General features: G+C 42.2%; 45 protein-coding genes (2 of these 45 running past the window's edge). 14 read left to right on the top strand and 31 right to left on the bottom strand.

Features of this window, described 5'->3' with window-relative positions; genetic code table 11:
- A protein-coding gene (locus POV27_RS11405) for a hypothetical protein (RefSeq protein WP_272862898.1) crosses the window boundary here: on the bottom strand, window positions 1-281 show its 5' portion. It extends 229 nt beyond the left edge of the window; 281 of the gene's 510 nt are visible here — the first part of the coding sequence; the start codon lies at window positions 279-281; its stop codon lies beyond the left edge, outside the window.
- Between the two features lie 219 nt (window positions 282-500).
- Window positions 501-1,925, bottom strand: a complete 1,425-nt coding sequence (locus tag POV27_RS11400) for an L-serine ammonia-lyase (RefSeq protein WP_272862897.1) — start codon at window positions 1,923-1,925, stop codon at window positions 501-503.
- A 343-nt stretch (window positions 1,926-2,268) separates the two neighbouring features.
- On the opposite strand from POV27_RS11400, the gene POV27_RS11395 reads away from it, so the two are divergent.
- The 3 genes from POV27_RS11395 to POV27_RS11385 all read left to right on the top strand — a co-directional run bounded on the left by POV27_RS11395 (window position 2,269) and on the right by POV27_RS11385 (window position 4,187).
- Complete coding sequence (locus tag POV27_RS11395; protein WP_272862896.1) at window positions 2,269-2,856, top strand: Crp/Fnr family transcriptional regulator; 588 nt, start codon at window positions 2,269-2,271, stop codon at window positions 2,854-2,856.
- A 72-nt stretch (window positions 2,857-2,928) separates the two neighbouring features.
- A complete protein-coding gene (locus tag POV27_RS11390) occupies window positions 2,929-3,318 on the top strand; it encodes a DoxX family protein (RefSeq protein ID WP_272862895.1) in 390 nt (129 codons plus the stop codon).
- Window positions 3,315-4,187, top strand: a complete 873-nt coding sequence (locus tag POV27_RS11385; protein ID WP_272862894.1) for an NAD(P)-dependent oxidoreductase — start codon at window positions 3,315-3,317, stop codon at window positions 4,185-4,187. Before POV27_RS11390 ends, POV27_RS11385 begins: the two co-directional genes overlap by 4 nt.
- A gap of 43 nt (window positions 4,188-4,230) precedes the next feature.
- On the opposite strand, the gene POV27_RS11380 is transcribed toward POV27_RS11385, so the two are convergent.
- Window positions 4,231-5,427: a Kelch repeat-containing protein gene (locus POV27_RS11380; protein ID WP_272862893.1), complete on the bottom strand. Its 1,197-nt coding sequence runs from the start codon at window positions 5,425-5,427 to the stop codon at window positions 4,231-4,233.
- Between the two features lie 219 nt (window positions 5,428-5,646).
- Between POV27_RS11380 and dnaK the strand changes: the two genes are divergently transcribed.
- From dnaK to POV27_RS11365, 3 genes are all read left to right on the top strand, one after another.
- Window positions 5,647-7,557, top strand: coding sequence for a molecular chaperone DnaK (gene dnaK / locus POV27_RS11375; RefSeq protein WP_272862892.1), 1,911 nt, complete (start codon window positions 5,647-5,649; stop codon window positions 7,555-7,557).
- 177 nt (window positions 7,558-7,734) lie between these two features.
- Window positions 7,735-9,351 carry a LytR/AlgR family response regulator transcription factor gene (locus POV27_RS11370; protein ID WP_272862891.1) on the top strand — a complete coding sequence of 539 codons (1,617 nt, stop codon included), beginning with the start codon at window positions 7,735-7,737 and terminating at the stop codon, window positions 9,349-9,351.
- Between the two features lie 88 nt (window positions 9,352-9,439).
- Window positions 9,440-10,606: a T9SS type A sorting domain-containing protein gene (locus tag POV27_RS11365; protein WP_272862890.1), complete on the top strand. Its 1,167-nt coding sequence runs from the start codon at window positions 9,440-9,442 to the stop codon at window positions 10,604-10,606.
- Window positions 10,607-10,767: 161 nt separating this feature from the next.
- On the opposite strand, the gene POV27_RS11360 is transcribed toward POV27_RS11365, so the two are convergent.
- The gene (locus POV27_RS11360) at window positions 10,768-11,622 is read right to left on the bottom strand and encodes an AraC family transcriptional regulator (protein ID WP_272862889.1); all 855 of its coding nucleotides are present in this window, start codon (window positions 11,620-11,622) and stop codon (window positions 10,768-10,770) included.
- Window positions 11,623-11,909: 287 nt separating this feature from the next.
- Between POV27_RS11360 and POV27_RS11355 the strand changes: the two genes are divergently transcribed.
- A complete protein-coding gene (locus POV27_RS11355) occupies window positions 11,910-14,063 on the top strand; it encodes a tetratricopeptide repeat-containing hybrid sensor histidine kinase/response regulator (RefSeq protein ID WP_272862888.1) in 2,154 nt (717 codons plus the stop codon).
- A gap of 11 nt (window positions 14,064-14,074) precedes the next feature.
- Here the strand turns inward: POV27_RS11355 and POV27_RS11350 are convergent, their stop codons facing one another.
- From POV27_RS11350 to POV27_RS11340, 3 genes are all read right to left on the bottom strand, one after another.
- Entirely contained in the window at window positions 14,075-14,242 is a 168-nt protein-coding gene (locus tag POV27_RS11350) for a glycine zipper domain-containing protein (protein WP_272862887.1), read from the bottom strand.
- Between the two features lie 68 nt (window positions 14,243-14,310).
- The gene (locus POV27_RS11345; RefSeq protein WP_272862886.1) at window positions 14,311-14,739 is read right to left on the bottom strand and encodes a phage tail protein; all 429 of its coding nucleotides are present in this window, start codon (window positions 14,737-14,739) and stop codon (window positions 14,311-14,313) included.
- A 98-nt stretch (window positions 14,740-14,837) separates the two neighbouring features.
- Window positions 14,838-15,605: a PLDc N-terminal domain-containing protein gene (locus POV27_RS11340; RefSeq protein WP_272862885.1), complete on the bottom strand. Its 768-nt coding sequence runs from the start codon at window positions 15,603-15,605 to the stop codon at window positions 14,838-14,840.
- Between the two features lie 216 nt (window positions 15,606-15,821).
- Here POV27_RS11340 and POV27_RS11335 point away from each other — a divergent pair, with 216 nt between their 5' ends.
- Together POV27_RS11335 and POV27_RS11330 are read left to right on the top strand one after the other, a co-directional pair.
- Window positions 15,822-17,096: a carboxypeptidase-like regulatory domain-containing protein gene (locus POV27_RS11335; protein WP_272862884.1), complete on the top strand. Its 1,275-nt coding sequence runs from the start codon at window positions 15,822-15,824 to the stop codon at window positions 17,094-17,096.
- A gap of 90 nt (window positions 17,097-17,186) precedes the next feature.
- Window positions 17,187-18,050, top strand: a complete 864-nt coding sequence (locus POV27_RS11330; RefSeq protein ID WP_419179947.1) for a bile acid:sodium symporter family protein — start codon at window positions 17,187-17,189, stop codon at window positions 18,048-18,050.
- A gap of 1 nt (window position 18,051) precedes the next feature.
- Here the strand turns inward: POV27_RS11330 and POV27_RS11325 are convergent, their stop codons facing one another.
- The 6 genes from POV27_RS11325 to POV27_RS11300 all read right to left on the bottom strand — a co-directional run bounded on the left by POV27_RS11325 (window position 18,052) and on the right by POV27_RS11300 (window position 27,686).
- The gene (locus tag POV27_RS11325; protein WP_272862883.1) at window positions 18,052-20,451 is read right to left on the bottom strand and encodes a glycoside hydrolase family 31 protein; all 2,400 of its coding nucleotides are present in this window, start codon (window positions 20,449-20,451) and stop codon (window positions 18,052-18,054) included.
- Between the two features lie 112 nt (window positions 20,452-20,563).
- Entirely contained in the window at window positions 20,564-22,489 is a 1,926-nt protein-coding gene (gene glgB, locus POV27_RS11320) for a 1,4-alpha-glucan branching protein GlgB (RefSeq protein WP_272862882.1), read from the bottom strand.
- 4 nt (window positions 22,490-22,493) lie between these two features.
- Window positions 22,494-24,122, bottom strand: coding sequence for a maltokinase N-terminal cap-like domain-containing protein (locus tag POV27_RS11315; RefSeq protein ID WP_272862881.1), 1,629 nt, complete (start codon window positions 24,120-24,122; stop codon window positions 22,494-22,496).
- A 1-nt stretch (window position 24,123) separates the two neighbouring features.
- On the bottom strand, window positions 24,124-26,064 hold the full coding sequence (locus POV27_RS11310; RefSeq protein ID WP_272862880.1) for an alpha-1,4-glucan--maltose-1-phosphate maltosyltransferase: 1,941 nt from the start codon (window positions 26,062-26,064) through the stop codon (window positions 24,124-24,126).
- Between the two features lie 170 nt (window positions 26,065-26,234).
- Entirely contained in the window at window positions 26,235-26,942 is a 708-nt protein-coding gene (locus POV27_RS11305) for a leucine-rich repeat domain-containing protein (protein WP_272862879.1), read from the bottom strand.
- A 99-nt stretch (window positions 26,943-27,041) separates the two neighbouring features.
- Window positions 27,042-27,686 carry an alpha/beta hydrolase gene (locus tag POV27_RS11300; protein ID WP_272862878.1) on the bottom strand — a complete coding sequence of 215 codons (645 nt, stop codon included), beginning with the start codon at window positions 27,684-27,686 and terminating at the stop codon, window positions 27,042-27,044.
- A gap of 42 nt (window positions 27,687-27,728) precedes the next feature.
- Between POV27_RS11300 and POV27_RS11295 the strand changes: the two genes are divergently transcribed.
- The 3 genes from POV27_RS11295 to menD are packed head-to-tail and all read left to right on the top strand — an operon-like array spanning window position 27,729 to window position 30,931.
- Window positions 27,729-28,151 (top strand): PaaI family thioesterase, encoded by a 423-nt coding sequence (locus POV27_RS11295; RefSeq protein ID WP_272862877.1) that lies wholly within the window; start codon window positions 27,729-27,731, stop codon window positions 28,149-28,151.
- Window positions 28,152-28,179: 28 nt separating this feature from the next.
- Window positions 28,180-29,223: an isochorismate synthase gene (locus tag POV27_RS11290; protein WP_272862876.1), complete on the top strand. Its 1,044-nt coding sequence runs from the start codon at window positions 28,180-28,182 to the stop codon at window positions 29,221-29,223.
- A gap of 22 nt (window positions 29,224-29,245) precedes the next feature.
- Entirely contained in the window at window positions 29,246-30,931 is a 1,686-nt protein-coding gene (gene menD, locus POV27_RS11285) for a 2-succinyl-5-enolpyruvyl-6-hydroxy-3-cyclohexene-1-carboxylic-acid synthase (RefSeq protein WP_336375834.1), read from the top strand.
- Here the strand turns inward: menD and POV27_RS11280 are convergent.
- Complete coding sequence (locus POV27_RS11280; RefSeq protein WP_272862875.1) at window positions 30,921-31,340, bottom strand: hypothetical protein; 420 nt, start codon at window positions 31,338-31,340, stop codon at window positions 30,921-30,923. The two genes, menD and POV27_RS11280, sit on opposite strands and share 11 nt — an antisense overlap.
- Before the next feature lie 89 nt (window positions 31,341-31,429).
- On the opposite strand from POV27_RS11280, the gene POV27_RS11275 reads away from it, so the two are divergent.
- A complete protein-coding gene (locus POV27_RS11275; protein ID WP_272862874.1) occupies window positions 31,430-32,260 on the top strand; it encodes a CvfB family protein in 831 nt (276 codons plus the stop codon).
- A gap of 2 nt (window positions 32,261-32,262) precedes the next feature.
- Here the strand turns inward: POV27_RS11275 and POV27_RS11270 are convergent, their stop codons facing one another.
- Together POV27_RS11270 and POV27_RS11265 are read right to left on the bottom strand one after the other, a co-directional pair.
- Window positions 32,263-32,715 (bottom strand): hypothetical protein, encoded by a 453-nt coding sequence (locus POV27_RS11270; RefSeq protein WP_272862873.1) that lies wholly within the window; start codon window positions 32,713-32,715, stop codon window positions 32,263-32,265.
- 41 nt (window positions 32,716-32,756) lie between these two features.
- Window positions 32,757-33,878 (bottom strand): C1 family peptidase, encoded by a 1,122-nt coding sequence (locus POV27_RS11265; RefSeq protein ID WP_272863252.1) that lies wholly within the window; start codon window positions 33,876-33,878, stop codon window positions 32,757-32,759.
- 69 nt (window positions 33,879-33,947) lie between these two features.
- Between POV27_RS11265 and POV27_RS11260 the strand changes: the two genes are divergently transcribed.
- Entirely contained in the window at window positions 33,948-34,787 is an 840-nt protein-coding gene (locus tag POV27_RS11260) for a 1,4-dihydroxy-2-naphthoyl-CoA synthase (protein WP_272862872.1), read from the top strand.
- Between the two features lie 8 nt (window positions 34,788-34,795).
- On the opposite strand, the gene POV27_RS11255 is transcribed toward POV27_RS11260, so the two are convergent.
- The 15 genes from POV27_RS11255 to POV27_RS11180 form a co-directional block, all read right to left on the bottom strand.
- The gene (locus POV27_RS11255) at window positions 34,796-35,896 is read right to left on the bottom strand and encodes a hypothetical protein (protein WP_272862871.1); all 1,101 of its coding nucleotides are present in this window, start codon (window positions 35,894-35,896) and stop codon (window positions 34,796-34,798) included.
- A 61-nt stretch (window positions 35,897-35,957) separates the two neighbouring features.
- The gene (locus POV27_RS11250; RefSeq protein WP_272862870.1) at window positions 35,958-37,388 is read right to left on the bottom strand and encodes a choice-of-anchor B family protein; all 1,431 of its coding nucleotides are present in this window, start codon (window positions 37,386-37,388) and stop codon (window positions 35,958-35,960) included.
- A gap of 96 nt (window positions 37,389-37,484) precedes the next feature.
- A complete protein-coding gene (locus POV27_RS11245) occupies window positions 37,485-37,970 on the bottom strand; it encodes a helix-turn-helix domain-containing protein (protein WP_272862869.1) in 486 nt (161 codons plus the stop codon).
- 191 nt (window positions 37,971-38,161) lie between these two features.
- Window positions 38,162-40,216, bottom strand: a complete 2,055-nt coding sequence (locus POV27_RS11240; protein ID WP_272862868.1) for a VWA domain-containing protein — start codon at window positions 40,214-40,216, stop codon at window positions 38,162-38,164.
- Between the two features lie 211 nt (window positions 40,217-40,427).
- On the bottom strand, window positions 40,428-42,092 hold the full coding sequence (gene asnB / locus POV27_RS11235) for an asparagine synthase B (protein WP_272862867.1): 1,665 nt from the start codon (window positions 42,090-42,092) through the stop codon (window positions 40,428-40,430).
- A 310-nt stretch (window positions 42,093-42,402) separates the two neighbouring features.
- Complete coding sequence (locus POV27_RS11230) at window positions 42,403-44,817, bottom strand: alpha-ketoacid dehydrogenase subunit alpha/beta (RefSeq protein ID WP_272862866.1); 2,415 nt, start codon at window positions 44,815-44,817, stop codon at window positions 42,403-42,405.
- 411 nt (window positions 44,818-45,228) lie between these two features.
- The gene (locus tag POV27_RS11220) at window positions 45,229-46,116 is read right to left on the bottom strand and encodes an ion transporter (protein ID WP_272862864.1); all 888 of its coding nucleotides are present in this window, start codon (window positions 46,114-46,116) and stop codon (window positions 45,229-45,231) included.
- Window positions 46,117-46,137: 21 nt separating this feature from the next.
- Window positions 46,138-46,608, bottom strand: coding sequence for a sporulation protein (locus tag POV27_RS11215; protein ID WP_272862863.1), 471 nt, complete (start codon window positions 46,606-46,608; stop codon window positions 46,138-46,140).
- Between the two features lie 103 nt (window positions 46,609-46,711).
- Window positions 46,712-49,540 (bottom strand): gluzincin family metallopeptidase, encoded by a 2,829-nt coding sequence (locus POV27_RS11210; RefSeq protein WP_272862862.1) that lies wholly within the window; start codon window positions 49,538-49,540, stop codon window positions 46,712-46,714.
- Complete coding sequence (locus POV27_RS11205) at window positions 49,537-50,796, bottom strand: T9SS type A sorting domain-containing protein (protein ID WP_272862861.1); 1,260 nt, start codon at window positions 50,794-50,796, stop codon at window positions 49,537-49,539. Before POV27_RS11205 ends, POV27_RS11210 begins: the two co-directional genes overlap by 4 nt.
- A gap of 2 nt (window positions 50,797-50,798) precedes the next feature.
- Window positions 50,799-51,488 carry an LOG family protein gene (locus POV27_RS11200; protein ID WP_272862860.1) on the bottom strand — a complete coding sequence of 230 codons (690 nt, stop codon included), beginning with the start codon at window positions 51,486-51,488 and terminating at the stop codon, window positions 50,799-50,801.
- A gap of 35 nt (window positions 51,489-51,523) precedes the next feature.
- Entirely contained in the window at window positions 51,524-54,355 is a 2,832-nt protein-coding gene (gene uvrA / locus POV27_RS11195) for an excinuclease ABC subunit UvrA (RefSeq protein WP_272862859.1), read from the bottom strand.
- Between the two features lie 89 nt (window positions 54,356-54,444).
- Window positions 54,445-55,458, bottom strand: coding sequence for a hypothetical protein (locus tag POV27_RS11190; protein WP_272862858.1), 1,014 nt, complete (start codon window positions 55,456-55,458; stop codon window positions 54,445-54,447).
- 204 nt (window positions 55,459-55,662) lie between these two features.
- Window positions 55,663-57,357, bottom strand: coding sequence for a gamma-glutamyltransferase (gene ggt, locus POV27_RS11185; RefSeq protein WP_272862857.1), 1,695 nt, complete (start codon window positions 57,355-57,357; stop codon window positions 55,663-55,665).
- Window positions 57,354-57,671, bottom strand: partial view of an acyl carrier protein phosphodiesterase gene (locus POV27_RS11180; RefSeq protein WP_272862856.1) — the 3' portion only. It continues 267 nt past the right edge of the window; 318 of the gene's 585 nt are visible here — the last part of the coding sequence; its start codon lies beyond the right edge, outside the window — the gene reads right to left on this strand; it ends in the stop codon at window positions 57,354-57,356. Before POV27_RS11180 ends, ggt begins: the two co-directional genes overlap by 4 nt.

Below are 57,671 nucleotides of genomic sequence, written 5' to 3'. Positions count from 1 at the left end.
TCCAATTGTGCCATCCAACTGATGTCGATAGCAACCACTTTTCCGTTTTCATCCCTGCGTAGCATTCCCAAGGTAGAACCATCTTCAGATACCGTAAGCGTATTTACCACATCAATACTTTCCAATTGAAATAGCTTGTCGTGATATTCAATCTGGTATTGATTGCATTGTGTAAAGAAATCATTGAGTAGGGGTTGAAGCCTTCCGTCTATTTGTACATTCTGCGAAAGAAGGGGCAGTGTAAGCAGCAGGCTGATAAGAAGTGGGGATACCTTCATCATAATGTTAGCTCTATTTTTAGATTGGGGATTTCGACTAAAAGCAAATAAAAACGATAAAACGCAAATAAGCACGACAAAAAGTGTTAAAATTTCTACTTGGAAAACTTTTCCTACACCTTTAACAATGATTAATTGATGTTTTATTTACGAGATGGTGACGTAAGCGCAATCTTGGGGATAACGGACCTATTGTGCTAAAAATTATGTAGTTGGGAAACTTTAACAGTCGCTAATGTTCACTTGCACAGCAAGACCTCCTTCACTGGTCTCCTTGTATTTGGCCCCCATATCTTGGGCTGTCTGCCACATAGTGGCGATGACTTTATCCAAAGTCACCTTGGCTTGCGACGGATTGCCATCCAAGGCCATTTCGCAGGCATTGATGGCTTTTATGGCACCCATGGCGTTTCGCTCTATACAGGGCACTTGAACCAGTCCAGCTATAGGATCGCAGGTCAACCCTAAATGATGTTCCATGGCGATTTCGGCTGCCATGAGTACTTGATCGGGGCTTCCGCCCATCAGTTCGGTAAGGGCCCCCGCTGCCATGGCAGAGGATACACCAATTTCGGCCTGGCAACCACCCATAGCGGCAGAAATAGTGGCTCCTTTTTTAAACAAACTGCCTATTTCACCTGCCACTAAAAGGAATTTCCGGATATCCTCGAAGTTACCATCATGGTTTTCGATAACCAAATAATACATTAAAACGGCCGGAATAACGCCCGCACTTCCATTGGTAGGTGCAGTAACGACCCTTCCCAAAGAAGCATTTACTTCGTTCACCGCCAAGGCAAAGCAAGTAACCCATTTAAGGATTTGCCTGAATTTTACTTCGGTATCGCGAATGGCTTCAATCCATTCATATTTATTAGTATAGGTAGTGGATCCTTTCAAGCTTTGGTGCGAGTCGTAAGCCCTACGACGTACATTTAATCCGCCGGGTAATGTCCCTTCAGTGTGGCAGCCGGTATACATGGAATCTAGCATGACATCCCATACGGCCTTCAATTTTTTATTTACCTCTTCCTCCGAGCGTAAAGCCTTTTCATTTTCCAGGACAATTTCGCTAATCGATTTCCCTTGAGAAGCGCAATGCCCTAGTAATTCTTCTCCCGTTTGAATGGGAAACGGAAATGCTGAGAATTTCTCCTGCTGTTCTTTGGCAATGCGTCGTTCTTCCTGAACAACAAAACCACCGCCTATGGAATAATAGGTACGCTCTTCCATGTTTCCATCGGAAAGCACTGCAGTAAAAGTCATTCCATTGGGGTGGAAAGGCAGAAACTTTCTATGGAATTGAACGTGTTCAGAAATCGAAAATGGAAGCGCAGAAGAGCTGTCGAAATCTAGCTTCCCGGTTTTTTCGATGGCCTGAATGGTCTCTTGGATTTTTTCCGTAGGAAAAGTAACGGGATCATACCCGCATAACCCCATAACCACGGCAATATCTGTAGCATGTCCCTTTCCCGTAAGCGATAAGGAACCGTACAGATCTACCTTAATAGAAGTTACTTTATCAAACTTATCATTTCTTTTTAAATGGTCTATCCAGCGCAAAGCAGCGCGCCAAGGGCCAAGGGTATGGGAGCTGGAAGGCCCCACACCAATACTAAGCATATCGAAAACACTGATGCTTTCCATGGGTCGGTTTTAGCAAAGCAAATGTAACTGTTCTTTCCTACTTTTCGTTGAAAAATATTTTGGAATATTTCCAAGTATAATATGGAATATTTCCATATATTTGGATCGAGTTTTAGGGGGGGAACCCATAGAATAAATCAAATTCGTTTTATGGTTACCCATGGCTTGGGTAACTCGTTACGGTGGCAGGGGAGAAATTCTGGAGAGTGCTTGGGGGAGAGTCTTGTCTGGAATTTGCCACCGTCCCAAGCCAAAAAAATTATAATTTCTGTACTACTACACAGAACTGGTAAATTTTGAAGGCCATTTCGTAACTTTACTTTTTACCTAAACAGAGACTACATTGAATCCCAATCCCATTCTCAATAACATTAAAAGATATGTTTCCCTTACTCCTGAAGATGAGCAAGATTTCATTGTTATTCTGGAACAAAAACAAATAAGTAGAAAGGAGTTTGTGGTACAACCTGGACAAGTTTGCCACCATCAGACCTATGTATTTAAGGGAGCATTGCGTTCCTATTTTATGGATCCAGAGGGGCAGGAGCACACCATTCAATTCGCAATCGAGGATTGGTTTATTAGCGATTTCAATAGCTATATAAGTCAAACTCCGGCTATGTTATATGTAGAGGCACTGGAACCTACGGTGGTTCAGCAAATAGAATATCATAAGGTAGAAGCCCTTTGCAGGAGGAATCCTAAATTCGAGCGCTATTTCAGGGTTGTTGCCCAGAAGGCGTTTGCCTATGCACAAAGAAGGGTACTTTCCAATCTTGAGCACACTGCCGAAGATCGTTTCCGTATGTTTAATACGATGTATCCAGAAATAGTTCAGCGCGTTCCTCAATATGCATTGGCCTCGTATTTGGGGATGAGCGCCGAGTTTCTGAGTAAGGTGCGAAAGCGAATGGCATTAAAGTCTGATTGATTTCTTGAACTAGTTCATTTTTTAGTGGCACCCTGTACCCCAAATTTGCAATGGAATTAAAAATGAATCATCATGAATCGAATTGTTTTCACCATTGCAAAAGGAATCTTTGCATTACACTTCTTTATTTTCGGATTGAATAAATTTCTACTATTTGCCAATGTAGCACCACCCGAGGGTGAGACCGCTCAATTGTTTTTAGGAGCGATGTTTTCTACATTTTTGGCAAAATTTGTAGGAGCTACAGAAATTATAGGTGCCGTGTTGCTTATGATTCCACGAACCTCCTTTTTGGGAGCGCTTATTTGTCTTCCTGTAACAGCAAGCATTGTTCTTTTTCATTTGGCCCATGACATGCCAGGGAATGGAATTTGGCTTATCACCTTTGTACTTATGCTTGTACTTTTATGGGGTTTTAAGGACGAATTGAAATTATTAATTACAAAACCACAAGTAAAATGAAAGTCGCGTTTTTAGGATTGGGTATTATGGGAAGCCGAATGGTAGATCATTTAATAGAGAATAAAGTAGACTTGACCGTTTACAATAGATCCGTAGCAGCTACCGAAGCCTTTGTTTCCAAAGGAACTAAGGTGGCAAAAACACCACAAGAAGCAGTAGCGGATGCCGATATTGTTTTCAGTATGCTTTCAACTCCCGAAGCTGTAGCCGAGGTGTTTTTTGGAGAAGGAAATGCACTTTCGGCCATGAAGAAGAATGCCTTTTGGGCCGATTGTTCTACTGTAAATCCGTCCTTTAGTTTAGAGGCTGCCCAAGAAGCCAAGAAGCATCATGTTCACTTTTTAGATGCTCCAGTTGCAGGATCGAAACCACAGGCAAGAGCAGGGGAATTGGTGTTCTTTGTGGGAGGTTCTGAAAGTCATGTGAATGTCCTCATGCCCTTTTTGGATATGATGGGAAAGAAGACCATGCGCATTGGGGAGACTGGCAAGGGAGCGAGTTTCAAAATGCTAGTAAATGCCATGTTGGCTCAGAGTATGTTGATATTTTCCGAAACAACCGTACTAGGGCAAAAGATGGGGATTTCCAGAGAGTTTTTGTTGAATGTACTCCCCAACTTGGTTGTTTCGGCACCCTTTCTTCAATTTAAAGCCCCAAACATAAAGGAGGATAATTATGAGGTTCAGTTTCCTTTGGAATGGATGCACAAGGATTTGCACTTGGCAACCTTAACGGGGTATGAGCATGATCAGCCTCTTTATATGGCCAATACGGCCAAAGAACAATTTGCCGAGGCCAAACGAGCGGGAATGGGGCGATTGGATTTTAGTGCCATTCATAAATATTTGGAGGAGCAATCCAATGTGTAGATAATAGCGGCGCTTTCTATGAAAGCGCCGCCTCTTTCCGTGCTTATTTTACAAGCACTTTCTTAGCCACTCTAACTCCATCACTAAACAAAACTTCCAGAATATAGACGCCAGTCGGATACGATAAGGAGAGCTCTATGGAGCGCTCGTAATCCTGTAAGGACTGGGTCGCTATTTTGGATCCCTTTATGTTAGTGATACTTATTTCTTGCGCTGGAGCGGCTAATTGTATAGAAATAACATTTGCAGTAGGATTGGGCGCTATTGTTAAATGCTTAAAGGTATTATCCTCAATGCTCAATACACCAGGATTAAAACAGTGCATGGCGTTAATCCCATCGGTAGAGAGGTTTACGGCACCTCCGCCCATGACATATATAAGGCCTCCTTGGGCCACAGCCCCGGCAAAGTTGACATTCTCGGGCATGGCCATCAATTGGGACCAACTGTCTAAGAATGGATCATATTCCAAGACATTGGTGTTGTTCTCATTCCCGAATACATACATTTTATCATTCCAAACGGCCGAGCTTATCCCGAGTTTGCTAAAGGGCATACTGGCTACTTGACTCCAGTTGCCCGTTCCGGGATCGTATACTTCTACGGTTTCCTTGCTAACCACACCACCGCTTAGGAAATAGCCTCCAGCAGCATAGATCTTCCCGTCAATAAGGGAAGCGGTTAACCCTGAACGAGTTTCGGTTAAGGTACTAACCGAGGTCCAAGAATCCGTATTCGGATCATAACTGTGATGTGCGTCTAGAGCACCCGAATTGGCTCCACCAATGAGGTGAATTTCTCCGTTCCATACGACCGAAGCAGCGGAACCTCTCGAAATTGGCATATTCTGAATGGGAGCCCAACTATTGGTAGCAGGGTCATAGCTGTACGCTTCATTGGTAGGGCTGAACGGGAATGGACTAAGCGATTCATATCCACCCATGACATAAATTTTTCCATCTAAGGCTTCCATGGAAGTTCTCCAAACCGAAAGAGGATAGGGGGGTAAGGTCGTCCAGCTATCCGTTGCCGGATCGTAGCGTTCGAATACGTTGGTAATACTACCAGCGGCATTGGTGCCGCCAAGGACATAGATATATCCGTCCAAAACTGTGGCGGCATCTGTAATTTCTTTTCTAGCCGTAGGCATATCTGCCTTAGCTTCCCAAGCCTCTTGGGCGATCGTGGTGGTAATAAATAATAGTAATACATAGAACAGTGTAATTGTTTTCGGTTTCATAGCGGTTAGATTTTTTCTTTTTGAAGGAAATATCCGTATTCGAAAGCACAGTGAGGTTCATAATTATAATGATGAACCCTTTATTTATAAAGCACGACACGAAATGGGCAGGTTTGACACCCAAAACTGACACCCTGTCATATACGACCGATTGGCACATTCCTTGACATACGCTGATCGTAATTATTTATTTGAAACACTTAAAAACACACTATACACATGAGTAAGATTATTGGAATCGATTTAGGGACTACCAACTCTTGCGTTTCGGTAATGGAAGGTAGCGAGCCTACCGTGATCCCAAACGCGGAGGGTAAGCGTACTACACCTTCTGTCATCGCTTTTGTAGAAGACGGTGAAATTAAAGTAGGGGATCCTGCCAAAAGACAGGCAGTAACCAACCCTACCAAGACCATTGCTTCTATTAAGCGATTCATGGGAAATAAATTTTCAGAATCTGCCAAGGAAGCAGAACGTGCCGCTTATAAAGTGGTAAAGGGAGACAACAATACACCACGTGTTGATATCGACGGACGTTTGTACACCCCGCAGGAATTGAGTGCGATGATTCTTCAGAAAATGAAGAAAACTGCCGAGGACTACCTTGGACAGGATGTAACCCGAGCAGTAATTACTGTTCCTGCTTATTTCAACGATAGCCAAAGACAGGCTACCAAAGAAGCAGGGGAAATTGCAGGATTAACTGTAGAGCGAATCATCAACGAACCTACCGCCGCTGCTTTGGCGTACGGATTGGATAAAAAAGAAACGGATCAGAAGATCGTTGTATTCGATTTCGGAGGTGGAACACATGATGTTTCCATCTTGGAATTGGGAGATGGCGTATTCGAAGTATTGGCTACCGATGGGGATACCCACCTTGGAGGTGACGATGTAGATAGCAAGATCATCAACTGGTTGGCCGATGAGTTCGAAAAGGAAGAGTCTATGGACCTTCGTAAAGATCCTATGGCATTACAGCGTCTAAAGGAAGCTGCTGAGAAAGCAAAGATCGAATTATCTTCTTCTTCACAAACCGAAATCAACTTACCTTATATTACAGCAACCGCTAGCGGACCTAAGCACTTGGTGAAAACCATGAGCCGAGCGAAGTTTGAGCAGTTGATCGACGATTTGGTAAAGCGTACCATCGAGCCTTGTCAGACGGCATTGAAAGCTGCTGGATTAAGTACAAGCGATATCGACGAGATTATTTTGGTAGGAGGATCTACCCGTATTCCTGCAGTACAGGAAGCAGTAGAGAAATTCTTCGGAAAAGCGCCAAGCAAAGGAGTAAACCCAGATGAGGTAGTAGCTGTGGGAGCTGCGATCCAAGGAGGGGTATTGACGGGAGATGTGAAGGACGTATTGTTATTGGACGTTACCCCACTTTCGTTAGGTATTGAAACCATGGGAAGCGTAATGACCAAATTGATCGATGCGAACACGACCATTCCTACCAAGAAGAGCCAGATCTTCTCTACGGCTGCAGACAATCAACCAAGCGTTGAGATTCACGTATTGCAAGGAGAGCGTCCTATGGCCGCAGATAATAAGACCATTGGTCGTTTCCACTTAAGTGATATTCCACCAGCACCGAGAGGAGTACCTCAAATTGAGGTTACTTTCGATATCGATGCGAATGGTATCATTAAAGTAAGTGCTACCGATAAAGCGACTGGTAAGTCACAGGATATTAGAATTGAAGCTTCTTCCGGATTGACCGATGAAGAAATCGAAAAGATGAAGGCAGAAGCCGAGGCAAATGCTGAAGCGGATAAGGCTGCTAAGGAAAAAGCAGATAAGATCAACGAAGCAGACGCTATGATCTTCCAAACCGAAAAACAATTGAAGGAGTTTGGAGATAAGATAAGCGACGATAAGAAAGCGCCTATCGAAGCGGCTTTGGAAGACTTGAAGAAAGCCTATGAAACCAAAGAAGTAGAAACCATTCAGCCAGCATTGGATAAAATCAATGAAGCGTGGAAGGTAGCTTCCGAGGAAATGTACAAAGCACAGCAGGAAGCACAACAGAACGGCGCTCCTGGACCTGATGCTGGAGCCGGTGCCCAAGGGGGTAGCGACGAAAACAGCGATGTAGAAGATGTAGACTTTGAGGAAGTGAAGTAAATATTACCGATGTCTGAGTGTTTCGCAAAGCGAAATGTATCGAAGACGGAGGTATGCTACATAGCAAAAAAGCCCGATGAATTTCATCGGGCTTTTTTTATGGATTACTTTTCGGCTTTGCTTTTCCCTTTTTAAGTATTAATTTTAAATCAGGCAAAGCGCTTTTACCACCAGACAATGAATCAAGGGACCCCGGCGATAAAAGCTTTCGCACTTAGGCGATGGTTATTATTCGGTTTATGGCTTACTTCATTCGCTGTATTTGCACAGCGAGGGGATCGCTTTGAGCAATTTCACAAGGAAGTAGACCTACTTTTCCAACAAAATGATACTACAGCCGTTACCGAGGCATTTGTCAAAGGAAATGCCTGGGCCCAGCGGAATAAGCTATCCGCGAACGATCCCGATTACCTCGAATTTAGATTGAAGGAAACCCGTTTTCTATTGCGCTATTCCAAAATTGCAGTAGATAGTGCCCTCGTACGATACCACTCTATTTACGACGATGCGCTTTCCACCGACAATTACAATATGCAAACCAAAGTCTTAGGCTTTATAGCCAATGCCTATCGCAGCAAACGGGAATTGGGAAAGGCTTTCGAGTACAATCAGAAAGAAATTACCGCAGCCAAAAAAAGCAATGATAGTTTATTGGTAGGAAGGGCCTTGATTACCGAGTTGGACATCGCATACAATTCCTTGCCATCGCCTATGCAGCCTGAGGACCTCAATGAACTTATTGAAAAGGGAAATTATGTGATCGACTATTCCGAGAGGAATCAACTCAATTCTATTTTAGGCTTTGGCAAGCTGTATCTTTCCAAGTTTTATATAAAACAAGCTGAATTCAATAAGGCCGAAGAGATTCTATATTCCATTTCCGATACGGAACCATTGCCCGTTACCTTTTCCAAATACGAACACCTTTGCGAAATTGCCAAGGAAACGAATGATCTGGATGCCTACCGCAGTCATACCCTTGCCTTTAAGTCGAAAGCATATCAAACCAAACGCGCCTTTGTCGCCTTAAATGCCCACAACTACCTGTTAGATTACTCGATGGCGGTGAAGGACGAAGATTCTTCAAAATATTATGCAGAACGCCTAGAACAGAATTTGGCAGAAGTCGATACCACCAAGTATTTAGACTTCTTGGATATTTCCTATTCTTCCTTGGCACGTTTCTATAAAGGTAAGGACGCCCAGAAAGAGCTAAAGTATACTTCTTATTCGGCGGAGATCAATCGGATTATTTCCTTGCATCAAAAACAGGCTTTTTCGGCCATATTGAAATATAAAAGTGAATTGGCCGCCTTAGAATCGGAGAATACCGACTTGGCAAAGTCGAACACCACGGCACGGAATAATCTTATCTTAACGGCAGGACTCTTGTTGTTGTTAGGTGTAATTGCGATTATTATTTTCAGAAAATATCGAAGTTCCCGAAGAAAGACAGAAGACGTATTGCTAGAGAAACAACGCATAGAAGAAGTGGTGACGAAAAAGAGTATTGAATTGAATAACAAACAACGTGTTTATTTAGATGTACTCAAGTATATGAAAGCCGATCGAAACTATGTGGAATTCCATACCGACGATAAGCGTTTTGTAGATCGCAATGTGTTGTCTACCGTTATAGAAGATTTACCCCCTAATTTTGTTCAGGTGCATCGTTCTTATGTCATAAATAAGAACTTTATCAAGACTTCCACCAGTTCTCGTGTCATACTTTTTCCAGACATAGAGATCCCTGTTTCCCGTACTTTCGGGAATCGATTAAAAGAGGCCTTGTAACTCGTCAACATTTTCATGTCACTCGTCCCATAATATATTGTATTGCCTTCATTTTGAAATAGTTTTGGAGTGAACTCTAAACAATTTTATGATGAAAACTTTTACACTCTTTGGTGCTTTACTATTCTGTATGGGCACTTTCAGTATCGCACAAACCGAAAGCAATTTAGACGAATTACTCTCCCGATTGGATCAAAACCATAGGGGAAGTATTACGGATGTATTCACTTCGGAAGAAATTGCACAGCTAGATAACTACTTTGAAGACAAAAGACCACAAAATCAAACCTACCTTGGCGGTGGCGTAGAACTGTTCGCTCCCGAAAATGTAAATGAGAATTTTGGTCATTACAACACTGGGGATCCCGGTACGTTCAATCCATTAGGTTCGGGAGGTACCGCCGATTTTGAAGGAGCCGGAGCATATAACCCTGTAAATGGAACTTATTTTGTGATCGATGATGCGGGGAATGCGTATGAAGTAAACCCAGATACCGGAATTTATACTTTTCTGGGCACGGTAACCGCACCCAACGGAGAAAACTTCACGGGATTGGAGTTTAATCCTTTGGACAATATGATGTACGGTATTTCTACCGATGGATCTGGGAGCACTTCTATTTCTACCATTAACACGACCACTTTGGCGGTGGAAGAGAAGGGAGGCACAGGATTGACCTTGGGTATCGCATTGGGTATAGATAACGCTGGGGTAGGGTTTGCCTATGACATTGACACGGATTTTATGTTCCGTATCAATTTGAGTAATGGTAATGCCACTTCTTTGGGGGCAATTGGTTTCGATTCCAGTTTTGGACAAGGAATGGGCTTTGATAGCACGAATGGTATCCTCTATATGTCTGCTTTTAACAATGACACCTTCCAGTCGGAATTACGGGAGGTAGATCCAGTTACGGGTTGGACGACATTTATTGGAGCTATCGGTGCAGATTCACCCGGGGGGACTTTGCAGTTCGCATGGACGGGGCCAACCAAACCACCACTCTCTGTAGAGGACAATACGTTTGCCAATTTCCAAATGTATCCCAATCCAACAAATACGACACTCACTATTTCCGCTCTTTACAGTATAGACGAAGTTGAGGTTTACACTATTTCAGGGCAGAAACTAATTCATAACAATATAGGGGATTCTAGAGGCTCCCTGAGTGTTTCCCACTTATCAACAGGTGTATATATCCTAACCGTAACCATCGATGGGGAGAAGGCTTCCTATCGATTCATGAAAAATTAACTGGGGTTTGTATTGAGGAGTACGAAACCAAGTTAGGTGGGGTTCACCAATGAAGGGAACCTTGTTCCTCTAGTTTAGAGTTTTCATTGATTGTGATTCTAGCTAACCTTGACCTCCATGTCGCATTGCCTACCCTTGAGGGCAAGAGATGTGGAGGTTTTCTATTGAATTGGAATATAGATTTCGGTTTTTAGCTTTTCGGGGGCAGTGCGTTCGGGATGGCTAATATAGCGTTCCATGGGAGGCTCCTCCCTCAATTCGAATGCACTTTCCAATAACCAATTCCCGAAAATGTAGTTATAGACATCTCCAAGGAATTCGTAGCTTCCTTGATAGAGGAAAACGGCGAACTTTCCACCTTCTAAGGTCTTTACACCGATCTCACCTTTGGCTTTGGCCGGTTTATGAATGGTGAGACACGCATCGTAACGTATGTTATCGGGTTCCGTTACATGTGGATCGTCGTGACAGACTCCGAAACTCTGTATGCCTTTGGTGAATAGCTTCTGCTCCTTCACCTGCCCCCAAAGTTTTGGCCATGCCAATGCGTATTCGGGATTGCCATAAGGTCCTGTAATTCTCACGAAAAGAATTTCTTGAGCAGGCATTTCCAAAATTTTCGGTGCTTTTAATGTGATGTCTTTATTGCGAACGAGTGGTTTCATAATCGAAAAGCCTTTTTGTTTTCTGTATGCTGAAGGGGTAATCTGGTAATATTGCTTAAAAACACTGCTCAAGGAGGAGGGTGAATCATAGCCAATGCGGTAAGCAATTTCTTTAATTTCTAAATCTGAATATCGTAATAGACGTGCTGCCGTTTCTACACGTATTCTATTGATGTAGCTACCGAGTGGCTCACCCAATAGGCCTTTCATAATCCGGTGGAAATGGAATGGAGAGACATGGGTCTTTTGTGCAAGTTCTTCTATGTTTAATTTTTCATCCAAGTGGTTTTGAATGTACTCGGTAACAATAGTGAGACTTTCCAGATATCGCTCTTTGGTTCCTTGTGTCATTTTTGTTCAAAAGGCTTAGTATCACAAAAGTAATTCTTAGAAAACTAGGAGACTTTCGGAATCTTGCTGAAAAAAGTAAAATTGATGTTATTGATTTTCAGAAGGATACCAAATAAGACGATTTTTCGCTTTCATTTTAAGAAAAAAAGAGTCACTTTTTTCCTAAATTTCAAAGGCATTGGATTCCCAGTGCTTTAACCCCCCATTTAGTTAGGATGGTCCTTAAGGATCTGAAGAATGTATCGCCCAATGGCTTTTAAGACCATTCGGGCCTAAAAGATGATTATATGAAAAAAAGAATGGAGGCTACGTACATGACATATTTGGGGATTCCCACGCACTTTAAGTTAATTCCTTTGTGGTTTGTTTGTCTCATTTCCCTTACGCTTAATGGACAAGAAACCGTTATACGTGACTCTATAAGAAGTGAATTGAGAAAGGCTGCCGATTTTGCGAATTCCGATCGATTGGCAGAGGCCATATCCATTGCTGAGTGGGCGTTGACCGTATCCTCAAGGTATGGGTTTGAAAAACAAGAATCGGACGCTATAAATATACTCGGTATTTCTTTCGCTTATTTAGAAAAATACGAGGAATCCCTGCATTATTTTGATAGTTATAAGAAGATAAGTGAAAAGCGCAAAGATTCTGGCGAAGTGATGTTCGCATATAACAATATTGGACTGGTGTATAGCCTAATGGGAGATTATGAGGAAGCCATCGCACATTATAGAAAGGCTTTTATGTATGCCAGGACTGAAAAGGATCGATTCCTTCCCAATTATAATTTGGGATATAACCATATGCTAAAAGAAGAATATCCCCAAGCCATATCTTATCTTGAAAAAGCACTGCTCCTTTCCGAAACAGAAGATACTTTATATAAACAGGGAATTTATCAGAATCTCTACGAGAGTTATTTGGGTACAGGTCAAAAGGAAAAGGCTGAAGCTCACTTTATGATGACTGTTTCATTGGCAAAAAGGAATAAAATGCTACCCGACCTTATCGAACTCTACAAAATAAAGTTAACCAAGGCATATGCCAGTGATAGGGAGATGACCATGGTTAAGGATTCAATCATTCTCTTACAGGACTCGCTTATCCTTGGAATTCAGGACCGCACACGTAAAGAGGCCGAAGCCCTATTCAATTTAGAGCGTACCGAGAAAGAATTGGCACTCATGAGAAAAGAACAGGACTTTCAAAAACGATTCGTCATATTCCTCACCCTTTTCGTGATTCTATTGCTGCTATTATTTATTCTATTGATACGGAAAAATGTACAATTGGTCCGAACAAAAAGTAGGGCAGAGGTGTTGGCCGCTTCTAAGTCTAAGTTCTATTCCGAAATAAGCCATGAATTAAGAACCCCTCTGTATGGAGTGATTGAACTTTCCAATCTACTACTGGATGCCAATAATAAAAACAAGCATGCCGAATATACCGACTACCTCAAATTTTCGGGAAACTATTTGTTGGCATTGATCAACAACCTGCTTCAAATGGATAAGATTGAATCGGGAAAGATCAACGTCAATAATGTCTCCTTTCAATTGGATACACTGGTAAATAATATTATGGATGGCTTCAACTACTTAGTGCAATCGAAACAAAATACCTTGGTGTTGAATTACGATTCCTCGCTACCCGAACAGGTATTTGGGGATTCCCTGAAGATTTCTCAGATATTAGTGAACCTTTTGTCCAATGCGCTCAAGTTTACCGAGAACGGAACCATTACGGTATCCATTACAAACAATTCCGAATCAAAACATGAAATTAGCGTACTGTTCGAAGTAGAGGACACCGGTTGTGGTATTTCTCCAGAACAAATAGAGCTTATTTTTGAAGAATACCATCAAGAAGTAAAACATACATATGATCTAGAACGGGGTGCAGGATTGGGCCTTTCCATAGTATTAAAATTCCTTAAGATACTGGGGAGTACCATCCATGTGGAAAGTGAATTGGGGAAAGGGTCCAAGTTTTATTTCTACACCAATTTCCGAAAGAAAGTGCTGTTCGAAAAACGAATGGACGACCTCGACGAATCGCCATTGAAGCACTTAGATATACTTGTAGTGGACGACAACAAGATAAATCTGTTGATTACCCAGAAAATCGTTCAAAAAAACGGGGGGACGTGTACTTCGGCACTTTCGGGATTCGAAGCCATAGAAATGGCTGAGAAGAAGTCCTACGATTGTATTCTCATGGATGTGAATATGCCGGGCCTAAATGGCTACCAAACCAGTGAACATATTCGAAAGTTTGACACGAATGTGTGCATTATCATGCTCACGGCAGTTTCCGTTCAGGAAATCCAAGAGGAGATTCCAAATTATCCTGTAAACGGCTATATCTTAAAACCTTTTATCAATTCCATTTTTGTGAATACAATTCTAACAGCGGTAGAAGATAAAATTAAAATGGAATGATCCTGCAAACGTCAATCCTTGGTGTTGTCCTTTTTGTTTTGTTGCCCTAAAATAATGCCTAATGCGGTTCCTAAACCGGCTCCGAGCGCCACACCCACGGCGATATTACCAAAGGCTACACCCATGGACGTACCGATTCCAGCCCCTATAGCAATCGATAATCCAAAATTGCTGTTCATAAAAAAGTAGAAGTTTACCCAATAAGTACTCGGGTAATAATAATCGTTACACCTATAGAGAAATGGATCTATTTTTTGTCAAGAGAATAGAACAAGTAGCCCAATTCCAGACTTTCAATTTTTCCGTTGCCTGTACCTTGGCCACTCTTATTGCTCACCGCATGGGCTTTATGAAGCGTCCATTCTACCAGCGAATTGCCCTTTGCGTCTTTAAGACGTAAGGTAGCGTCGCTTTTAGGAGTGGCTTCTTCTGGGTTTTGACAAACGGCACACCATTGGAGCAATTTTGAATTGGGTTGGGTGGATCCATTTTTTAATTGAAGGTTCCCTTTGGGTAGGGATGGGATACGATAGCGAAAGGGGTTTTCACCTTCTCGTAGGCTGTTTTTAAGTACGACTTCGGTAACCATACCGTCTACCGCCTGAAAAGTGGTTTGCTCACCATTGGCGGAGAGTTCGAAATGGAAGGGAGATGGGGTGTTTTCGGCTGGGTTCATTTTTACATTGGATTGATTATTAGTCTTCTAAAGGTAGCAAAAAAAAGAATATGTTGAATCCTCCTACACGGACCCCAGTAAAATCAACTCCAAAAAACCTATAGGACCATAGTAGCACCCTCCACCACCTTTCCTTTGGAAAGTTTATCCTTGTAACTTTTTATGGCTTTGTGAATGAGTCGTTTGTCACGACGCTCTTGAGGTTGCATTTTGGTAAATTCCGATAAAAGCTTTTGAAGGTATTTCAACGATTCGGAAGTGCTCCCAATCTCATTTAGGAATTTGGCGTATTCCAATCGTTGCGGATAATTGGAATACATGGAATCCATTTCTAGAAAGACTTCCTCGGCTTTTCGTCGTTCTCCCATATGATACAACGACCAGGCGTAACCTGCCTTTTCGGGGGCTTTTTTGAATTCTTTCAAGTCTTTGATTTTTTCGGCGTATAACACAGATTGTGAATACTCCCCACAGTAATAATGGGCAAAGACTAAGGGGATTATGATGTGGGATTGTTGTTCAGGTTTGGAACCAACGCAGGATGTATACAGTTTAATGGCGTCCCGATAGCGTCCAGCCTCCATATAGTGATCGGCCAAATTGGTCCGGTTGAGGTCACTATCGGTCATTTCCAACTGTTTTTCTAATTTCTCTATTTCGTAATTGCTGTTTACAATGCCTTTAAAGCCTTCAGATATAGACTCTAAGTTTTCTCTGTTGTAAAAATGGTCGTACAGGTAAAAGATACCGCCTATGATGGGAAAGAAGATAATGAACCAAAACCACTTCTGATCGGCGCGATTCTTATATGCGTGGTAGAGGCAATATACCTGTAATATTGCCACCACGGGGATGAAACGGAACATTTAGTATTGGGTAGTTAGTTATATCAGTCTTAAATATATAGCATTTTTTTGAAATGTTAAAAAAACCCTAAGACTCTTCGATCAAATCACATAAAATGGGGACGTTCGTTTTATTTTGAGCCCCATTTTAACGTCTTACACTTATGGATATTTTGTATCTTGGGGTAATCCTCTAGGAATTAACCTCCCAAGGAAGTAATATCAAAGTGGTATATCATGAAAATGGCTAATCGATTTTTAAATAACTTTAAAATAGGCCTGTTTGGGATGCTTTTTTGCTTCGTACTCCCATTGCAGGCACAAGAAACATTTAAAGAATTTCACGGAAAGGTATTCGACACAGAAACAAATGATGTCTTGGTTTTTGCCAATGTAGGGCTTAAAGGCACCAATGTGAGTACTATAACCAATGCGGAAGGTGAGTTCACGCTCAAGATTTCTTCCGATGTTACCGCAGATAAAGTAATCGTGTCTTCGTTGGGCTACCAATCGGTAGAATTAGCCCTTACCGAATTGGAAAAAGGGTTTGCGAAAATTAAATTGTCACCCATGGTGACCGAACTTTCCGAAGTGAACCTAACAGCCTACAGTAGTGCAGAAGCTTTAGTACGCGCTGTGTTCGCAGATAAAGCCAAGAACAACCTACGGGAGGATGTATTGATGACCGCATTTTACAGGGAGACTATTAAAAAGAGAAAACGAAATGTGTCCCTTACCGAAGCGGTAATCAATCTTTACAAACAGCCCAATGCATCCGTAAAAAAGGACGTGCTAGAACTTCACAAAGCAAGAAAGAGTACGGATTACAAGCGCTTGGATACCGTAGCTCTTAAATTACAGGGAGGGCCTTTTTCAGTATTGTATATCGATGTAATGAAATACCCCGAATATATTTTTACCGATCGATCCATTGGCTATTACGACTTCACTTTTGCAGCACCTTCTACGGTAAATGATAAGCCAGTATATGTGGTTCGTTTTCGGCAAAAAGAAGAAATACCTCCGCCAGGTTATGAAGGAAAACTATTTATAGACGCAGAAACATTGGCCCTTACCAGTGCGTCATACAGTCTTATCATAGGAAATGAAAGAGAGGCAAGCGAAATGTTTGTGAAACGCAAACCTCGGGATGTGAATGTAATCCCTACAAGAGCCTCCTATCGTGTGGACTACCGTGAAAAGAATGGTAAATGGTATTATGGGTATGGAAGTGTGCAGCTGGCCTTTAAAGTAAGCAAACGGCGCAAGTGGTTCAATTCGCATTATTCCCTTTCCAGTGAAATGGCAGTTACCGATTGGGAGACCAATCCTACTGGGAAAGTAGCACTCATTAAGGATCGATTAAAACCCACTGTGATTATTGCCGATGCAGTTTCAGGATTTTCTGATCCCGAATTCTGGGGTCCGTACAATGTGATTGAACCCGAGAAATCTATCGAGTCCGCCATTAATAAGATTCGACGAAAACTGAAGAAGGAAAAAGGATCTTGATTTTCAAAAGCATACGGCCCAAGGGCCGTTTTTTTCGTTTTCATCTAGTATAAAATAAGTAACTTTCCCCGTAAAACTAATCAACTTAACATGGACAAGGCTTCAACCATTATCTTAGCCGTATCCCTCATCATTATTATGTTTGGGATGGGCTTATCCCTCACCACCACAGATTTTAGACGTGTAATTTTCTATCCCAAGGCAATTTTTATTGGCCTCATAAATCAGTTGATATTACTTCCACTCATAGGATTTAGTATTGCCGTAGGCCTTAATCTTCCTGCGGACATCGCTATTGGGGTGATGATCTTAGCAGCCTGTCCCGGTGGGCCTACGTCCAATCTCATTTCGCATTTGGCGAAAGGGGATTTAGCGCTTTCGGTGACCTTGACTGCATTGAGTAGCCTGATTACGATTTTGACCATTCCATTTTTGGTGAATTTTGCACTAGAATATTTTAGTGAGCAGGGGCAGTTCATTCAATTGGACGTACTGCAAACCATTCTGCAAATTCTGATCATTGTGGTGATACCTGTTTGTGTGGGAATGCTTGTCCGCCGTTACAGAAATAAATTTGCCCATAACATGGCACGTCCTGTGCGAATTGGGTCTGGTGTCGTATTGGCACTCATCATTATAGGGCTTGTAATAAAGGAGAAAGATAATTTCGTTTCCTATTTGCAACAGGCAGGTCTCGCGACCTTGGCACTTAACGCTATTACCATGTTTGTAGGGTACTATTCTGCCAAGCTATTTAGGCTAACAAAGCCAGAAGCTGTTTCCATTTCCATAGAATCAGGTATACAGAACGGAACTTTGGCCATCACCGTAGCGGTAGTTTTACTGAACAATACTGCCTTCGCTATAGCTCCAGCTGTATATAGCTTACTTATGTTCTTCACCGGTGGCTTTATGATATTCAGAGCTACCCGAAGAAAGGGAGAAACGGCTTAGATTACTCTCCGATGATATGAAGTTCGGTAAAGTTTTTATCCACTACCAAGGAAGTATTTCCGTTTACCTTAAGCTCACTTAAAGCGGTTTCCTGATTGTCCACTTCGATGGTTTTAATCGTGAACGGCAAACGCTTTAAATCCAATTTAAATTTGGAATAAGGCGTAACATACTTTCCTTCTTTGTGTTGCTGAATGATCAATTCATTTTTCTTACCCGTTAATTTGAAGGTTCTGGAACTGTAGCGTCCTTTTTTGTAGTCGTATCCATCGTGGGCATCTTCATAGAACTTGGAATCTTCTCGGCCTTCCTTGTAATATACTTCCAGTTCTACTTCATCGAACTCCTTTTCACCCACATATTGCTGTACTGGGTACTTGGGTATCACAGCTCCTTCTTTAATAAACATGGGAATGCTATCTATATCGGCATCTACCCATTGTTCCTTACCTCCATCTACAATCTCATGGGTCCAGTAGTTGTACCATTTCCCTCTCGGTATGTACATGCGTCGTCCCTTGGCGTTGGCCTCTAGGATAGGACACACCAAGATATGCTCCCCAAATAGAAATTCGTCCGTTCTGTAATACGTCTGATGATCTTTTTGATCGAACAATACCAAGGGCTTTACAATAGGCACTCCATCGGTTACATATTGTTTGAAGGCTGTGTATAAATAGGGTAGTAGCTTGTAGCGAAGTTCCACGAACTTACGGGTAATGTCGGTTACATCTTCATCGAAAGACCAAGGTTCCTGATCGCCGTGATCCCCAGAGGAATGCACGCGGCAGAAGGGATGGAAAATTCCTAATTGAATCCAACGTAAGAATAATTCTCCGGTAGGTTGTTCTGCAAAACCACCAATATCGGTTCCTATAAAGGACATTCCGCTAACGCACATACGTTGTATCTGTTGATTGGCGATCCATAAATGTTCCCAAGTAGCGATATTATCACCTGTCCAAGAAGAACAAAAACGCTGTGTTCCCGAATAGGCCGAACGCGTAATAATGAAAGGTCTTTTGGGATATACGAATTGCTTTACCCCGTCGTAAGTAGCTCTAGCCATCTGCATCCCATAAATGTTATGGGCTTTGCTGTGACTGCATGGATTTCCGTCATAATTGTGACGTACGTCCAAGGGGAAGGTTTTGGTCGGTACTTCCATTACCGCAGGTTCGTTCATGTCATTCCAAACACCCGCGATGCCTACATCTTCTATCAATTCCTTGTAAAGTCCGCTCCACCATTCACGTACTTTCGGATTGGTAAAATCTGGGAAATTACATTCTCCTGGCCATACCTTTCCGCGCATAAGAGGACCGTCGGCGCGCTTACAGAAGTAGTCGTTCTCCAAGGCTTCTTGGTATACCCAATAATCTTTATCTATTTTAATTCCTGGATCTATGATGGCGACGGTTTTAAATCCATCTTCCGCCAATTCGTCCACCATCCGCTTAGGATCGGGGAAGTATTCCTTGTTCCAAGTAAAACAGCGCCATCCGTCCATATAGTCGATGTCTAGATAGATAGCATCACATGGAATATTCAACTCCCTGAACTTAGCTGTGACTTCCTTTACGTTTTCCTCTGGATAGTAGCTCCATTTACTTTGGTGGTATCCCAAGGCCCAAAGCGGCGGTAATTCTGGTTTTCCGGTAAGATCGGTATAGTTCTTTACTACCTGCTCCATGTCTGGACCATAGAAGAAATAATAATTCATTTCTCCTCCTTGTGCCCAAAAGCTGGTCACACTTCTGCGTTCATGGCCAAAGTCGAAATAGGTTCTAAAGGTATTGTCGAAAAAGATTCCGTAAGAGATATCGTGGTGCAGCCCTACATAGAAAGGAACCGCTTTGTATAACGGATCTCGGTCTTTTCCAAAAGCATATTCGTCCGTCACCCAATTTTCAACGCGCTTACCCTTTAGGTTGAGGTGCATGGGTTTGTCTCCCAGACCGTAGTAGCATTCCATTTTTTGCTCGGTCTTGCTCATTTTTACGATATCGCTACCGTGCTCATAACTGTATTCCCAATGGAATCCCAATTCATCTTCACTGATAAGCTGTCCATCTACGTCGTAGATGGTCTTCTTTAAGTTGGCTTTCTGAATTTGAAGCACCAACTTGGAAGTTCTGATCTCGTAGTAAGTATCCTCTTCCGAATATTCCAGCTGATTGTATCCGCGAACGGCTTCATCGGCAATAGCATAACTGAAATCTTTGGGGAAACTTCCAGTAGAAGTATAACGAAACCGAAATACACTATTTCGTACTACGGTGATCTCCAATAGTACTTCATTTTCGGTCGCAATAAGGAATTTATCTTTTTTCTTGGTGAAGCTTTTTATCTGGGAAGGAAATTGATTTCCTTTTTGTTCCAATTCGGTATTTATAATCATAGTTTTTCCGCTTTACATAGGGCCACTTACAAATGAAGTATTTCTAGGCCAAAAACAAACGTAAGCAATAGAACTATTTCAAAAAAGTAATCAACAGACGAAATCGATTTCGTTAACCGTTTTCTTTCGAAATCACCCTTTTTAGGGCAATCATCGCTAATGGAGGAAGATTGAAAACGGCAGATTGCTCCCTAAATTGCCAAGGAACATCTTCGGAAGTATATTGCTTTTTCACTGGGAATCCACTACCCAAAAATTCGGCATCATCGCTATTGAAAATAAGACGGTATTTTCCTTTTTCGGGAAGTCCAATGCGATAATTTTCTCGAGGCATAGGAGTCATATTACAAATGACCATTACCGTGTCCTTTTCATCGTTTCCTTTACGTAAATAGGCAAGGACACTATTTTCGGCATCGTTATAGTCGATCCATTCGAAACCAGCGGCATCGAACTGCTTTTCATGTAATCCTTTTTCTTTTTTGTACAAAGCATTCAAGCTGGAAACCAAGTCTTTAATTCCTTTGTGGTAATCGTGTTCCAATAAATGCCAATCGAGGCTTTGCTGAAAGTTCCACTCTTCGTGTTGACCAAATTCTCCACCTTGGAATAGCAATTTGGTCCCTGGATGCGTGTACATATAGGAATACAACAGCCTAAGATTCGCAAATCGTTGCCATTCATCACCCGGCATTCTCCCTAAAATGGAGTGCTTGCCGTATACTACTTCGTCATGACTTAATGGAAGCATGAAGTTTTCAGTAAAAGCATAAGTCATGCTAAAAGTGATGTCATTTTGATGGTGTTTTCGATAAATGGGTTCTTTTTTGAAGTATTCCAAGGTATCGTGCATCCATCCCATCATCCATTTCATACCAAAGCCCAGCCCTCCAATGTAGGTAGGTTTCGATACCATGGGGAAGGAGGTTGATTCTTCGGCAATGGTTTGTACGCCTTCGAAACTGGAGTAAATTTCGGTATTCAGCTCCTTGAAAAAGGAAATGGTATCTAGATTTTCCCTTCCACCAAATTCATTGGGTTCCCATTCGCCATCTTCTCTGGAATAGTCCAAATACAACATAGAAGCCACGGCATCTACACGCAATCCATCGGCATGATAGCGATCCAGCCAGAAAATCGCATTGCTTATAAGGAAAGAACGGACCTCATTACGTCCGTAATTGAAGATGAGGCTTTTCCAATCGGGGTGATACCCTTTGCGTCTGTCGGGATGTTCGTACAAGTGGGAACCATCAAAAAAGCCTAGACCATGGGCGTCTTCTGGGAAATGGGAGGGTACCCAATCCAAAATAACTCCAATACCATTGGCATGCAGTTCGTCTACGAGCAGCATAAAATCTTCGGGCTTCCCAAAACGGGAAGTGGGAGCAAAATAACCTGTAAGTTGATATCCCCAAGAAGGATCGTACGGATATTCCATAATAGGCATGAACTCTACATGGGTAAAGTTCATCTCCTTTACATATTCCGTGAGCGATTTAGCCAATTCCAAATAGGAGAGGGGTCTATTTTCGGTGGTATTGTGCATCCATGATCCCAAATGGACTTCGTATACGGAGAACGGTTGATCCAATTGATTGGTCTTCTTGCGCTTCTTCATCCAAGCATCATCCTTCCAATCGTAGGTATGATCCCAAACGATGGAAGCCGTATTGGGCGGTTGCTCGCATCGAAAAGCAAATGGATCGGCCTTTTCCGTTTTAATATCGTTATTGTGCGAATGTATCTTGTATTTGTACTTGCTTCCTTTCTGAACCCCAGGAATAAACCCTTCCCAAATACCGCTTTCGTCCCATCGCACGTTTAGTGGATGTTCCCCTTCAATCCAATAATTGAAATCGCCAATCACGGAAACAGCCTTGGCGGTAGGTGCCCAAACGGCAAAGTATACGCCCTTTTCTCCCTCTAATTCGGTGAGGTGAGCTCCCAATTTGTCGTACAATCGATAGTGCTTACCCGATTTAAAAAGGTTGATGTCGAATTCAGAAAAAAAACTGTGTGCTATTACCTTGCTCATACAATTACTCTTGGTTCATAATGGAAGCAATGCCCTCTAAGGGGATCACTGCCCAAAGGGGACGGGAATTCATTTCATATCCCAACTCGTATACGGCCTTCTCTAACATGGCATGTTTCAGCATGAAAATACGTTCTTGATTGTACCCAATGTTGAGGTTGGCTTCCTGTATAATATCGGTGTAGGTTCTTAGGAATACCGCAATGAAGTAACGGTACAACTTTTCGCCGGCTTCAAAAAGCTGATCTTGGGTATAAGGGAATTCCTCTCCATGATTAAAAATCGTCGCATAAATGGCATAATGGAAGGAGCGAAACAATCCTGCTACATCCTTTAATGGTGGTTGTTTTACCCTACGGTCACGAATAGTACTTTCGGGTTCTCCTTCAAAATCCAGAATATAGAAATCACCATTGTTCACGAGAATCTGTCCTAAGTGGTAGTCTCCATGCACACGAATGCGCTCTCCTTTCAGTTTGTGCCAATCGAAAGACATGAATCGCTTTCGTATTTCATTTTTCTGGGAAAGAAAATCCTTGGCCAGTTTTAGTGCCAATCCATCCAATTTATGAAGGTTGTTTTCTACCGTGTTCAATCGATTCTGAAATTGATAAAGCAGTCTATTTTTTAGCCAAACCTCGTAATCCCTATTAAAATGTTGTGGGGTAAAGGAGGTTTCTTCAAATTCGGACCCTAGCGCTATATGCATTTCGGCCGTCCGCACTGCCAATTGTTGCAATTTCAAAAACACATCCAATCCGGCCCAATCGATAATCTCTGGTGGAACTTCGCGAATACTCATGCGCTCGAACATACCTGTAGATGGTAGATCTTCGACCTTAATGCCTTTATCCGAAAGGTTATGGAAGACCTTCAAGATCTTTTCCAGCATGTACTCCCAAGCATCGCCCTGATTGGGCACTAATTCTTGCATGAGGGCTATGGTGACCATTAATTTGTCACTGTCTATAATATTGAGACTCCCTTGATAAGCTGGCGTATTTTGAAACCCCTTTTTGTCCGAAAGGAAACGGGACATTTCATAATCCGGATTTTTGTTGGGATAGATTCTTCTGAAGAACTTAATGACACAATGATCATTTATGATAACGGATGTGTTGCTTTGTTCCATCCCCATAAAACGGGAGGATTTGTATTCGGTTTCCTTCAGGCTTTCCCCACGATGGTATTGCACGCGTGTGGTATCCTTTGGTTCGGCCGTAAGGATGCGTTCGAAGACCAGTTTCCTAAAGGATTCCAAGTTAATGGCATCGATGAGATAACCACTTACACCATTAATGGTGAGCGATAGGATACGATCTTCCTTAGCGAAATCTTCGTCGGTAACAAAAGCAATAGGAAGGAAGTAATGCTGATAAAAGGCCTCCTTAAAGTTTACTTCCAAAAGCAAACCGTAATAGACTTCTTCCTTTTGCTGAATGCGGAAATATTCGGTAAGCTCAATGTATTTTAGGGTACTGGATTTACCTCCATACCACCGTTGTTTTATGATGTACTCTTCCAACACTTCTGAAAGGAACATTTTAATGAATCCTTCATCCTCAATGAGAGTTTCCCAAGTGCTATTGAATTGCGCTTTCGACTTCTTTTTCGATGTTTCCGACTTCGCCATACTACTTTTCTATTTTGAACAAATGGAAGGGAAGTGCGGGATGCAACTCCACAAAATTCCATTCCTTGTCCCAATGGTAACTACTTCCCGTAATGAGATCATGCACGCGAATTGACTGTCCTTCATGGATTCCTAAGTCGTCCAAGGGCAATTGTACCCATCCGTTTTGAGCGTAATAAGGATCCAGATTAACCACGGCTAGGATTTCATTTTTACGTGTCTGATCGTATTTGTAGTAGGCTAAGAGTTGGTCGTTTTCTATGGAAAGGAAACGGATATTGTTGGTCTGTTGTAAGGCAGGTTGTTCCTTGCGAATCTGATTTATTTTTGAAATGAGCGTAGAGAGTTTGTTCTCTTGTTCCCAATCCCAATGGCGTATCTGAAATTTTTCGCTGTCCAGATATTCTTCTTTTCCGGGAAGGGCTGCACTGTGCATTTGCTCGAATACGGGACCATATATACCCGTGTTAGAGCTCAATGTAGCCGCTAAAAAGTATTTCTGAAGATGCACCGCTTCGTTGCCTCCTTGCAAGGCCCAAGGATTAATATCGGGCGTATTGGGCCAGAAATTAGGTCGGAAAAACCACTGCTGATCGGTTTGGGTAAGTTCCTCTACATATTCAATAAGCTCCTGCTTGTTATTTCTCCACGTGAAATAGGTGTAGGACTGTGTGAACCCTTGTTTGGCCAATTGATGCATAACTTTGGGTTTGGTAAAGGCTTCCGAAAGGAAGAGCACATCGGGATGCTTTTTCTTCACCTCGCCAATAAGCCAACCCCAGAAATAAAAGGGTTTGGTGTGTGGATTATCCACTCGGAACACCATAATGCCAAACTCCTCTACCCAATACAGGGCGGTATCCAGCATTTCTTGCCATAAGTTCTTCCAATCCTTGCTTTCATAATAAATGGGAAGAATATCTTGATATTTTTTCGGTGGATTTTCGGCATATTGTACGGTGCCATCGGGTCGCCATTTAAACCATTCTGGATGTTCTTTTACCCAAGGATGATCGGGAGCGGCCTGAAGGGCAAAGTCCATCGCCACTTCAATTCCCTGAGCCTTGGCTGCATCGACCAAAGATTTAAAATCAGCTTCATTGCCCAAGTCGGGGTGAATGTCTTTATGGCCTCCATGTTTGGAGCCTATACCCCAGCAGGAACCCACATCGCCTGTTTGGGCCTCGGTGGTATTGTTCTTTCCTTTTCGGTTCACCTCTCCAATGGGATGAATAGGAGGGAAGTACAACGTATCGAATCCCATTTTCGCAACTCTGGGGAGCAATAGTTCGCAGTCCTTAAAAGTTCCATGTTTCCCTGGCTCTTTGGAAGAAGAGCGTGGAAAGAATTCGTACCATGTACTGAAACGGGCCTTTAACCGATCCACATACACCGGACTTTCCGGACTTTCGTTTAGCAAATGCTTTTCCGGATACTTTGTAAAAATGTTATGCAGCCGATCGGAAATGGCTTCCTCAATCGCCTTATCGTAGTTGTCTTCATCTTCAAAGAAAGAAACAAGCTGTTCTAGGTATGCCTTTTCCCCTTCATTGGCATCTGGAATGATGTTCTGAAGGTATTCTATACCTTCCAATAGTTCTGAAGTAACCCTTTGTCCATCGTCTATCTTCCGCTCAATACCATGTTGCCAATTGAGGGCATAATCGATCCAAGCCTGAATTTTAAAAGTGTAGATGCCCTGTTTGGTAACCTGAAAATGGGAAGACCAATGATCGTTACTTTCATGTTGCATGCGTACTTCGCTCCACTTTCTTTCTTTTTCGTGTTTAAAAAGGAGGGAGGCCGCAACCACATCGTGGCCATCTGCGACGATGTCGGCACTTACCGGAATGAGTTCTTCAACAACAGCTTTTATGGGAAGACTTCCCCCATTAATTTGCGGATAAATATGCTCTATGACCGCTCTGCTTTGGTTGTACATGCAAGGGTTGGATTAGTGATTGTTTGTTAAATATATAAAAGAAGGTACAATAAAATACGGAGTCTCGTAAATCTTTGAAAACGATAACGTTTTCGATGAAAATTTAACAATAAAAAAAGGTGTTTTGACTCTCAAAACACCTTAGCTATATTAAACTTACTATACGAAAATTAGTTGTCGTCGTCGCTAGTTTCAATGGCGATGATCGACTTAGCTGATGGATTTAACGTGTTTCCATTAAGGTTTATGTTGGCAGAATTGGCAAGCAAAATGGTCGAGATTTCACTAGCGTTTACAAAGTTGTTTTCTGCTACCATAAATTCACGAAGTGTTCTTATTTTTCCTAATCCCAAAGGAACATTGCCTATGAGATTATTATCGAATACATTGAATACCTCCAAAGACGTTAAGTTTTCCAATGCGTAGGGAATAGTCCCTGTAAGCTGGTTACTACTAACGTGCAATTGTTTTAAGGAAGTAAGGTTGCCAATACTCACCGGAATTTCACCACTAAGACTGTTTCCGTTTAAGGCAAGAATTTCCAGTTTTTCAAGATTTCCTAGAGATTCTGGCAAAGAACCAGAAATCTTATTGAAGGATAACTCCAATACCTTTAATTCGGTAAGGGCTTCTAAACTATTGGGAAGTTCACCGTTCAAATTGTTGAACAGCATACGGATTTCTGTTACATGATTATCTACTACAGTCACCCCTGGCCAGTTTTCTACAGGCTCATTAAGATCCCATTTTTGATTCCAGGAATCGCCTTGGGTTTGTGCATACAGATCTTTCATCGCTTGTAGCTCCGAATTGGGAACCTGAGCGAATACTTGAAGGGTTACAAGTAAAGTGAAAAGGATGGTTAGTCTTCGTTTCATTGTTATGAGGTTGATGTAATTTCTTACAAATACAGCTACAAGAAACGATTATTGGGGTTAAACGCCAAAAAAAATCGACGAAATGCACAATATAATTTTCTATTCTTCAACCAATTGGGAGAGAAAGGGCACGTTCACTTCATGGATTCCGTCGAAAACCGTTACAGAAAGCCGGTTTCCGAAGACTTCGGAACCCTTCAGGGATTCTTCTGTCAGTTTAGCTTCGGTAACATATTGATCTTTATCTCCATACAAATACATTACTTGGGTGTCTTCCGGTAAATAATCGAAATCTGGCGGGCCTAATTCCTTGGGAAAGGCACCGCTGTGAAGCACCAAAGTATTGCAGCTAATTTTTCTGCTGGAAAGCCATCTTGCGGCAATGGAAACGCCTTGCGAATATCCCACAACAACAAAATTGGGCAGATGCTCAGGTTTTTCCCGTTCCCAAATGCTGTCCACATAAGCGAGTACATTTTTGGTTTCGGCCACCGTATTCTCACGGGTAAGCCAGGAAGCCCCTACATGCTTAAATTTAGGCCCTTGATAATATTTGGAAGGAGCTTGTGGTACAATGATGAAATTCTCTTCGGGATTTAATCCTTCAAAATAGCGGGCAAAGTATCGGCTCAAGTAGCCCATTCCATGAAAGACAAGCCATACATTCTTGGTTTTTTCAGAATATGTATTCACAACAGAATAGGTGCTGGTCATGGTATAACTTGTGTCCTTTTCAACGATCATATTAGGGTGCATTTTGTATTTTTACAAAAGTAAAATTTTACAATGACCTATTCCAAAGAAGAGATTCTTTCCCGTTGCAATGCGATTTGCAAAAACACCTTGATGGAAACCCTTGAAATTGAGTTTGTTGATGTTTCTGAAGACTCCTTGACGGCCCGAATGCCTGTTACGTCGAAAGTACATCAGCCCGATGGTGTCCTTCATGGAGGAGCCACAGTAGCTCTGGCAGAAAGCGTAGGAAGTGCAGCCGCCTTCGTTGTTTTGAAGGATTCTGATGCCATGGTTCGTGGGATTGAAATAGCTGCAAACCACGTAAAAGGTGTGCGTTCGGGATACGTATATGCCAAGGCCACGGTATTGCATAAAGGAAGGACGACGCAATTATGGCAGATACGGGTGACCAATGAAGCGGACGAATTGGTTTCCATGATTAAGTTTACCACCATTTCATTACCCAAGGCCTAATATGGAGTTCCGCAATCTCGTTGATAGCATGAATTCCCATTTCGACGGCGGTTTACCCTTTGTAGTTTACGCTTTTCCTAAGTCTAATACATTAAATGGAAGCTTTCAAAAGGATCCCGAAACCTATACCACCGAGGATTTTTCGGAAGGAGGATTTGTTTTTGCTCCTTTTTCAAAAGATGAAATACTAGTCATCCCCGATTCAAAAAGTACTCAAATCTCTTTTGAATGGGAAGGTGAGGAGGAAGAGCGCATTTCCGTACATCCAAGGGCGAAACTAGCGGATCATTCGGCATATCTGAACTTGGTAGGGAAGGCTCTGGAGGCAATTCGCCAAAAGGGGACAGCCAAAATTGTAACCTCTAGAACTGTCCCATTGCCTTTGGACTCTTTAGATATAGCTGTCTTGACCAAGCGCTTATTTTCCCTATACCCAAGTGCATTTCGATACATTTGGTTTCATCCCAAGTCCGGATGGTGGGCGGGAGCCACTCCAGAAGTATTGCTCACAGTAGAAAATAAAGCATTTCGTACCATGTCTTTGGCGGGTACCCAAACCTATGTTCCTGGGGAACCCCCCAATTGGACCTCCAAGGAAATAGAGGAACAGCAGTGGGTTACCGACGATATAGCTAAAAGACTTCAGAACGTAGCTTCCATTGTGAAAGTCTCCAAGACCAAAAACCACAGGGCGGGATCCCTAGTGCATTTACGCACCGATTTTACGGGCGTATTAACAAAAAGCGGAAGTGGTCTGGCCAAAGTGGTAAAGAAATTGCATCCTACACCTGCGGTGTGTGGGGTTCCGAGGGAGGTAGCACACAATTTTATTCTGAATGAAGAAGGCTACGACAGAGAATATTATACAGGCTTTTTAGGACCGGTAGCAGACACCATGAATTTCGCCCATTTGTTTGTAAACTTACGAAGCATGAAAATTTCCGAAGATACAGCGCACCTATATGTTGGAGGGGGAGTTACCGAAGATTCGGTTCCTGAAAAGGAGTGGGAGGAAACCCAGAACAAAATGCAGACCATGTTGCAGGTTCTCGCTCCAATGCTTTCGCAATGATATTGTAGTTCGTATTTTTGTGATGATGAATTTTTCGAAGAAGATCCTTTCTCAAACCGTTACCCAAATTTGTTTATCCGCCGGAGTTGATCATATCGTAATTTCACCTGGCTCCCGAAATGCCCCTTTAACCATTGGTTTTACGCAGCATCCCGATTTTAAATGCTATAGTATTGTAGATGAACGCTGCGCAGGCTTCTTCGCCATGGGAATGGCACAACAACTCAAAAGACCCGTGGCCTTGGTTTGTACTTCGGGGTCGGCATTGCTTAATTATTACCCCGCAGTAGCCGAAGCATTTTATAGTAATATTCCCTTGGTTGTCATTTCTGCCGATCGGCCGAAAGAATTGATCGATGTTGGGGATGGGCAGACCATTCGTCAAGAAAATGTGTATGACAATCATATATTGTATTCGGCAAATTGCAAGGAAGGACAGGAATTTCAATCCTATAATGAAGAAGAAATAGGAAATGCATTAACCACTGCTCTTAGGAAAGAAGGGCCCGTACATATCAATGTGCCTTTTTCGGAACCCTTGTATGAAATTATTGATGAACCTACGATTTCATTAAACCGTACGCAGTGGACTTCTCACTTTCAACAGGATGACTCACGGGAGATAAACCCTACCCATTACAAAGAATTCATTAGTGATTGGAATGGTGCCCAGCGGAAAATGATCTTGGTAGGAACCCTTCCTCCCAATGAAGTAGGAGCCTCTATTATTGAGTTGTTGGGAAGTGATGATGGAGTTATGGTATTTACAGAAACCACTTCCAATTTACACCATGAACACTTTTTCCCCTCGATTGACAAGATCATCATGCGATTGGAGGAGGCTGATTTCGATGCCTTAAAACCGGATATGCTACTCACTTTTGGCGGAATGGTAGTTTCCAAAAAGATAAAGGCGTTTTTGCGTAAGTATCAGCCACAAGCACACTACCATGTCGGGCCGCATCAAGGGTATGATACCTTCTTCTGCTTGAAGCATCATTTTGAGGTTGCTGTAAATGACTTTTTTGATGAATTCAAAAAGGACTATTCAGTAGGCAATGGGGGTTATCGTGAATTTTGGTTAAAAGTTAAGCAACAAAGAGCTCGTAGGCATGAAGAATACCTTGGGCAAATCCCTTTTTCCGATTTAACCGTTCACTCACTATTGTACGAAACCCTCCCCAATAATGTGCAATTGCAATTGGCCAATAGTGCTACAGTTAGGTATTCCCAATTGTTCGATCTAAATCCTACTTTCGAGGTGTTCTGTAATCGTGGAACCAGTGGAATTGATGGTAGCACGAGCACTGCCATAGGTGCCGCTCACATTTCGAACAAACAGACAGTTTTCATAACAGGGGATTTAAGTTTCTTTTACGATAGCAATGCCCTTTGGAATGATCATATACCGAACAACTTCCGGATGATTGTACTTAACAACAGTGGAGGCGGGATTTTTAGGATTTTACCCAAGGCAAAAGATGCCCAGCATTTCGAGCAGTATTTTGAAACGCAACACGGTCTTACTGGAGAACATTTGGCCACCATGTTTGGATTTAACTATGTTTCGGCCAGCGATGAAGTGTCGCTTCGGGAAGTACTACAGGACTTTTATAAGGATTCAGATACACCGCGGATCCTAGAGATTTTTACTCCGACCACTTTGAATGATGAGGTGTTGATAGATTACTTCAAATTTATTTCTTAGGCTTTTTCAATAGTTCCTGTGCCCACAGGTAGGCTTCGCCCAGATCGTCGAAAACAGCTACTTTTCGTTTAATGGCTTCTTTTTCTATGAGGGGTAGGGAAGCATCGAATCCTCCAGGATAGACAATAGCTACACCCTTTAGAAAGGGAATTAGATTAATGTACTTGAAGAATTTAGGATCAATTTCATAGGGATGTATCCTATGTGAAATATAAACCCATGGCTTATAGTCAATATAATTTACTCCCTTAACGAGAAGATCGAAGGTATTTTTGTAGTTAATCTTTACCCCTTGCTCCACTTCGGTAATAACGACATTTTCGTATAACCAGACTTTGGCTACTGCACTTTCTATAGTCCGTAATAACGGTGGAGCCCCGGGTAAGTTGTGGGGGCCTTCCGAGGTCATAAAAAAATTGGTTAGTTGCCTCTAAGTTACAAATTTAATTGAGACGGTTATTGTTCCGTGCCATGGTTTAAATTGTATCTTTGCGCCCAATGTTACAGCTAGGAAAATTTCAGGATTTAACCATACTTAGGGAAACCGACCCTGGGTTATTTTTAGGAGATGAAGAAGGGAACGAAGTATTGCTTCCCAATAGATATAAACCGGACACTTTCGAGGTGGACGATACTATAGAAGTGTTCGTGTACCTGGATAATGAGGAACGTCCTGTAGCCACGACAGATAAGCCTTACGTTACTTTGAACGAGTTTGGATACATGGAATGCAGTGCGGTGAATAAGTTCGGTGCATTCATGGATTGGGGATTGGTGAAGCAACTGTTCGTACCATTTAAAGAACAGGCACGTCCTATGAAACAGGGGAGCTGGTACATCGTATATCTATATCTCGACGAAAAGACCCAACGTCTTGTGGGAACCAGTAAGACCAACAAGTTTTTGGACAATAGCGAACTCACGGTAAAGAAGTTTGACGAGGTTGACATCATGATTACCCATATTACCGATAAGGGAGCCAATGCCATTGTAAACGGGAAGCATAAAGGGCTTATTTATATTGACGATATCTTCGAAGACATTAGAACGGGAGATCGTTTAAAAGCCTTTGTTAAGAAAGTCCGAGACGATAACAAGATCGATTTGGTATTGCACTCTCCTGGGTATCGAAGTATCGAACCCAATGCGCAATATGTGCTAGAAGAACTAGCAGCGGCTGGAGGATTTCTTCCATTGCATGACAAATCGGATCCCGAATCCATTAAAAATGAGCTTGGATTGAGCAAAAAGAGCTTCAAGAAAGCAATTGGGAGCCTTTACAAGGATAAAAAGATTGTGATTAAGGAAGATGGGATAGAGCTCATTTAAGCTTAAAAACCCCTCCCAATTCTATACGGAGCACAGCGTGCACATACACCAAAAGGAGGACAGGGATCTAAGAAATCCAGTCCGCGCTGTTCCTTATATACCGTATTTTTTACTTTAGTAGCCCCATCGGCTCCATACTGTGCCGTTCCTCCCGAATAGTTTCCGTATTGTGCTTGTAGTTCCTCTGCACTAATACCGTTGTTCTGATATTCATTGGTTTGGGCATAAGCCTCTGTCATGCTTACGGGTTGGTAATAATTATCTACTGTTACTTTGAAGTAATCCTGTATGCTCTTCTGAAATTTGGGGGTACTGTCAAAATCCAAATCTAAAGAAGGTTCTAAGGAAGTATCGGGAAGGGAAGTGGCATCGATCTTAAAATAGCGGGTTTCAAAATCGTATTGCCCCCACACCAGCGCAGGTAAGAATAATAGAAAATAACACAGTTTTTTCATTACACATTCAGCAGCAAAAACTGAACCACTTTGCCTATGTTCTATAAGTTTAACTTTTTCGCTGTATCCTTAGGAACCGCGTCTTTATGAACGGTAATGCTAATGGTTTTTAGGCGCATATAGCTTTCACTGAAATACACATAACCTCCATTGGCATTTCTCGAACTATCTGAACCCCAGCTATTTTTTACCTTGTAGTATTTGCTTCCATTTTGATCTACCAAAGTCCCTGTAATGTGCATAAGGTGATCGTCTGTGGTCGTAAAGTTTTCGAATTCGTCCTGACGGTATTCTTGAGAGATGCTTTTCTCAGGATATATTCCTTGCAGTGCTTTTTTATTGTTCTCTTCACTCATCGGGATGATGGCCACCCCGTCTTTAGAAGAGAAGGTACGTTCGCTCACGTCGCAATCCAATTCGACCGTAAATCCATTTTCCAACGCATGATCTATAGCGCCCATCATTTCATCCAAGGGTATATTGTAAAAACTTCCGTAGCTCCAGTTGTCGGGAATGTTCAAGATGAATTCCGAATAGAAAGGCGCATGGGTAAAGGAAGTAATGCTTACATAATCGGCCGGAACGATCTTGGTCATTTCCAAAAATGACTTCGGGGTATAGCTTTTCCCTTCATAGGTGAAAGAAGTAGGGTTGCCTCCAATGTACGCAGATAGTACACCATCTATGGCCTTTCTCCATTTCTTGCTCAGTTTTCTGCCCGGATTGTCTACATAGGTTTCTACCATGGAGCGGAGCACCGCGGCCAACTCTGCGTGATTGTGATAGGTTTCGTCGGCTAAAAGCCCGCTAAAGGCTTCATGGGGAACCAAACCATATTCTGCTACCGAATTCATGACATCATGTGCCAATCCACCTTCACTAAACTGTGCCTTCCCTTGACGCATGACAAAGTTTTCCGCTTTTTTGGGATAGGTGTTTCTTACGGTATACATTTCGGAAAGGTCTATTTGCTTCCCAGTGAGACGAATAATTTCAGATTCCAGAAAGGAGGTACTGGAAAAGCTCCAACACGTTCCTGTTCTTCCTTGGCTTATTACCGGAGTGGTTTCAAGGTCAATTACATCGGTAAATTTATAGGCTTCTTGGGCCATTAATTGTGCGGACAAGAGTAGGATTCCCAAACTCAATACTGCTTTTTTCATCATTTCTAAGGTGTTTTATAGAGTGTCCCGAACTGGGGAATTAGTATCTTTGAAGCTAAAATAAAAAATATGATGACACCCAACTGGAAAACCGCCAAAGAATATACCGATATCACCTATAAAAAAAGTGATGGCGTGGCCCGTATTGCCTTCAATAGGCCAGAAGTACGCAATGCGTTTCGTCCACATACCACTTCCGAATTATTGGATGCCTTTCACGATGCCCAAGAAGATACAAGTATTGGGGTGGTGTTGCTATCTGCAGAGGGGCCTTCTCCAAAAGATGGGGTGTACAGTTTTTGTAGCGGTGGTGACCAGAAGGCTAGGGGCCATCAAGGCTATGTAGGACAGGATGGTTATCATAGATTAAATATCCTCGAGGTACAACGTCTTATTCGCTTTATGCCCAAGGCCGTTATCTGTGTGGTTCCTGGTTGGGCTGTGGGCGGCGGACATAGTCTGCATGTGGTGTGCGATATGACTCTGGCCAGTAAGGAACATGCTATTTTCAAACAAACGGATGCTGATGTAACCAGTTTCGATGGTGGTTATGGAAGTGCCTATTTAGCGAAAATGGTAGGGCAGAAGAAGGCGCGTGAGATTTTCTTTTTAGGCCGTAATTACAGTGCACAGGAAGCGTTTGAAATGGGAATGGTAAATGCGGTGGTTCCACATGATGAGCTGGAACAAACCGCTTATGAATGGGCACAAGAAGTGTTGGCAAAGTCTCCGATATCTATCAAAATGCTGAAGTTCGCCATGAACCTTACCGACGATGGTATGGTAGGACAGCAAGTATTTGCGGGAGAAGCTACGCGATTGGCTTATATGACCGATGAAGCGATTGAAGGGCGTAACGCATTCTTAGAAAAGCGTAAGCCTAACTTCGATAAGAAATGGTTGCCTTAAGGGTCGGTTTATTGCGTCAGATAAATCTGCGCAGGGGCCAGTTCTAAATCCACAATTTTCAAGATTTCGGCATCGAAATTGGTAAAAAGAATACCATGTTGTGTGCTACCATTAGAGAAGGTATAAGCAATAATACCACTTTCTAGATCTACTGTATAATTTTCTAGGGAAACATCTCCATATCCTTCCGTTTGTCTCAAATTGCTATCGAGGAAAATGCCCAAATTATCACCACTTACCAAAGTGCCATCGCTGAGATCGATAACTCCAGGCCAATCGGTTAGTGTGCTAGGTTGTGGAACATCCAGTGATGTTAACATGAGATTTCCCGAAAACTGCGTAGTGAAAAAACCATTGTTCAATAATATTCCGGCCGATGGAATAAATGGAACCACGTTAGACAGGGAGAGTGTATTGGCATTGTAAACGTGGTAGCGATCATTAAAGAAAACGTATAGGTTGTCCTCATTTTGGGTAATGCTTACCGAAGTTTCGGAAAGTGCCGTAGCTGCTTTTATTTCCCCAGAATCGAGACTGATTCGTTGCAAGGTGTTTTCAGTCCCCGAATTCTGAAATACCCATAGATCTTCTGATATGGTGGCCGATAGTATTCCCGTGTCGAACAATTGCGTAAGCACACAATTTTCACCATTTTCCGTGATTCGGATATTGGCTACGGAGCTTTGACCGAAGTCGATTTCTGAAAAAGCCACAATTTTTTCCTTGGACCCTAGCACAAAGGCTGGGAATTCTGCCGAAATGGAACAAATTTCATCGTACATTTCCATCTCTTTCGAATCTAAATCCCGTTTCCATACCCTAAAATTGGGCCCCTGTCTTCGGAACCAAGTAAGGGTGTTTTCGTTGGCATTTACAAAATCATTAGGGGTAACCCCCGAACCTGAGGTAAGGTCTACCCTAGTTACGGCAGCTGTGGATCCTTCAACGGTCAATTCAACTAAATTGCCATTATCTACGGCGATAACAGTTACGGTAGGGGCATTAAAGGCGGGGGTAGGATCTACTATGGGATCTCCATCATCGTCGTTTGAGCAACTTAAAAAACAAGAGGCTACATAAAACAGCAGAATGTAGTGTACGACTCGCATTGAACAGCTATTAGATTGAAATAAAGGTATTTAAAATTCAAACACCTTTTAAAATGCAAGTCTATTTTTCTATAACCAATTTTTTAGTAACGGTTCCTTGTTCTGTGTCAATTTGAAGGAATAAGAAACGGCTAGAAGTGTACGGAATGGTGATTTCGGAACGATTCCCCTTTTGTTCTTGGATAAGACGTCCCATAACGTCATACAAACGTAGCGTCGTAATCTCAATACCTGCATCGTTTTGGATGTTCAACCGATCACTAACCGGATTGGGATAGACGCTAAAACCTAAATCAGAAGCGAATGAGTCCACACCAAGGGTATTTTCTTTCACCAAAAAGAAACCTCCTTGACTTCCTAAAGTAGAAATTACAATGTTGCCGCTATTAAAGTAAGGGTATACACTCCATGCTCCACTAAATCCAGAAGAATCGTTTGCCGGATATACATCGAAATAACCAATTTCTGTCATGGATTGATTGCCAATATCGGTAATGTCGATAACACGCATTCCGGCATTGTAGCTTGCTTGATAGTATTTATTTCCTAAAACATACCCATTATGATCGGTAGCACTGGTAGGGCCAAAGTATTCAAAAGATTCTACTGGGTTATCCAAATCCAGCAAATCGAAAATAATGGTTCGGGTGTTGAAACCTAAATTCAATTCGTCCGATTCGTCTCCGATAATCAGATAACGATGATCTTCGGTAAGCCATCCTTGATGGGCATGTTGGCTGGTTGTATAGTCGAAATTAGAAATAACCTGAGTATTGGACTTATCAGTAATATCGATGATGGTTACGTCTTGGTCGAATCCATTAAAGCTCAATAAAATTTCACGACCTGTATAGTCAGAATCGGGACCATTATAGGTAACGATTTGTGCATCGTGTGTAAAGATGCCACCTACACCTCCTGCGTTGACCGGGTTTAAAGGATCGTTAATGTCTATGAAATGTACTCCACCCCCAAAAAGGTTAGTTCTACAAGCATATGCATAACCTGTATCTTCATTAATTGCCAAGTTGTGTGCATTTTCGAAGTCCGAATAAAGTACATCCTCCGTAAAGGTCACGGGTGGGCTAGCAACATTCCGTAAACGCGTTAAATCGAATATCTGCATTCCATGGGCTCCATTATTATCGCTTACCACAAAAGCAAAATTGTTGAATGTTTTTATGTCCCTTGCTGTGGCTGTTCCCGTTACCGTAGGCATTCTACCTAAGTAAACTGGATTTACAGGATCTGAAATGTCTATGAAAGCAGTTCCGTTATTCAGCCCAACGATGGCATATTCTTTATCATCTAGAGGATCTGTCCAACCCCAAGAATCATTGGCATTGGTAGCTCCCATAGCAGTGAATGGGATATAGGCCTGAAGGTCGTATCCATCGCAAGGATATGCACCCGCCATACCATTTTCACATGGTGTTTGCGCGGTAATGGATAGACTAATACAAAGGAAAAGAATAGCGTATAAATGTTTCATAGCAAGTAAATTTTAATTGCTAATCTAACTTATTTTTAGCAGAGTTTGCGTTAAACCTTTCTTATTCCAGTCTTGAAACAAGAAAATGGCGGTCGTTTAGTCGTTATGTAGGGTGTTAGCATATTTTAAGGGGGTAGTTCCTTCAAGGGTCTTAAACACCCTGAAAAAGGTAGATCTTGAAGAGAACCCGGCTGCGTATCCAAGGGCTTCTAGAGTTTGTTCTTTTAAAAGGTCTTTTTTGATGAGGCTTTTTACTTCTTCCACTCGATAACGATTAATGTACTCCCTAAAGTTCATTTCCAATTTCCTGTTCAGCATTTGGGTAAGGAAATCGGGAGAAACCTCAAGTCCTTCTGCCAAATCCTGACGGGATAATTCGGGCTTACGGTAGGGTTTCATTTCAATCATGTAATTTTCCAATCGATCGATAAAGGAATTGTCCCTTTCCCTATTCCTGATGGTAGCAAATAACCCTTTTTTGAAAAGGGACTTCAGTAAAATTAGAAATAGGAATAATCCCATGATGCCTAGGATGGCTGATAAGATAAAATTGTCTACTGCTGCATTTATATAATGGTCCAAGGCAATGAGTTAATTAGAAACTTCTCTATCTAAAAGTAGCATAAGAATGCCCACAATCCCTTCTTTTATTGCCTGCATATAAGTATTACGAGATATTTTATGTTTTAAGACTGAGCGTTCTGCAATAAAAAAGGGCCTTCAAAATGAAGGCCCTTTTATCATATTTTCTGTAGTTATTAGAAAGGGGATCGCTATATGCGAAGTATTTTTCCGGCATATTTCTTCTGCTTTCCTATACTAACGGAGTATACATACAAGCCTTTATTAACTTCATTGTTTCCGTTATCCGTTCCGTCCCATTCTATACTATTTCTTCCATAGGTTCCATCAATTTCGATGGTTTTAATCAGTTTCCCGTCAATAGAATAAATTTCCACAACGATCTTTTCAGGTTGCGATAATTCTATGTAAGCCTTGGTCGAAGTTGTGAAAGGATTAGGATGGAAACCTGCACTTGGAAGATCGCCTTCCAAATCACTTTCCAAGAACAATGTACCGCCATCGCTAAGTATGGTAAAGGGACTTGATACTTGATAGCAGATACTGGTTTCTTCGATAAGATCTAAGATTTCCTCAGCTTGGGTAGAACCTTGTGGCCAAGAATAGTACTCCAAGAGTAAACTTTCAATTTTCTTTTTGGCCCATAATTTAGGTAGGAACGCAAAATTTGGATCATTAAGATCTGTCAGGTTAAAATCAAAACTATATTCTACAGGTTGATTAAAAGCCGAACCGGCAAGGTTTAAGTTTATGTCTTGCGATGTGTTATATCGACCCGTCCAAATGAGTTGTTGCCCTTTATATAAATTGGGAAGGGGATTGGGATAAAAATCGTTTATAGCATCTGGCGGGGTGATGGTCACCACGGGATTAAGCAATACCGGATTTCTAATGGTAAGGTAGAAATTAGAAATAACATCACTAATCTCATCATCTCCTAAGAAGGTTACAAATCCGTTATTTTCCAATGCGAGCCTGGTTAGTAAATCCTGAGTCACACTTTCCCCAATTCCAAAGGTGAATAGGAATATTTCGGTTTCATTGTTTTGTACTTCCGTTTCTACAGCTTGTAGAATACCCTCAGTGTCCGTAATACCTGCCGTCGCTTGTCCATCGGTGAAGAACACAATGATATTTGCTTTGTCTAAATCCAGGGAATCGAACTGATTAATGGAGAAGATGAGTGAATCTGAAATATTTGTAGTTCCTCCGGCAGAAATATTATCTATATATGCCAAGGCAGCATCGCGATTTGCCGTATTGTATTCCATCAATTCTGGGCTGAAGGATGAAACACCGCTCGAGAAATCGACAATATTAAAGAAGTCTCCAAAGTTTAGGTTGTTGGTAATGAATTCTGCAGCTTGCCTTGCCTGTACAATCTTATCACCAGACATACTTCCGGATCTATCTACAACTAAAATGAAGTTTTTGTCTATTACTTCTGTGTCGACATTGGATTCTGGTTCAATGACCAGCCCAAAGAATCCATCTCCCAATTCATCACAAGTAATGGTTCCAGGTTCCAATAAAGTACTAAAGGGAATAACTCCCAGTTCATCCGATGCCAATTCGTAAATGATATGAATGTCGTCTATGGGAGCACTTTCTTCTACTTCCAAAAAGACAGTGGCCAAATTACCGTTATTAACAATGGTTCCGTTATTGTTTACCATTACGATATTCTCGATTGTTCTGTCCGAAATCAATTCCAGATTGAATGTCTGGAAGTTTTCAATAATTCCAGGTTGAATGGCAGAATAATCGCTGGGATATGAAAATGTCACCTCGTTGAAACTGTAAGGAAGAAGTTCTACGTAGGACAATTCGACCTCTAGGACATCTCCATCCTCAATAGGGTCATCGAAAGGGAAAAACACAGGCGTTTCTCCTAAGTAATTCGCCAAATAGTCGGGAATATCTACCCCAGAACCGGGATCGCCAGGATCTCCAGGAACGAAGACAGCATATAGCCATTCCCCTCCATTTATCCGCCATCTTAACTGAGTGTAGGAGGCTTCGGAGGCCATGGGAAATGCGTACCTAATATTATAGGATCCGCCCAGTTCATTTACAAAAACTTGAGAAGTTACCGTTACAGCTACTTGATTTTGAACCGTAACATCGACATTGGTGTTCGTTAATCGCAAATAGGTGTCTGGCACCTCATCTACAATGATTACTCCGTTTGCATAACTGCAAAGCGTAAAGATCAGGAAAATGAATAGAAATGTAATTTTCTTCATACTGCAATTTTTTAGGTTGATTGTTCAAATTTGACGAGGTAAGAAGCTACCTGTCAAGCGCATTTTTCTGTTTAAGTTACAAAAAATTAAATAAGAATGACGAGGTCAGTAGTCTAGAAACATTAATTTTTACTGAAAATCGAGCTATTAAAAACAAAAAAAGACTCCCTTTTTTGGGAGTCTTTTCATCTATGTTTAACTCAAAAAACCTTTAATAGGCTTCTTCATGTACGTTGGCTACAGCACGTCCACTTGGGTCGTTCATGTTCTGGAAACTTTCATCCCAAGCCAAGGCCACAGGGCTACTACAAGCCACCGATGGCACCGAAGGAACACTTAACGCAGCGGTATCGCTTGGGAAATGTTCTTCGAAAATGGAACGGTAGTAAAATTCTTCCTTACTCGTTGGGGTTTGAATCGGGAAACGATATTGGGCGTTTTTCATTTGCTCATCGGTTACTTCCTTTTCAACCAACTCTTTCAACGTATCGATCCAACTGTATCCCACACCATCACTAAATTGTTCTTTCTGGCGCCAAGCCACACTTTCTGGAAGCATATCTTCGAAAGCCTTTCGTAGGATCCACTTTTCCATACGTTCTGGGGTAATCATCTTATCCTTGGGGTTCAATCGCATGGCTACGTCCATAAACTCCTTATCTAAAAAGGGAACACGTCCTTCAATTCCCCAAGCTGCTAGGGACTTGTTTGCGCGTAAGCAATCGTATTGGTGTAGTTTGTCCAGTTTCCTTACGGTTTCTTTATGGAATTCTTCTGCATTCGGCGCTTTGTGGAAATATAGGTAACCCCCAAAGATTTCGTCACTTCCTTCTCCAGACAGTACCATTTTAATTCCCATAGCCTTGATCGCACGTGCCATAAGATACATGGGGGTAGAGGCACGGACGGTGGTGATATCATAGGTTTCCAGCTGATAGATTACATCCTTAATGGCATCGATTCCTTCTTGGATGGTGAATTTAATCTCGTGATGAACGGTATCTAGGTGGTCCGCCACTTTTTTAGCTGCTTCTAAGTCTGGAGAACCTTCCAAACCAATGGCAAAGGAGTGTAATTGTGGCCACCAAGCGCCTTCTTTATCCCCGCTTTCAATACGCTTGTCGGCATATTTTTTGGCAAGGGCAGAGGTAATGGAGGAATCCAGTCCACCAGATAGTAGTACTCCATAAGGTACGTCACTCATCAATTGTCTGTGCACGGCTGCGTCTAATGCCTCACGAAGCTCCTCGATAGAAGATTCATTGTCCTTTACGTTTTCATAGTCCATCCAATCGCGGGTCCACCAGCGCTTAATTTCCCCATCTTTGCTATGTAGGTAGTGTCCTGGAGGGAAGAGTTCAATTTTTGTGCAAACTCCTTCCAACGCTTTCAATTCGGAAGCCACATAGAAGGTTCCATTTTGGTCCCATCCCATATAAAGCGGGATAATACCCATGTGGTCACGGGCGATTAGATACTCGTCTTTTTCTACATCATAGACAGCGAAACCGAAAATTCCGTTTAAATCGTCCAAGAAAGCAGCTCCTTTTTCTTTGTAAAGCGCTAGTATTACCTCACAGTCACTCTTGGTCTGAAATTCGTAGGAACCTTCGAACTGCTTACGCAATTCCATATGGTTGTATATTTCCCCGTTAGCTGCCAAAACCAGATTTCCATCTGGAGAAAACAAAGGTTGTTTCCCACTGGTTGGATCCACGATAGCAAGACGTTCGTGAGCCAAAATGGCCTTTGGAGAGTCGAAAATTCCGCTCCAATCCGGACCGCGGTGGCGAATACATTTCGCCATGGATAATAGTTGAGGCCTCAGTACTTCACTGGGCTGTTTAAGTTCGAATGCACATACAATTCCACACATGATATTTAAAATTTATTAGATGAATCAATTGTTTAATCCCACAAAAAAACCCGTCAAGCTGGAAACTTGACGGGTTCAGTATAGGGTACAAGTTTCTGCTACGGATTTCCGTTGTTATTATTCAAATTATTATTGAAAATAGAACGCAGCATTCTTGTGTTTTTTCTTTATTACATGTAAATGTTCAATAAAAATATTCGCTTTTCCAAATTTTTTTTGGAATTATTGATGAATTATGGACAAAAACACAAAGAATTCGTTGAAGTGTAATTTTCCTACACTTTTTAAAATTAAAATCGAAAGTCCACTTTTAACGTAAGGCAGGATAGGAGGAAGGGTCTACCTCGTGCATCATCTCATATACCTTTTCGAACACATCTTCTACCGAAGGCTTACTGAAATAATCCCCATCCGTTCCATAAGCCGGACGGTGCGGCTGCGCTGCCAATGCTTGTGGTTTACTGTCTAAATGTACGTAGGCATTCTGCTCATCGACGATATGCTGCAATAGATAGGCAGAAGCTCCTCCAGGAACATCTTCGTCGATTACCAAAAGTCGATTGGTCTTGGCAACACTCTTCACTACATCGTGGTTAAGATCGAAGGGAAGTAGCGACTGTGTATCGATTACTTCAGCGTCGATTCCCACTTGCTGTAGTTCTATGGCAGCTTCTTGTACAATACGCAAAGTACTTCCGTAGGAAACCAAGGTGATATCGGTTCCTTCTTTCACGGTTTCCACAACGCCGATTGGAGTACGAAGTTCTCCAAGGTTATTCGGCATCTTTTCTTTTAGACGATAGCCGTTAAGACATTCCACAATTACAGCGGGCTCGTCACTTTGCAGTAATGTATTATAGAATCCTGCGGCCTTTGTCATGTCGCGTGGCACCAACAGATACATTCCACGCAACAAATGAATTAATCCACCCATCTGGGATCCACTGTGCCAAATGCCTTCCAATCGGTGTCCACGGGTACGTACAATTAATGGAGCTTTTTGTAGTCCATTGGTTCTATAGCGTACCGTAGCCAAGTCGTCGCTCATGATCTGTAAGCAGTACAGTATGTAGTCGAGGTACTGAATTTCGGCAATAGGACGCAATCCTCGCATGGCCATTCCGATTCCCTGTCCCAAAATGGTAGCTTCCCGGATTCCCGTATCACTCACTCGTAATTCGCCATGCTTTTCCTGCAGACCTTCCAGTCCTTGGTTCACATCCCCAATGGTTCCGCTATCTTCACCAAATACCAAGGTCTCTGGGTGGTTGCTGAAAATGCTATCGAAATTATCACGAAGTACCAAACGGCCGTCTACCATTTCGGCATCGGCATCGTAGGTGGCTTTTACTTCGGCGATCTGGGTTGCTTTGTTGTCTTCTTCAGAATAAAGGTGTGCGCTGTATTTGGGTTGAATGATCTCGAAATAGTTGTTGATCCAATCCTGAAGCTGTCTTTTTTCAGAGGTCTCTTCCGTTACCACATAGCGCAGTGCCTTTCGTGCGGCGGAAAGGATATCTTTTCGAATGGGCTCGTCGTTACCGGCAAGATCATTCTTTATTTTTTCAATAAATACCTTGTTAGGGCTACTTTCTGCCAAATGGGTAAGCAAGGTTACTACTTCTTCTTGTTCCTTCAATTGAGGGGCCAAGAAAGCAGACCAAGCAGCCTTTTTTCCATTTCTAACCTTCTTCTTAATGTCCTTCTCCAATTGATCCAATTCCTCTGCCGTAGCAATATTGGAGGCGATCATCCATTCCCGCATTTTATGGTTACAGTCATGCTCCTTTTCCCATTGTAATCTTTCAGGGCTTTTGTAACGCTCGTGCGAACCACTGGTAGAGTGTCCTTGAGGCTGGGTAAGTTCTAATACATGCATGAGCACGGGAACGTGTTCTTCACGGGCAATTTTACCTGCTTTCTGAAATGCCTCTACCAATCCAGCATAATCCCATCCTTTTACTCGGATGATTTCATATCCTTTGGCATCCTCCGTTCTTTGAAAGCCCATTAGAATTTCGGAAATGTTCTCCTTGGTAGTTTGGTGCTTCGCATGTACGGAGATTCCATATTCGTCATCCCAAACACACATCACCATAGGTACCTGCAATACACCAGCAGCGTTAATGGTTTCCCAGAACAGTCCTTCACTGGTACTGGCATTTCCAATAGTTCCCCAAGCTACTTCATCCCCATTGATGGAGAATTGTGTCTTGTGTTGTAATCCGGAAACGTTTCTGAATATCTTAGAAGCCTGTGCCAATCCTAATAAACGGGGCATCTGTCCTGCGGTTGGAGAGATATCGGCACTACTATTTTTTTGTTGGGCTAGATTTTTCCAAGTTCCGTCCTCATTCAAGCTATGGGTGCCAAAGTGACCACCCATTTGACGACCCGCACTCATAGGGTCGGCCTTAATATCGGTATGGGCATAGAGTCCTGCGAAGAATTGTTCTATGGTCAATTCACCTATAGCCATCATAAAGGTCTGATCGCGGTAGTATCCGCTTCGCCAGTCCCCATTTTTGAAGGCCTTAGCCCATGCCAATTGAGGAACTTCCTTTCCATCGCCGAAGATCCCGAATTTTGCTTTTCCAGTAAGTACTTCTCTTCGGCCTAACAAACTACATTCCCTACTGGTAACAGCGATCGTATAATCGTTTAAAACTTCTGCTTTAAAGTCTTCAAAAGATAACTCACTATTTACTTGAGGGTTTGTTTGCATAGAACGGGAAATTTGTTCCGCAAAAGTAGCAAATTTCGACCATATTTGCAATGGCCTTGGATGTTAAAGTATTGCGAATAATTCAATAAACGAATCTATTTTGATTCTCTTTTTAAGGATTTTATAATCAAATATCGAATTAGCAATAAAAAAGGCAAGGAATGAAGAGCTAAATCGAACACATCCATGGCCTTCATATCCACGGCTCCACCCCAAAGCCATTTCAGTTTGCCCCAAAGATGTGGCTCGGGCGAAAATGGGGCTAAGCCTAAAGTAAGGCATAGCAGTATGAGCAGTTTCCAGTTGTTTAGCATGTGTAATGGGGTTAGGTCGACATCTAATGGCAAAAATAAAACCCGAGTCATGAATTTCAAAACTCGGGTCTCTTCAAAAGTATAAGTCTAGATCTTATTATTCCTCATCTACAGGAATAGGTTCTGGCTCTGGATGCTTCAGTTTTAACACCAACGCTTGCATCTCTGCTAGTTTCTGCTCCAATTCACCCAAATTGGTCTGAACATCTTCAGGAGCTACTAAATCTTCTTCAATTGCTTCTTCACGCGCTTCGTCCATTCCGTTCATAATCACCCCAATAAAAAGATTCAGGATGATCATGGTTCCCAGTAATACAAAGGAAACGAAGAATATGGCTGCACCAATGGGACTGGCCGATGGATTGGTACAAAGGGCCTCACTACCACCGTAGCCATAGTTGTCGCAACCGTACATATTGATGTACATGACATCTGTCCAGTCCTCTAGGGTAACTACCCTAAACAGGGATAACATGGACAGCTGTAGGTTTTCAAAATGTATAGGATCGTTGCCCCCAAAGAAGAAAACCGCTGCAACCGCATATATGTAAAACAACAAGAGTAGTAGAATGGAAACATAACCCATAGAAGGGATACTCTTTAGCAATGCGCTTACCAATAGCTGTAACTTGGGCAGGGCTTTTACCAATTTCAGCACACGTAGCAAACGTAATAAACGAAGTACGGCTACCGAACTTCCACCAAATGGTAAGAAGGCCGCGGCAACGATAACGAAGTCGAATATATTCCATCCGTCATAAAAGTAACGCCAAGGCTTTTTGCCTTCGGCAACCATCTTTATGACTACTTCCGCTACGAATATCCAAAGGATAATTTTGTTGAGCAGTTCTAAGGTTGTGTGATGTTCTTCAGAAAATTCGGGATAGGTAGCAATTCCTACCAATACCCCAGCAATGAGAATAGCGATCGTGATAAAATTCTGAAACCACTTGGCCTCAGCAATTTTCTTGCAAAGCTTTACCATGAAATCGAAATGTATTTTTGGTTAGACTAGTTTTACCTCTTTCTTGTCCGAAGGGTCCAAGGCAGCGCTTTTTACATCTGCCTCTGCATCGACAAAGTAGCTGGACTTTTCGTTATTAGCGAATTTGCCCAATTTGCCAAGGGTTCCAAGGGCACCGCCCATTTCCTTTAGGTCGTCTGCGTTGGATTTTACCAGTGTGAAGGGTAAGGAGAAAGGAACTTCTTTGGTATCTCCGGGAGCAATGCTGAATCCTCCAGGGACTTTAACCTCTCCTAATTCGAATTCTTTTTCTTGTTTGTCGTCACCGCGGCCAGTGGTGTATTCTTCAAGGAGCTGAACGGTAATGTCTACCACTTCCTGTTCGCTTTTAGTAGTAAGTACTACCGTTCCTTCAATAATGCCGCTATCTTTAGCGATTTGCCCAGGTACTTTTAGCTCTACTTTAACGCCGCCAATACCCAGCTTGTCTTTAAATTTCTTTAGAAATCCCATAGTCTGGTTGATTTAAGTTAAGTTAATGATTTGGGGATCATTGTAAAATCTCCCGGCTAAAATAATAGAATTTTTAAGAATTGAAAATTTGCGCTAAAATGACCTAGTACCACTCACGGGTAAATAGCCCCAATAGGGTTTTAATGTCTAAGGTGACAATAAATCGGATGCGCTGATCATAATCGGGCAGTCCTGGTTCCCAGCCAAGATTAGAATAGAGAGGAAAGTACAATTCGAAATAATCGGCAACCAAACTGGCCCGAATCCCAGTATCCCATACCGCTTTTACCTGTTCTCCATTGTTTTTCACAAGACCTGCATCTCCATAGGCGTAGATCCATTTCCAGATATTGGTACTGGCATTTACCGTGGTGATAAATTGATTGGCAAAAGCTGGCTCCAACTGGGATTTAAAACCTCCCTCGGCAATAATCAATTGCTGACTGAACAGTCCGGTATCCTCACTACGACCGTAATAGTTATAGTCGAAAAGGTAATCGGTAGGACGATCTAAAGCAAAGCTGAAGAAATCGCTATCGGTCCCTGTATCATTAAACACGAAGAGTCCTGCGTAAAAGCGTACGTTCAATTGTCTATTGCTTAGGAACAGCTTACGGTATTCCAATTGGGTTGAAATCTTACTGAATTTTTGAGAAATCTGATAATCCAATACACCTCGGTAGAAATTGATGAGGTTGTTATCGGTGTATACGTATTGAAAATTAAAGACGCTATAATTGGGATCCTGATCAGGATCGTTGGGGTCCTCGTCCCTAAAAACATTCACATTTCTTAGATTGATGAACTGTTTTTTGTTTTTCCTTAGATCGTCATTATCCCTAAAGGCAAAGGTCATAAAAGGAGAAAGTCTTTTGTAGAACAAGCCTCGGTTATACGAAAAGAAACTTCCTGAAATGCCATAGCGCATACTGTACAGATTGCCGTTGTCCACTCGCTCGGTATAGACCAAGGAACCTTTACCAATGATCTTTTTAGAACGGAAACCAAATTGCGGTTCCAATTTGTAATGCACCCCTTTGGGTAGCATGGTTTTGTTGTACATTTTAGGACCTAAACTAAAACCATCATACAAATTGTACTGGAATACAGGCATGAAGAATACCTGATTGAATTTCGGATCCTCCACATCCTTGAACAGGCGGAATTGTAATGGACGGTTAAACAATCCCTTTACTGCCTTGAAATTGTTTCTTTGGTTGAATTCGGCAATTTCACCGTTGTAATTCAAGGCCAATTTTCGCACCCCCTCTTTAGGAACCGTAATGGTGGCTATGCTATCTATAGGTTTTACCCATTTTTTGAAAAGAACGGAATCCTTTTTTAACCCATAGATGGATACGGGCATTACATTGTCCCGTTTGTTGAGAATGGAAACCTCTAAAGAATCACCAACCTCCTTTACCTTTTTTATTTTGAAATCGATGGTAGTTCGTTTTCCAACATAATCCGAAAAGAACCAGTCGATAGGGAGTTCCGTATTCGCTTTCAATGCCTTTTGAAAGTCGGATGGAGTGGTTAGTTTTTGCGTTTTGGAAGTAAAATATTCTTTGATGGTTTTATCCAACTTCGACTTTCCAACGTAATCCGCCAAGTATTGCAATCCATCCCCCGCGTAGTAGTCGCTTCCCAATTGCTTGTTGAATTTCACCAAGGAATCCCTAGGTGTTACCAATGACTGATGCAGGTTGTTCCGAGCCATGTTGAGGTACAAGAAGGGATATTGGTCATTGAATTCCAAATCGGCCGCATGCAACCAATCGATGATCCAGAAATCGCTAAGGCTTCCCAAGATTTTCATATCGGGATAATAGGTATCCACATAATCGATCATAAGATAGATCTGCAGGGCACCAATCAGCCAGTGATCTTTTCTGGGATTGAGCGGGAGGGTTTGGGTAATATATCTCCTAGTAGCTGTTTTAAGCAACTCCATGTCCAACTCGAATCCATTGGGAAAAGGACTAATGAAATCGGGGAGCTGATTTAAACCATACACTGGGCTCGTACGATAATCGGCATCACTGATAATCATCTTTTCGAAAGGATAGGGGCCCAGTCGATCTTCTAAGAATCGGGTGAGGCGGTCTACCAAGATGGCCTTATTTGCGGGTGCTACCTTTTTGTCTTTAAGATCGGTTATCAATTCTAGCTGATCTGTCACGACACTTTCGAAATTCCGTGTTTTCTGAAGGTAGATGGAAAAGAACATCCTGCCCTTACCTTCTAACGATACTCTCTTACTTCCGCGAGAAGAAGCCTCTCCTTGACTGGATGCTGGGACCTCGTTCAAATCTGAAAATAAAGAGTACTCAAAGGGAAACTCTAGGGTGACGGAAAAATCGGTAGGGGATTGAAAGTAATCGTCAGTATTCTTATGACTGTAGTGCTGCCATTCGCCATTAAAAACCGCTGGGGTAATAATCCAATACTTGATCTTATAATCTTGGTTTCTATCCACCCCATAGCGGGTAAATTTGTCTTCTGGCAATTTCACCGAATAATTCAGCTTTAGGGTATAAGTACCGCCTGGTGCAACGGGACTGGCAGGTATTGCCTTCAGAATGTCCACTTCCTCACCGCGTTCCCATATAATGGCCGTTCCGTTGGCATCATTGATGCTATTGACGGTGGTTCTCCCTCGATTTTCATCTTTTTCAAAATGAAATCCACTTTTAAAATTCTCCGCAAACCGTTTGGCTAAGGGCGTATTCTTGTTGGAAAAGCTATTGGCCCAATCTAACAGGTAAATTTCATTTAAGCTAACCTCAGAAGTATTCTGATAGACAATCTCTTGTTGAATGTCTATGGTATGGGTAGTGGTGTTCAATACGGCATCCACGGTAATATCATGCTGTGCCCATGAGGCAAGCGATGCCGCGAATACGAGTATGATGAACCAGAACTTCTTCAATTACCTTTAATCAATTTAATGGGATAGAAGTTGTTTTGGGAAGTTGTTAGTAGGTATACGCCCGAAGGAAAATGTGAAAGGTCCAGTAGTTTTTCACCTGTAGTCTCTATAGGAAGTTGCATCATTTTCTTTCCAAGCATATCGTAAATAAGCAGGTCTTTTACTTCATTAGACCTTATAATGAGCCGAAGGTTGCTTTCAACCCATGTATTTGTGATTTCCAATGGTGATTCTGCCACAAAATCCGTACCGTTTAATACGATCTCCTGATTGGTCTCTAATTCCATCACCACAGGCAAATGATCGCTCATGTTGTATAGATTGGATCGCAAACTGCTTCCAAATGTTCCTGTACAGCCCGTATTGTTGATGCTTAAATTGAAACAATTTCCATTGTTGCCATAAGCAAGATAAGTGTCCGGAACATAGCGCAGCTTGGGGTCTGTCTCCATATTCTCGGACATGAGGATAAAATCGAAACGATCGTCCAAACCGCCACCAGCACCTGTTCCGAAAGGACCGGAACTCACACGGGTACTCTGTGTATGCACCGCGGTAAAATCTTCATTACTACTCCACGAACCAGGAGTACTTATGGGATCGACCAATACAATGGGATTGGTATCGTCCAGCAATTCTATATAAGCGGGTTCCGTGGAGGTATATAAGTTGAGATCTCCAGCAAATATTACGTAGGAATTAGGATCGAGATCGCCCAAGGTATCGGTGAAATCGGTGACCATACCCAATCGCAACAATTCATTTTCACCTCCTTGACTTGCCTTGAGATGGCTCACATACAGGTCCAATACTACAGGATCGACATCCCCATTGGCGGTATTGAGCTGCAGTTCATATCGATTGATATCTCGAACATTCGTTACAATGATATCGGTTTGTAGCAATTGAAACTTGTCCTCTCGGTAAAAAACCAACTGTTGCAAATCGGCTCCTCCCGATTGATTGTCAACAAAAGGCGGTGCAGTATAAACCACTTCACCATCATTCAAAGAAACTTCGAGAATCTCATCAGCTCCCTCTTGGCTTTGCAATTCGCAAACCATCAAGATGTCGGGCTCATAAGTGTTTATAATTTCGCGAAGCAATAACTCCCTGTTCCAGGCAGCTTGGCCCTCTGGAAATTCCAATAAATTGTAAAACATCATCTTTACTCTTCCTTGGGCAGTAGCAGCAAAGCTGGTGAGCAAAAAGGAGAGAACAAATACTATTTTAAGTATGGGGGAGGGGGTAATCAAAATTAGAAATTAGGACTAAAGTTTGCTTTGTTATAGAAGTCGTCCAGTATTTGTAATACTTGATCTTCTGTATCTACAAGGTGGAAAAGATCCAAATCTGTTGGGCTTATGTTGTGGTGTGCATCCAATAGGGTGCTCTTGATCCAATCCATAAGTCCACCCCAAAATTCGGTGCCTACAAGAATGATAGGGAACTGCTGAATTTTATGGGTTTGGATGAGTGTCATCGCTTCGAAGAGTTCATCTAAAGTTCCAAAACCACCGGGCATGACTACAAACCCTTGTGAGTACTTAACGAACATTACTTTTCGAACGAAGAAGTAGTCGAAATCTAAGCTTTTATCACTGTCGATATAGGGATTGTCATGTTGCTCGAAAGGAAGGTCGATATTCAATCCTACCGAAGTTCCCCCAGCCAAGTGAGCTCCTTTATTACCTGCCTCCATGATTCCAGGTCCACCACCGGTAATAACACCATAGCCGTGTTCGGAAATCTTTTTGGCCACACTTATGGCCAATTCGTAGTACTTATCGTTGGGTTTTGTACGTGCAGAACCAAAGATCGAAACGCATGGGCCAATATTGCTCATGCTTTCAAATCCATTTACAAACTCACCCATGATCTTGAAGATAGCCCAAGAGTCGTTTGTTTTTATTTCGTTCCAGTTCTTCTGATGATTTTCAGTTCTCATAGCGCAATTTTTTATTGAAGCCTACCTCCAATAGGCTAATGTAGTTCTTTTTTCAGGAATCTGGCGGTATGCCCTTTTCCCTGTGTTACTATTTCTTCTGGAGTTCCGATAGCGACTACCTTTCCTCCCTTTTTTCCACCTTCAGGACCAATGTCGATAATGTAATCTACCGTTTTAATTACATCGAGATTGTGTTCAATGATCAAAACGGTATTGCCTTTGTCGACCAATTTATTCAACACCAACAACAATACTCGAATATCTTCGAAATGAAGCCCGGTAGTGGGTTCATCTAAAATATAGAACGTATTTCCCGTATCCCTTTTGGAAAGCTCCGTGGCCAATTTAATACGCTGGGCTTCTCCTCCAGAAAGCGTGGTAGATTGTTGCCCAAGGGTAATGTATCCCAATCCTACATCCTGAATGGTTTTTAGTTTACGATAGATCTTCGGAATGTGCTCGAAGAAGGCACATGCCTCGTTAATGGTCATTTCCAGTACATCATAAATGGACTTCCCTTTGTAGCGAATTTCTAAGGTTTCCCTATTGAAACGCTTTCCTTGACAGGTTTCACATTCCACATACACATCGGGAAGGAAGTTCATCTCTATGACTTTAAGTCCACCTCCTTGACAGGTTTCGCAACGTCCGCCAGATACATTAAAGCTGAATCGTCCCGGTTTATATCCACGGATCATCGCTTCTGGAACCTTGGCAAATAGATTCCGTATTTCTGAAAATACACCAGTATAGGTAGCCGGGTTGGATCGTGGGGTACGTCCAATGGGCGACTGATTGATATCGATTACCTTATCAATGTGCTTTAACCCATCAATTTTGGTGTAGGGCATCGGCTTTTTAACCCCATTAAAGAAGTGAGCATTTAGAATGGGGTAGAGGGTTTCATTAATCAGGGTCGATTTCCCACTTCCGGAAACTCCAGTAACACCGATCATCTTGCCCAGAGGAATATCAATACTTACTTTCTTCAGGTTGTTTCCTGTAGCTCCTTTCAACGAAAGAATGTGTCCATTCCCTTTACGTCTTTCATTGGGGATTTCAATTTCTTTGGTGCCGTTTAGGTAATCGGCGGTAAGGGTATGATGCGCCAAAATCTCGGTTGGGGTTCCTTCCGAAACGATTTCCCCACCGTGTTTTCCAGCGGCGGGTCCTATATCGATGACATAGTTGGCTTTCTCAATCATGTCCTTGTCGTGCTCTACCACAATGACACTGTTTCCTATGTTTTTTAACTGAACCAAAGAATCGATTAGGCGTTCGTTATCTCGTTGGTGCAATCCAATACTGGGTTCATCCAAAATATAGAGTACCCCCACCAATTGAGAACCGATTTGCGTGGCCAGACGGATTCGTTGTGCTTCCCCTCCCGAAAGGGATTTAGAGCTTCGATTCAGGGAAAGATAGGTTAGTCCTACATTGACCAAGAAGCCCAATCGTGCACGTACTTCCTTGATGATTTCTGAAGCGATTTTCAGTTGGGTTTCGCTTAGGTCCTTTTCTATATCTGCAAACCATTCCGAAAGCTCTATAACATCCATAGAGGCAAGATCGGCAATGCTCTTTCCGTTTATTTTGAAGTTGAGGGATTCCTTCCGAAGTCGACTTCCACCACATTCGGAACATGGAATCTTATCCATATATTCCTTGGCCCAACGTTGCAAGGATTTGGATTCGTTCGCCTCAAAAGTATTTTGAAGGAAGGTGGCTACTCCTTCGAAATCGATTTTATAATTGCGGGTAATTCCCAAAGTTTTGGAGGCTACATCAAAAGTTTCTTTTCCACCATGAAAGATGATGTCTTTGGCTTCTTCTGGGATACTATCGAAAGGATCGCTGAGCTTAAAATTGTATTTGGTGGCAATGATTTCCAATTGCTTGAAGACCCAATTGCTCTTTTGTGGGCCGTGAGGGGCCAATGCACCTTGTTTTATAGACAGGGATTTGTCTGGTACAATTTTATCCAAATTCACTTGATGCAATTCGCCCAAGCCCTTGCAATTGGGGCACATTCCTTTGGGGGAATTGAACGAAAAGTTATTGGGTTCTGGATTGGGGTATGAAATTCCAGAAGTGGGACACATTAACGATCTACTAAAGAATCGAACGGCATCCGTTTCATGGTCCAATACCATGAGCACGTCATCGCCGTGGTACATGGCTGTGAGGATGGTTTCGGTAAGACGATTGTCTTGATCGCTGGCCTCCGAAATCCTTAAGCGATCGATCACAATTTCAATATCGTGGGTTTTGTATCGATCAATACGCATGCCTTTCACGATATCCAAGACTTCACCATCGACGCGTACCTTCAAAAATCCTTGCTTACCAATTTGCTCAAAAAGTTCACGGTAATGCCCTTTTCGAGCGCGCACTACTGGAGAGAGAATGCTTACTTTTTTTCCATCGAAATCCTTGATGATGAGCTGTTTTATCTGCTCATCGCTATAGCTGACCATTTTTTCGCCTGTTTGATAACTAAAGGCATCACTCGCACGGGCAAATAGAAGACGAAGAAAGTCGTAGATTTCGGTAATCGTCCCAACGGTAGATCGCGGACTTCTACTGGTGGTTTTCTGTTCTATGGCAATAACAGGGGAAAGCCCTTCTATTTTATCCACATCGGGACGCTCTAAGCTACCCAAGAATTGACGGGCGTAGGCAGAGAAAGTTTCAATATAACGACGTTGCCCTTCTGCATAAATGGTGTCGAACGCCAAAGAGGACTTTCCACTCCCAGAAAGCCCTGTAATTACTACCAATTCTTCCCTTGGAATGGTAACGTCTATGTTCTTTAAATTATGAACACGGGCCCCTAAAACCTCAATAACTTCTTCACTTTTTGCCATAGTTTGCAAAAGTACTTAAATGCTTTTAAAATTTAAAGCCCGAACGTACCCGAAAATGAAGGAGTTATCAAAAAATTTTACTTAAAAAACTATCCGTTGGCTTCCTTCATCAAGAACTGATAGAAACTGATTGAGATGAAGAAGATGGTACTTATGATGAGCGAGAAGCTAATGATGAGCGAAATGATAGGTAAATTGAATAGGAGGTAGGCAAGGGGTAGCAAAATCCCAGCAAAGACTAGGAAAAGGAAAACAAAGTAGAGGTATTTCAACAAGGAAGGCATTCGCTTATTGGATTTCCCTTGAAACTGAAAGAGTTTGGGAATGACTTCATTGCTCATATATTCTCCCAATTTGGCCAAGAAAACCTCGTTAAATGAAGAGTCCTGAAAGGCCTCTCCATCAATTGCATTGGCCAACGTCATGATCTTTTCCTGATGCCGTTCGAATACGGTATTAAAATCCAAGGCTTCCTTGAAACTTCCGTATTTATACCCAAAATAATACCACAGCCCAGATCCACATTTGTGTTCCAACCACTTGGCAACAATATCCTGATGGTAGATCTTGGGATAACGAATACTTTCTGGAATGTTCTTTTCTTTGGGACTGGTCATGAGAAGGGACTTTAATTCCAAGTAAAGATTTTCCGTATCCTCGTAATGATGGCTTTCCTGAAGGAACTCAATAGCCAATTTCGATTTACCCTTATAGAATTCCTTGACATCAAAGAAGGTAAGACCAGCAAATTCGTCATCGATGTATTCCCTTAGGCCGGGCAACCACATTTTGGATCGCATAAGCAATTCTATAATGCTTCTAAAATTGTGCATTTTTTGGGTGATCTTGCTCAGGGTATCTATGGCGTCGTCCCTTAGGCGCTTTAGACTGCTGGCCATAAAGGCGAGGTATACCATAATAACGGTGGCCAAGATGCCACTAATGGCCATAAAGACGGTGGTGATGTCTTCTAGTGTTTTTGCGAACGTTACATCGACAGTTTGCTTTTGCCAAAGCAGTAGAATAAGACCAATACATAGCAACCCACTAATAAATAGCGGTATAACGGCGTACAAATCCTTGAAGAAAGAGTTCGCTTTCATTTATACTAAGCACCGTAACTGCTACTACAGGGGATTTGCAACTCTGGAAAGCCACAATATATGCGCAATCACACGGGGTCTATCGAAATTTGGTTAGAATATCAAAAATAAACGAAAAACCCTTAGTTTGTAGTAAATTACCTACAAATCGTTGTCGTGTTTGCTTTTATCGACAAACTACCTGTTATGCGCGCATAAAACCCTTTAAAAACCCACAGCAGTGTCATCTCCCCGACGATCGGCGCCACCCTCATAGGTGCCATCGGGAAGTTTTAAAATGGCATCCACCTTGCCAATTACGGGTGCATTTTGTTCATCTATCGTATAGCCTTTTTCCTCGAGTGCTCTAAGAGTTTCCGGATCAAAGGATTTAGGTTCGAACATGACCAAATCGGGCAACCATTGATGGTGGAATCTAGGAGCGTTTACCGCATCCTGCATGCTCATTTCGTATTCGTAGACATTCAAAATAGTTTGTAGCACGGAGGTAATGATGGTAGATCCCCCTGGAGTCCCCACGCTCATCCAGAATTCACCATCTTTTTCAACCAAAGTGGGTGTCATGGAACTCAGCATACGCTTTTGGGGTGCAATGGCATTCGCTTCTCCACCAATAAGCCCAAACATATTGGGTTCACCGGGTTTGGCACTAAAATCGTCCATTTCATTGTTTAGGAAGAAACCGAGTTCTGGTACGTACAGTTTCGACCCGAACGCAGCATTAAGGGTTGTGGTTACCGCTATGGCATTGCCAAAAGGATCTACAATGGAGTAATGGGTCGTTTCGGTACTTTCGTAGCCAGGAATGCTTCCATGGGACAAACTTGAAGAAGCCGTGGCTTGATCAAACGAAAAATCATCCATTCTACCATTAAGGTACTTTTCTGAAATCAGTGTGTCCACAGGTATGTCTACAAAATCGGGATCGCCAAGATAAAAACTGCGATCCGCATAAGCTCGACGTTCGGCCTCTGTAATCACCTGTATGGCCTTCACTGAATTGTGCCCATATTCTTTAAGTGGATAGGGTTCTACCGAATTAAGAATCTGCGCCAAACAGATTCCCCCGCTGGAAGGAGGAGACATAGAAATTACCTTCAAATCTTTATAATCGAACACGAGTGGTTCCCGTAGTTCGGCATCGTAGGCATCTAAATCTTTCATGGTAATGATGCCTCCGTGATTCTGAATGAAATCTACCAATTTCTGCCCGGTTTTTCCTTGATAAAACTCGGCACTACCATTTTCGGCGATACGTGCTAATGTATTGGCCAAAGCTTCGTTTTTAAAACGATCTCCTTCCTTAAAAGTGCCGCTGTATATCGTAGGTTCTCCAGTAACCTCTTCGAAAATGGGACCGTATTTGTTGAATCGTCCCGCCTGCATTTCGGTAATGATAAAACCTTCCCGGGCCAATTCAATGACGGGTGCCAAAATATCCTCAATGGGCAACGTACCCAGTTTACTGTGCACGGCAAAGATACCTGCAATAGTGCCCGGTACACCTACGGCCAATCCTCCTACTTTACTCTTATCCTGAACATATTCTCCATTTTCATCCAAATACATGTCCCGATGGGCTTCGATAGGTGCTTTTTCACGGTAATCGAAAGCCCCCAATTCACCATATTTTGTCCGGTAGACCATAAAACCGCCCCCTCCTAGATTCCCAGCATAGGGATAGGCAACTGCCAAGGCCATTTCGGTAGCCACCATGGCATCGAAAGCATTACCGCCTTTCTTCATAATATCGGCTCCAATCCGTGAGGCTTCTTCCCGTGCCGAAACGACCATGGCATTCGGTGCCAAGACGCCAATTTCGGGTACTTTTTCTTCAACAGGAGTTTCGTTTTTACAAGCAATAAGCAGTAAGAGAAGGGGTAACCATTTTAGTTTCATAATTCAGCTAGTTTGTTTTTAGAGTAGGCGATGAGCTCTTCGAAAAAGTCGGTAAATTCCTGTTCAAATTCAGTATAGAATTCTTCCAATTCTAACACAGCAAAATTCATTTTGGAGATGCCTTTTGTCCTAACGTTCATCTGACTTAAAATTTTGCTTATCCCCTGAATGGAGGCATAGCTCAATAACCAATTATCGCTTATCATATAAGGCATCATGCGTTGAATACGTGTAGGGAGTATATCGAAATTGGTTCGTAGTAATTCGTAGAAATTCTCTACATAAGCGGCCAAAGGTGTACTGTGATATTGTTG

Source organism: Aureisphaera galaxeae (genome assembly GCF_028561275.1).
Taxonomy (GTDB): domain Bacteria; phylum Bacteroidota; class Bacteroidia; order Flavobacteriales; family Flavobacteriaceae; genus Aureisphaera; species Aureisphaera galaxeae.
This window is presented reverse-complemented; position numbering and strand designations above follow the sequence as displayed.

Bases quoted from the DNA above. Each gene is read 5' to 3' on its own strand.
- POV27_RS11400 (WP_272862897.1), bottom strand. From the start codon at position 1,925: ATGGAAAGCATCAGTGTTTTCGATATGCTTAGTATTGGTGTGGGGCCT.
- POV27_RS11390 (WP_272862895.1), top strand. From the start codon at position 2,929: ATGAATCGAATTGTTTTCACCATTGCAAAAGGAATCTTTGCATTACAC.
- POV27_RS11385 (WP_272862894.1), top strand. From the start codon at position 3,315: ATGAAAGTCGCGTTTTTAGGATTGGGTATTATGGGAAGCCGAATGGTA.
- POV27_RS11380 (WP_272862893.1), bottom strand. From the start codon at position 5,427: ATGAAACCGAAAACAATTACACTGTTCTATGTATTACTATTATTTATT.
- dnaK (WP_272862892.1), top strand. From the start codon at position 5,647: ATGAGTAAGATTATTGGAATCGATTTAGGGACTACCAACTCTTGCGTT.
- POV27_RS11370 (WP_272862891.1), top strand. From the start codon at position 7,735: ATGAATCAAGGGACCCCGGCGATAAAAGCTTTCGCACTTAGGCGATGG.
- POV27_RS11365 (WP_272862890.1), top strand. From the start codon at position 9,440: ATGATGAAAACTTTTACACTCTTTGGTGCTTTACTATTCTGTATGGGC.
- POV27_RS11360 (WP_272862889.1), bottom strand. From the start codon at position 11,622: ATGACACAAGGAACCAAAGAGCGATATCTGGAAAGTCTCACTATTGTT.
- POV27_RS11355 (WP_272862888.1), top strand. From the start codon at position 11,910: ATGAAAAAAAGAATGGAGGCTACGTACATGACATATTTGGGGATTCCC.
- POV27_RS11350 (WP_272862887.1), bottom strand. From the start codon at position 14,242: ATGAACAGCAATTTTGGATTATCGATTGCTATAGGGGCTGGAATCGGT.
- POV27_RS11345 (WP_272862886.1), bottom strand. From the start codon at position 14,739: ATGAACCCAGCCGAAAACACCCCATCTCCCTTCCATTTCGAACTCTCC.
- POV27_RS11340 (WP_272862885.1), bottom strand. From the start codon at position 15,605: ATGTTCCGTTTCATCCCCGTGGTGGCAATATTACAGGTATATTGCCTC.
- POV27_RS11335 (WP_272862884.1), top strand. From the start codon at position 15,822: ATGAAAATGGCTAATCGATTTTTAAATAACTTTAAAATAGGCCTGTTT.
- POV27_RS11330 (WP_419179947.1), top strand. From the start codon at position 17,187: ATGGACAAGGCTTCAACCATTATCTTAGCCGTATCCCTCATCATTATT.
- POV27_RS11325 (WP_272862883.1), bottom strand. From the start codon at position 20,451: ATGATTATAAATACCGAATTGGAACAAAAAGGAAATCAATTTCCTTCC.
- glgB (WP_272862882.1), bottom strand. From the start codon at position 22,489: ATGAGCAAGGTAATAGCACACAGTTTTTTTTCTGAATTCGACATCAAC.
- POV27_RS11315 (WP_272862881.1), bottom strand. From the start codon at position 24,122: ATGGCGAAGTCGGAAACATCGAAAAAGAAGTCGAAAGCGCAATTCAAT.
- POV27_RS11310 (WP_272862880.1), bottom strand. From the start codon at position 26,064: ATGTACAACCAAAGCAGAGCGGTCATAGAGCATATTTATCCGCAAATT.
- POV27_RS11305 (WP_272862879.1), bottom strand. From the start codon at position 26,942: ATGAAACGAAGACTAACCATCCTTTTCACTTTACTTGTAACCCTTCAA.
- POV27_RS11300 (WP_272862878.1), bottom strand. From the start codon at position 27,686: ATGATCGTTGAAAAGGACACAAGTTATACCATGACCAGCACCTATTCT.
- POV27_RS11295 (WP_272862877.1), top strand. From the start codon at position 27,729: ATGACCTATTCCAAAGAAGAGATTCTTTCCCGTTGCAATGCGATTTGC.
- POV27_RS11290 (WP_272862876.1), top strand. From the start codon at position 28,180: ATGAATTCCCATTTCGACGGCGGTTTACCCTTTGTAGTTTACGCTTTT.
- menD (WP_336375834.1), top strand. From the start codon at position 29,246: ATGATGAATTTTTCGAAGAAGATCCTTTCTCAAACCGTTACCCAAATT.
- POV27_RS11280 (WP_272862875.1), bottom strand. From the start codon at position 31,340: ATGACCTCGGAAGGCCCCCACAACTTACCCGGGGCTCCACCGTTATTA.
- POV27_RS11275 (WP_272862874.1), top strand. From the start codon at position 31,430: ATGTTACAGCTAGGAAAATTTCAGGATTTAACCATACTTAGGGAAACC.
- POV27_RS11270 (WP_272862873.1), bottom strand. From the start codon at position 32,715: ATGAAAAAACTGTGTTATTTTCTATTATTCTTACCTGCGCTGGTGTGG.
- POV27_RS11265 (WP_272863252.1), bottom strand. From the start codon at position 33,878: ATGAAAAAAGCAGTATTGAGTTTGGGAATCCTACTCTTGTCCGCACAA.
- POV27_RS11260 (WP_272862872.1), top strand. From the start codon at position 33,948: ATGATGACACCCAACTGGAAAACCGCCAAAGAATATACCGATATCACC.
- POV27_RS11255 (WP_272862871.1), bottom strand. From the start codon at position 35,896: ATGCGAGTCGTACACTACATTCTGCTGTTTTATGTAGCCTCTTGTTTT.
- POV27_RS11250 (WP_272862870.1), bottom strand. From the start codon at position 37,388: ATGAAACATTTATACGCTATTCTTTTCCTTTGTATTAGTCTATCCATT.
- POV27_RS11240 (WP_272862868.1), bottom strand. From the start codon at position 40,216: ATGAAGAAAATTACATTTCTATTCATTTTCCTGATCTTTACGCTTTGC.
- asnB (WP_272862867.1), bottom strand. From the start codon at position 42,092: ATGTGTGGAATTGTATGTGCATTCGAACTTAAACAGCCCAGTGAAGTA.
- POV27_RS11230 (WP_272862866.1), bottom strand. From the start codon at position 44,817: ATGCAAACAAACCCTCAAGTAAATAGTGAGTTATCTTTTGAAGACTTT.
- POV27_RS11220 (WP_272862864.1), bottom strand. From the start codon at position 46,116: ATGGTAAAGCTTTGCAAGAAAATTGCTGAGGCCAAGTGGTTTCAGAAT.
- POV27_RS11215 (WP_272862863.1), bottom strand. From the start codon at position 46,608: ATGGGATTTCTAAAGAAATTTAAAGACAAGCTGGGTATTGGCGGCGTT.
- POV27_RS11200 (WP_272862860.1), bottom strand. From the start codon at position 51,488: ATGAGAACTGAAAATCATCAGAAGAACTGGAACGAAATAAAAACAAAC.
- uvrA (WP_272862859.1), bottom strand. From the start codon at position 54,355: ATGGCAAAAAGTGAAGAAGTTATTGAGGTTTTAGGGGCCCGTGTTCAT.
- POV27_RS11190 (WP_272862858.1), bottom strand. From the start codon at position 55,458: ATGAAAGCGAACTCTTTCTTCAAGGATTTGTACGCCGTTATACCGCTA.
- ggt (WP_272862857.1), bottom strand. From the start codon at position 57,357: ATGAAACTAAAATGGTTACCCCTTCTCTTACTGCTTATTGCTTGTAAA.